Source organism: Ensifer sp. LC384 (genome assembly GCF_001695865.1).
Lineage (GTDB): Bacteria > Pseudomonadota > Alphaproteobacteria > Rhizobiales > Rhizobiaceae > Ensifer.
On record NZ_MBST01000045.1, the window covers coordinates 228,436 to 285,863 of the forward strand.

Sequence of the window (57,428 nt, forward strand, 5' to 3'; positions counted from 1 at the left end):
GCCGCTGAAGGCGCCAAGCCCGATCTTCGCGTTGCCGTCAGGAGCTCGCAAGGGGCATTCCACGCCGGCGGCCTCGTCTCGGCAATCAATCCCTCCCAGATGGATATCGCCTATGACTTCGAACGCGCATCGGTCGAAATCCTGCCATCGACCGTGAACATCGGCCGCTCGATCTTCCCGTTTACCGGTGCAGTGAAGGACCTTGACAAGATCACAGGTGCAACCGACCAGGGCTTTGCCATCGATCTCCTGTTCAGGAATGCCAGCTCTGCGCCGGAGGACATTGCGGAGCGCCCTTTGATCTTCGACGCGAAGGCGAGCGGCCGCTTCACCTCTGATGCGCGCCACCGCCTGATCTTCGATCAGCTCGCCGTTTCCAGCCCGCTCGGTTCCATGTTCGGTTCGCTTTCGGTCGCCTTCGGCAAGACCTCGCCGCAGGTGAGCTTTGCCGCGGTCAGCGATCGCATGGAGCCGACCGCGGTCAAGCAGCTCTGGCCATGGTGGCTTGCCAAGGGCGCCCGCCGGTGGGCGATAGGCAATCTCTTCGGCGGCACAGTCACCGATGCGCGCATCGAAGTTTCGGTGGCAGAGGGGCGGATAGCCGAGAACGAAGGCGAGCTGAAGCTCGGCGAAAAAGAACTGAACATCACGTTCAACATCGACGATACGCGCGTCAATATTGCCGGCGAGATTCCACCGCTGCGCGACACGTCGGGCACGTTCAAGCTGAGCGGCCAGCGCATGGAAGTGGGCGTCAAGCAGGGAGCCGCCTACTTCCCCTCTGGCCGATCCGTCGCGCTCAATGGTGGCGATTTCATCATTCCCGATGTCTACACCAAACCGCTGATCGCTGAGATGAAGATCGAAGTTGGCGGTCAGGCCGACGCGATCGCCGAGCTCGTCACCTACAAGCCGATACAGGCGTTGCAAAAGACACCGTTCGTTCCCGGCGACTTTACCGGTCCGCTGACCGCACAGGTCGGAGCGCGCTTTGGCCTCGTCACCGACCAGCACCCACCGCCGCCTCTCTGGCAAGTGGAAATGCAACTCGATGACGTCACTGTCACGCGCCCGATCTCCGGGCGTGACGTCTCCAATCTTTCCGGCACGTTCCGGGTCGACAACGAGCAGGCGGTTCTCGATGCCAATGCGGTTGTTGAAGGCGCAAAGGTCAAGATCGCGCTCACCGAACCGGTCGACAGCAAATCGAAGGTCAAGCGCAAACGCGAAATCAGCGGCACACTCGATGATGCAGCCCGAGAGAAGCTGATGCCTGGCCTGTCGAAGATCATCTTCGGGCCGATGAACGTCGATCTGGTGATCGATGAAGCTGATATGCAGCATGCCACCATCGATCTGACCAGGGCAAAACTCTCGCTGCCCTGGATCGGCTGGAACAAAGGCGCCGGTATTCCCGCCGAGGTGCGCTTCACATCCGATATCAGCGACAGCGTCACAACCATCAAGGACTTTGCGATCGCCGGCGACGGTTTCGGCGCGCGCGGCACCCTGCAGGTCGATGACGCCGGCATAGTCAACGCAAAACTCAGCAATGTCCGCCTGGCGCAGGGCGACGATTTCAACGTTGTCATCGATCGCCACAAGGGCATCCATGTCGTCACGCTGAGCGGTACTTCGGCCGACATTCGTCCGATCCTTGCCCAGATGAAGAGCGGCGCGAACGGCAACGGCGGCAGCGGTGACGACATTACCATCCAGGGCCAGCTCGGTCGCGTCGCCGGCTTCAACGGCGAAGTGCTGTCGAATGTGAATCTGGTGTATTCGGAACGGGGCCAACAGATCGAAGACATCAACCTGTCGGCGGTGACCGGCAGCGGCCAGGCGGTGGTAGCGCGGCTAGCCAAATCGGGCGCCGACAACACGCTTGAGCTGACCACTGGCGACGCCGGTTCGCTTGCTCGCTTTGCAGATATCTACAGCAACATGCGCGGCGGTCTCTTGAACCTGAAGCTGCGCGATCGCGGCGGCCGGTCGTGGCGCGGCTCGATCGATATCCGCAAGTTCTCGCTCGTCGGCGAACAACGCCTGCAGTCGATGGTGTCGACGCCGGCGGGACAGGACGGGCGAAGCCTCAATCAGGCGGTCCGCCGTGACATCGACGTCAGCACCGCACGCTTCGAACGCGGCTTCGCCCAGCTTGCGCTTGATCGCGGCGCCATCCGCGTCGATGGCGGCGTCCTCAGGGGGACCGATGTCGGCGCGACCTTCCAGGGAACCGTGCGCGACGGCAACGGCATCATGGACATGACCGGCACCTTCATGCCCGCCTACGGCTTGAACCGGATTTTCGGCGAGTTGCCGTTGATCGGCGTCCTGCTCGGCAATGGCCGTGACCGCGGCCTGCTCGGCATCACCTTCAAGCTCAATGGCCCGTTCAACCAGCCGAAGCTGACGATCAATCCGCTTTCGATCATCGCGCCCGGGGTCTTCCGCAGCATTTTCGAGTTTCAATAAAAAGGCCGGCGCAATGGCCGGCCTTCGACATGGTCTGATTGATGCCTGACTTAAGCAGGGCGAATCAGGATGTGCTTCTTCTTGCCGAGCGACAGCTTGACGATGCCATCCGAGGTCACGTCACCGCTGCCAATCAGGCGGCGTTCGTCGCTGACGGCCTCGTCATTGATGCGCACGGCACCACCCTGAACGTGACGGCGGGCCTCGCCGTTCGATGAGGCAAGTCCTGCGCGCACGACGAGCGTCAGCAGGCCGATGCCGGCCTCGAGCTCGGATGCGGGCACATCGATCGACGGCAGGTTTTCCGAGACAGCACCTTCCTCGAAGGTCTTGCGGGCCGTCTCTGCCGCCTGCTCGGCAGCGGCGCGGCCGTGCAGCATGGCGGTGATCTCGGTCGCAAGGATCTTCTTGACCTCGTTGATCTCCGAGCCGCCGAGCTGCGAAAGCCGCGCGATCTCCGCCATCGGCAGCGTCGTGTAGAGCTTGAGGAAACGCGAAACGTCGGCGTCCTCGGTGTTGCGCCAGTACTGCCAGAAATCGTAGGCCGACAGCATGTCCGGGTTCAGCCAGATGGCGCCATTGACCGACTTGCCCATCTTCGCGCCCGACGATGTCGTCAGCAGCGGCGAGGTGAGGGCGTAAAGCTGCGTCGTTCCCATGCGGTGGCCAAGGTCGAGACCGTTGACGATGTTGCCCCACTGATCGGACCCACCCATCTGCAGCCGGCAGCCGGTACGCTTGTGCAGTTCGACGAAATCGTAGGCCTGCAGGATCATGTAGTTGAACTCGAGGAACGACAGCGATTGTTCGCGATCAAGCCGCATCTTGACGCTGTCGAACGACAGCATGCGGTTGACCGAGAAGTGGCGGCCGACGTCGCGCAGGAATTCAAGGTAGTTGATGCCAAGCAGCCAGTCGGCGTTGTTGATCATCAGCGCGTCCTTGGGGCCGTCGCCGTAGGTGAGGTAGTTCGAAAACACCGTCTTGATGCTGGCAATATTGGCGTCGATCGTCGCCGGCGTCATCAGCTGGCGTGCCTCGTCCTTGAAGGAGGGGTCGCCAACCATGCCGGTGCCGCCGCCCATCAGCGAGATCGGCTGGTGACCGGTCGCCTGCAGCCAGTGCAGCATCATGATCTGAATGAGGCCGCCGGCGTGAAGGCTCGGCGCCGTCGGGTCAAAGCCGATATAGGCAGTCACGGTCTCCGTCCGGAACAACTGGTCGAGGCCGGCGTCATCCGAACTCTGATGGATGAAACCACGCTCGCTGAGGGTGTGGAGGAAATCGGACTTGAACTCGGACATGACCTGTCTCTTTCGGCTGGGTAGAACGTCTGCGCGCGGCGTTTAGCACTGTTTGGGCAAAAGTGCACGTCTTTGCTTGGCCGATGATTTTGCTATGTAGACAGACAACGCCTTGGAGGAATGCATGGGCAAGATCATGACCGCGGTCGGCTTGATGAGCGGGACGAGCATGGACGGGATCGACGTGGCGCTGCTGCATACCGACGGCGACGCGATTGTCGAACGGGGGCCTTCGGCCGGATACACCTACGACGCCCGCTTCCGCGACCGGCTGAAGCAGGGTCTCGAAGACGCAAAGTCGATCGCAAGCCGCGGGCAACGGCCAGGCATCCTGGCCGATCTCGAACGGGAACTGACACTCAGGCATGTCGAGGCGGTTCGAACCTTTCTCCAGCATAACAACATCTTGCACGAAAGTGTTGATGTCCTTGGCTTTCACGGTCAGACGGTGCTTCACCGGCCAGACGACGGCTTGACCGTCCAGATCGGCGACGGGGCGCTGCTCGCCCGCGAAACGGGCATCGATGTGGTCTATGACATGCGCGCCAACGACATGGAGCACGGCGGCCAGGGCGCACCGCTCATTCCCGTCTATCACGCGGCGCTTGCCCGAAGCGCCGCAGCGAATGGCGAACTGGTTGCGCCGGTCGTCTTCGTCAACATCGGCGGCATCTCAAATCTGACGTTCATCGGATCGGACGACGGACTGGTTGCCTACGACAGCGGCCCCGGCAACACGCTGATCGATCAATGGGTGGAGGCACATGCCGGCATTCCCTTTGACCAGGGCGGCATGATCGCCAGCGAAGGCAGCGTGCTGCCGGATCTCGCCGAACGCTATCTGCTCAACCCCTTCTTTTCGGCAGAAAAGCGCCGTTCGCTCGATCGCAACGATTTCGCGCCGCCACAGGGAAAAGACGCCAATCTCGAAGACGGTGCGCGCACGCTCGCCTATGTCACGGCCGCCGCGATCGTCAAATCGGCCGGTCACCTGCCTTCTGCGCCTGCAACCTACATCGTTTGCGGCGGCGGCAGGCTCAATCCGGTGATCATGCGGGATCTGGCATCCCAGGCGAAGATCCATGGTGCAGACGTGCTCGCGGCCGAGGCGATCGGCTTCAACGGCGATTCGATGGAAGCCGAGGCCTGGGCCTATCTTGCGGTACGGTCGCACCGAGGGCTACCCCTGACCTATCCAGGCACGACCGGCGTGCGCCAACCGCTGACCGGTGGAAAATGGGCATCACATACGCCCGCGTGACAGCAGGAAGCGTCAGCGCCGCACATTTTGATCGATTAATCAATTTTTCGCCCGCCGCCGATAGTATCGTCCGGCGCTGTCACATGAGGCGGCACCAAGCGGCCTTGCCGTAGCAATAGACAATTCGGGTTCCGTCGATGGGTGGTGCGATTTCTCTGCTGGCTGTGAACTTCATCATCGCCCAGATATTCACTGCAGCATTTCTTGTGATAGCCGCGAAGAGCCGGTCCAGACGCGCCGCGCTCTATTGCGCGGGCGGGTTTGCCGTTGCGTCGTTCGCGGCGGTGTTCGAAGCCGTCGTGCCGTTTACATCCTTCCCTCGTTTTTTCGCCATCAGTGCATTCGCGAGTGTGCTCGCCGGTTTCTGTCTGTTGCGCTTCGGCCTCGGTCTGTTCTATCGCGTGCCGGCCAACTGGCAGGTTCTTGTCGCGTTCTTCCTGGCCTCAGTGGCGCTCGACCTGGGCATATACGACCTGCCGAGAGGAACGCTGCAGCATGCGGCACTTTATCAGTTGCCGTTCTTCGTCATTCAGGCGTGCTCGGCATCAGTCGTCATCCGCTCCGAACGGCGCTCGGCGGCAGACTGGATCCTGCTCTCGCTGCTGGTACTGACCTCTTGCTACTATCTCCTGAAAGTCTATGCCGCTGTGGCAGCCGGCTCCGGGGCAACGGCTCAGGATTATGTATCGAGCCCGTTCGCGCTGATTTCCCAGGCGCTTGGCGCCATGCTGATCGTTAGCACCGGCCTTGCCATGCTCGGCGTCATGGTCAAGGAGATCGTCGACGACGCGCGTGCACGCTCGGAAATCGACCTGCTTTCCGGGCTCTACAACAGGCGCGGCTTCACCGAGCGTGTCATCCCAATGCTCCAACTGCGCGAAGGCCGCCTGCCGGGCACGTTGATTCTGGCCGACCTCGACCGTTTCAAACTGGTGAACGACAGCTACGGTCATCACACGGGCGACGAGGTGATCCGTCGGTTTGCGCGGGTCCTGAAGGATGTCATGCCCAACCGCGCGGTTGCCAGTCGTCTTGGCGGCGAAGAATTTGCAGTGTTCCTGCCGTCCACCGACCTGGAAGAGGCGCGGGTGGTCGCGCACGGAATGCGCGCTGCGATGATGTCGCAGAAGATCGACGGCCTTGCGGAGCAGGCGAGAGTGACCGCGAGCTTCGGTGTTGCGGCCGTTGCAAAGGCTGAACCGCTCGAACAGGCGATGCAGCGGGCAGACAAGGCGCTCTATGCAGCAAAGGAAAACGGGCGCAACCGGGTAGAATGCGCCGCGGTGCCGCAGAATGTGGTCAACCCAACGGTCCCACAATGGATCGGGCGGCCTTGAGAGCCGCCCGCATCGGCATCAGCGGATGCGCTTGGCAGCCGGTTCCGGCGTCAGTTCGCCGTTGAGGCGACGGTCGAGATAATCCTCGCATTCCGCCATCAGGCCTTCGACCTGGCCGTTGAAGAAGTGGTTGGCTCCCGGCACGGTCTTGTGGGTGATGAGAATACCCTTCTGTGCCTTCAGCTTTTCGACAAGTCCGTTCACGTCCTTCTCTGGCGCCACCTTGTCCGAATCACCGTTGATGATCAGACCGGAAGACGGGCAGGGCGCCAGGAACGAGAAGTCATAGGTATTGGGCTGCGGAGCGACGGCCATGAACCCTTCGATTTCCGGGCGGCGCATCAGGAGCTGCATGCCGATCCAGGCGCCGAAGGAATAGCCGGCAACCCAGCAGCTCTTCGAATCAGGATGCAGGCTCTGCACCCAGTCGAGCGCCGATGCCGCATCCGACAGTTCGCCGGCCCCGTGATCGAATTCACCCTGGCTACGGCCGATGCCCCGGAAGTTGAAACGCAGCGTCGTAAAGCCGCGCTTCTGGAACATGTAGAAAAGCTGGTAGACGATCTGGTTGTTCATCGTGCCGCCGAACTGCGGGTGCGGGTGCAGGATGATGGCGATCGGGGCGCTCTTCTGCTTCGAAGGCTGATAGCGGCCTTCGAGGCGGCCGGCAGGTCCGTTGAAGATAATTTCGGGCATTGGCTCTCCGGGGGTGTTCCTGGTTCGAATCTTGGTTTCGGATCGCGATGAGTCTTGACGAAAGCACTCAGCTTTTCTAAAACCTAGTTTAGAACCGTTCAAAACTTCTGTGCGGGCATTCCGCCGTGTGTTTCGTCTCATAAGGCAAGCGAGGCGGAAAATTCAAGGAAAATGCACCGTCGGTGGTTGTCGGCGATGAGTCTATTGTTCTAGCGAAGGAAATTATGTCGAGCTCGCGCATCTATATGGACTGGAACGCCACGGCGCCGCTTCTTGCCGAAGCGCGCGACGCGTGCCTGTCTGCGCTCGACCTGGTCGGCAACCCTTCCTCGGTCCATGGCGAGGGCCGGACGATCCGCACGCTGATCGAAAATGCCCGCCGCGACGTGGCTGCCCTTTGCGGCGCCAAGGCGGCAAGCGTGATCTTTACCAGCGGTGCGACCGAAGCAGCCAACATGGTGCTGACGCCCGATTTCCGCATGGGCCGGACGCCGCTGAAGATCGGCCGGCTCTATGCATCGGCTATCGAACATCCGGCCGTGCGCGAAGGCGGGCGGTTTGGGCGCGAGAACGTTTCGGAAATCCCGGTGACCGCCGCCGGCGTCGCCGATCTGGAGGCACTGCGCGAACTCCTGGATGCATATGACCGCGAAAGCGGGTTGCCAATGGTGGCGGTGATGCTGGTCAACAACGAAACCGGCATCGTTCAGCCTGTTGCCGAGATTGCGGAGATTGTTCGAGGCCATGGCGGCATTCTGGTCGTCGACGCGGTGCAGGCCGCCGGACGACTGCCGCTTTCAATCGAAGCATTGGGCGCGGATTTTCTCATCATCTCCTCGCACAAGATCGGCGGTCCCAAGGGGGCCGGCGCGCTTGTCGCCCGTGGAGAGATCATGATGCCGACACCATTGATCAGGGGCGGCGGCCAGGAGAAAGGCCATCGGTCCGGCACGGAGAATGCGGTCGCACTTGCAGGCTTTGCCGCGGCGGCGCGCAAAGCCGCCGATAATCTCACGGAGCGAATGACATCGGTGGCGGCACTTCGCGACCGGCTGGAACAGGAGATGCAGGTCTCGGCGCCGGATGTGGTCATCCACGGCCGCGACGTTTCGCGCGTTGGCAACACCACCTTCTTCACGCTTCCTGGTATGAAGGCGGAAACGGGGCAGATCGCTTTCGATCTTGAAGGCGTGGCACTTTCGGCAGGCTCGGCCTGCTCGTCCGGCAAGGTCGGCCAGAGCCACGTGCTGACGGCCATGGGCTATGACCCGCGCCAGGGCGCACTGCGCATCTCGATCGGGCCCGGCACGACGGAAGCGGAGATCGAGCGTTGCGCGGCAGTGTTCGCCAAGGTGGCGGCAAGGCGCCGCGCAACGGGGCAAGCCGCATGAGCACGTGCGGTTGAACGAAATTGCGGAAAAGCAATTTTCCGCTTGGCAAACGGGGTGAAAAGCGCCTTTTAGCCATTACATAAGCGGTGCGCCAAGTTCGCATCGTGTTGACAAGCTACCGGACCTTGGATCCGGAAAGATTGGAGAACGACATGCCTGCCGTGCAGGAGACCATTGATCAGGTCCGTCAGATCGACGTGGACCAGTACAAATACGGATTTGAGACGACCATCGAAGTCGAGAAGGCGCCGAAGGGTCTTTCCGAAGACATCATTCGTTTCATCTCCGCCAAGAAGAGCGAACCGGAATGGATGCTGGAATGGCGTCTTGAGGCTTATCGCCGTTGGCTGACGATGACAGAGCCCAGCTGGGCGCGCGTCAGCTATCCGAAGATCGACTTCAACGACATCTATTACTACGCCGCACCGAAGGGCACGACGGGGCCGAAGTCGCTTGACGAAGTCGATCCCGAAATTCTCAAGGTTTACGAGAAGCTCGGTATCCCGCTGAAGGAACAGGAAATCCTTGCCGGCGTGCAGAAGTCGAGGATTGCTGTCGATGCCGTGTTTGACAGCGTTTCGGTGGTCACGACCTTCAAGGAAGAACTGAAGAAGGCCGGCGTGATCTTCATGTCGATCTCCGAGGCGATCCGCGAACATCCCGATCTCGTCAAGAAGTATCTCGGCTCCGTCGTTCCGCCGACCGACAACTACTACGCGACGCTCAACTCCGCCGTCTTCACCGATGGCTCGTTCGTCTACGTGCCGAAGGGCGTTCGCTGCCCGATGGAACTGTCGACCTACTTCCGTATCAACGAGAAGAACACCGGCCAGTTCGAGCGCACGCTGATCATCGCTGAAGAAAGCGCCTACGTTTCCTACCTCGAAGGCTGCACGGCGCCGCAGCGCGACGAAAACCAGCTGCACGCGGCTGTGGTCGAACTCGTTGCTCTCGATGAAGCCGAGATCAAGTATTCGACGGTCCAGAACTGGTACCCCGGCGACAAGCAGGGCAAGGGCGGCATCTACAACTTCGTCACCAAGCGTGGCGATTGCCGCGGCAAGAACTCCAAGATCTCCTGGACCCAGGTGGAAACCGGTTCGGCGATCACCTGGAAGTACCCGTCCTGCATCCTGCGCGGTGACGGCTCGCGCGGCGAGTTCTACTCGATCGCCGTATCGAACGGCCACCAGCAGATCGACAGCGGCACCAAGATGATCCACCTCGGCAAGAACACGTCGAGCCGCATCATCTCCAAGGGCATTGCTGCCGGCGTTTCGGAAAACACCTATCGCGGCCAGGTTTCGGCCCACCGCAAGGCCGAAAACGCCCGCAACTTCACCCAGTGCGACTCGCTGCTGATCGGCGACAAATGCGGCGCGCACACCGTGCCCTATATCGAGGCAAAGAACTCGACGGCACAGTTCGAGCACGAAGCGACGACCTCGAAGATCTCCGAGGACCAGCTGTTCTACTGCCTGCAGCGCGGCATTCCGCAAGAGGCGGCGATCGCGCTGATCGTCAACGGCTTCGTCAAGGAAGTCATCCAGGAACTGCCGATGGAATTCGCGGTTGAAGCGCAGAAGCTGATCGGCATCTCGCTGGAAGGCTCGGTCGGCTGAGGCCCTGAACTGAATATTGAATGGCGCGCATCAGCTTTGCGCGCGAACAGACGTTCGTTTCCCAAGAGGACGATAGAAATGCTTGAAATCAAGAACCTGCACGCACGCATCGCCGAAGACGGCACTGAAATCATCCGTGGCCTGAACCTGACCGTGAAGGCCGGCGAAGTCGCCGCCATCATGGGTCCGAACGGCTCCGGCAAGTCGACGCTGTCCTACATCCTGTCTGGCCGCGAAGACTACGAAGTCACCGAAGGCGAGATCCTTTACAACGGCGAGAACATCCTCGAGCTCGAGGCTTCCGAGCGTGCGGCCAAGGGCATCTTCCTCGCCTTCCAGTACCCGGTCGAAATCCCGGGCGTTGCCACCATGCAGTTCCTGAAGGTGGCAATGAACGAGCAGCGCAAGTATCGCGGCGAAGACGAGATGACGACGCCGGACTTCATGCGTCGGGTCAAGGAAGCCGCCGCCGAGCTGAAGATCGCGCCGGAGATGCTGCGCCGTCCGCTGAACGTCGGCTTCTCCGGCGGTGAAAAGAAGCGCGCCGAGATCCTGCAGATGGCTCTGCTCGAGCCGAAGCTGTGCGTGCTCGACGAAACAGACTCCGGTCTTGACATCGATGCGTTGAAGATCGTTGCCGACGGCGTCAACGCGCTGCGTTCGCCCGACCGCGCCGTGATCGTCATCACCCACTACCAGCGCCTGCTCGACTACATCATTCCGGACACCGTGCACGTGCTCTACAAGGGACAGGTCATCAAGTCGGGCGACAAGACGCTGGCACACGAACTCGAAGCCAACGGCTACGCGGACCTCATCGAGGCCGCGGCCTAGGGCCTGTTGAAGGAGTGTTCGAATGAATATGCAACAGGCAATCAAGATGACGGCAGCCGAAACGGCGCTCGTCGATGCCTATACCGCGCAGATCGGCGATCTGCCGGGCGACGGCTCGGTACTGTCGGTTCGTGACACCTTGGTGCACGAACTGCGGACGGCCGGCCTGCCGACGCGCCGCGTCGAATCCTGGCACTATACGGACCTTCGCACACTGCTGCGGACAGTGCCTGCCGCCGATCCGACGGCGTTCGCCGCTCGCGTCGAGGCACTTGTCGCCGGCTCGACCGTGCTTTCGATGCGCAACGGCCATGCCGACCTCAAGGGTAATGCGCCTGAGGGCGTAACGATCCGTTCCTATACCGATAGCCTGCTCGACGGTTCTGCCGCCGCTGGCCTTGCCGTGCTCGGCTCCGACGACGCGATCGGGCGCATCAATGGCGGCCTTGTGCGCGGCGGTCTGGAACTTGCGATCGCAGACGGCACCGCGCTGGAAGATCCGCTCGAAATCCAGCTGGTACAGAGCATGGGCCAGGCGCATACGCGCTTCCCGGTTTCCTTCGGTGCTGGCACCAAGGCAACCGTGATCGAGCGCCACCTGTCGACCGATGACGGCGAGAGCCTGGTCTCGACAGTCAACGACGTGACGGTGGGCGAAGGCGCAGATATCATCTGGATCATCCTGCAGCAGCAGGGGGTCGCCGACACGCATTTCGGCCAGATCCGCTTCGATCTCGCCAAGGACGCCAAGCTGTATCTTTTCGTCATCAATGCCGGCGGCAAGCTGGTGCGACAGGAGATCCACGGCAAGACGAGCGGCGAAGGCGCCGACTTCAAACTGCGCGGCATCAACCTGCTCGGCGGCGAAAGCCACACTGACGTGACCTTCACGCTTGGCCACAACGTGCCGCACACCACATCGACGGAAATCATCCGCAACGTGGTCTTCGATCGCGCCAAAGGCGTCTTCCAGGGCAAGATCCTGGTGGCCAAGGACGCGCAGAAGACCGACGCGCGGATGGCGTGCAACACGCTGCTTCTTTCGGACGATGCCGACCTTTCGTCCAAGCCCGAGCTGGAGATCTTCGCCGACGACGTGCAGTGCGGTCACGGCGCGACGGTTACCGACATCGACCACACGCAGCTCTTCTATCTGCTTGCGCGCGGCATCCCGGAAAACAAGGCGCGGGCGATGCTCGTCAACGCCTTCGTCGCCGAAATCGTCGAGGAACTCGAAGACGAGCCGCTGGTCGAGGCGCTGGAAGGCGTAATCTCGACCTGGCTCGTGAAGCATGCCTGACAGGCGCGTCTGATTGGATTGAAAGACATGGAACACACTGTGCCGGTGCCAGCCTATGACGTCGAAGCGATCCGCAAGGATTTCCCGATCCTGTCGCGGACCGTCTATGGCAAGCCGCTTGTCTATCTCGACAACGGCGCATCGGCGCAGAAGCCGCAGGTCGTCATCGACGCGGTGTCCCATGCCTACGCCAACGAATACGCCAATGTGCATCGCGGACTGCATTTCCTCTCGAATGCGGCCACCGAAGCCTACGAGGCGTCGCGCGAGAAAGTGCGCCGCTTCCTGAACGCACCATCCGCCGACAACATCATCTTCACCAAGTCTTCGACCGAGGCGATCAACACGGTCGCCTATGGCTACGGCATGCCGAAGCTGGGCGAGGGCGACGAGATCGTGCTGTCGATCATGGAGCACCACTCCAACATCGTGCCGTGGCATTTCATCCGCGAACGCCAGGGCGCCAAGCTGGTCTGGGCGCCGATCGACGATGACGGCGCATTCCATATCGAAGATTTCGTCAAGTGCCTGACGGAGCGCACAAAGCTCATCGCCATTACCCATATGTCGAACGCTCTGGGCACCGTGGTTCCGGTCAAGGAGATCTGCCGCATCGCCCGCGAGCGCGGCATTCCGGTGCTGGTCGACGGCAGTCAGGGCGCCGTTCATACGCCGGTCGACGTGCAGGACATCGATTGCGACTGGTACGTGATGACCGGTCACAAGCTCTACGGCCCCTCCGGCATCGGCGTGCTTTACGGCAAGATGGACCGCCTGAAGGAAATGCGACCCTTCATGGGCGGCGGCGAAATGATCGAGGAAGTGACCGAAGACCGCGTCACCTATAACGATCCGCCGCATCGTTTCGAAGCCGGCACACCGCCGATCGTCCAGGCGATCGGGCTCGGTTATGCTCTCGACTACATGGAAAAGATCGGCCGGGCGGCGATCACGAAACACGAGGCAGATCTGACCGCCTATGCGCGCGAGCGTCTATCAGCGATCAACTCGCTCAAGGTGTTTGGCGATGCGCCTGGCAAGGGCAGCATCTTCTCCTTCGAGATTGCCGGTGTTCACTCCCATGATATCTCGATGGTGATCGATCGCGCCGGCGTTGCGGTGCGGGCGGGTACGCATTGTGCGCAGCCGCTCTTGAAACGCTTCGGCGTGACCTCCACATGCCGGGCATCCTTCGGCCTCTACAATACGCGGGCCGAAGTGGACGCTCTGGCGGATGCGCTCGACTACGCGCGCAAGTTCTTCGCCTGATCGAGTTTGAAAAATGGTTCAGAACTTCTACTCAAGCATCTGAACTGAAATAGAAAGTCTAGGAGGCCGACATGAGCCTGGATGCAATGGAAGACAAGATCGACGTCCGCGAGGGCATCGTGCATTCGGCAATCCCGGCCGAAGAACTGGCACGTCTGAGCGACGATATCATTGGCGCACTGAAGACGGTTTACGACCCGGAAATCCCGGCGGATATTTTCGAACTCGGCCTGATCTACAAGATCGATATCGAGGACGACCGCATGGTCAAGATCGACATGACACTGACGGCGCCCGGCTGCCCTGTTGCCGGCGAGATGCCCGGCTGGGTCGAAAATGCGGTGGGCGCCGTCGAAGGCGTGTCAGGTGTCGAGGTTTCGATGACCTTCGATCCGCCGTGGACGCCTGACCGCATGTCGGAGGAGGCCCAGGTCGCCGTCGGCTGGTACTGAGGGTCCCGTATTGATCCGTTAAGCTGCGGACACTACATTTGATTCTGGAAAGCGCCGGGCCTTTACCCCGGTGACGACAAGGAGAAAGAGCCGATGGGCTTTGCCGTGATGAGCTTGACCGATGCTGCTGCCGGCCGCGTTCTGGCGATCGTTGAAAATGCAGGTGGCGACGCTTTGGGAATCCGCGTCGGCATCAAGAAGGGCGGCTGCGCCGGCATGGAATATGCCGTCGATCTGGTAACCGAACCCAATTTGAAGGACGACTTGATCGAACACCAGGGTGCAAAGGTCTGGGTCGCTCCCGAGGCCGTGCTTTACCTGCTCGGCACGCAGATGGATTTCGAGGTGACGGCCTTGCGCTCCGGCTTCACCTTCAACAATCCAAACCAGACGTCCGCCTGCGGCTGTGGTGAATCAGTCGAGCTGAAGCCGGCCGATCTGGCCGCTCTCGCCGCCCAGGGCGATGCCGTCGTGCGCGCGCACTGAGCGTCCCAACCTTCTCGAACAGACCATCGGGCCCGGGTTTTCGCCGGGCCTTTTTTCTGCTGATATAAGGGTGCGTGACTGGGGGAGATGGGCGTGACGGCGTTCGACGAGGAGCTTGTCTTCAAGGCGCTCTATGAGACCTTTCCCGATCCGGTGATCATCCTCGACGCGGAGCGCATCATTCGCTCGGCCAACCCGGCCGCACTTGCCCAATTCGGCTATGCAGCTGGTGCGTTCATCGGCCAGCCGGCGCGACTTATCTATTCTGACGACGACGAATACAACAGGCGGCTGCGCAATCGCGCCGCAAGGGTCGACGAGAGGATCGCGCGCACTTCGACCTACACCTACGTCAGGCGCGACGGCTCGACGTTCTCAGGCCATTTGCGCACGACACCGCTCATCGATGCCGCCGGGCAGGAGCTGGCCCTGATCGGCATCATCCGCGATGTCTCTGATCTCGCTAGAGCCGTGCTTGAGAGACAGCAGGCGTCCGACATGCTCGACGCAGCACTCGACGTCATGCCCGAAGGTTTCGCGATCTTCGATGCCGAGGAGAGGCTGCTGGTCTACAATCGCGCCTATGTGACGATCTGCGGTCCGGCCGGCCCCTTGCTTCGCCCTGGCATCACCGCCGAAGAGATCCTTCTGCTTGCGCAGAAGGAGGGCCACTATCCCGAGGCCTTACCCGACAGCCCGGACTGGCAGGCTTGGGTGGCCCATCGACTGCAGGATTTTCGCCAACCGGACAACAGGGCGAAGATCTACCGTTACGCCGGCGACCGGTGGCTGAGGGTGGAAAATATCAAGACCAAGGACGGAAACACGGTCGTCCTGCGCGTCGACGTGACTGAACTGAAGCGCGCGGAACTGGCGCTCGAGCGCCAGCGACAGGAGCTTGAGCACAAGAACGAGGCACTCGATCAGTTCACGGCGACCGTCTCCCATGACCTGAAGGCTCCGTTGCGGCACATCTCGATGTTCTCCGAGATGATCGAGGACGAGCTGGCCGCCGGCAACCAGGATGATGTCTCAGCCAGCGCCCGCCATCTGCGCGACAGCGCCAAGCGGATGAACCGGGTGATCGACAGCCTGCTCGATTATTCGCAAATCGCCTATCAGATCAGCACCTGGTCCGATGTTAACATCAGCGACATCGTCGCCGATACGCTGGGCGTTCTGGGCGGCCACGCCCGCGAGGCGAATGTGGCCTTCGAAATCGGTGCGCTGCCAAAGGTACAGGGTGATCCGGAGCTTTTGCGCCGGCTCGTTCAGAACCTGATCGGCAATGCCATAAAGTACCGCCACCCGGATCGCGGGCCGGTCGTGCGCGTCAACGGCCGCGCCGTCGGTCAGCAAGTCGAGCTTGTCGTCGAGGACAATGGCATCGGCATCGACCCGCGGTTCGCAACCCGTATCTTCGAACTGTTCCAGCGCCTGCACCATGACGAAAGCACCTATGGCGGCACTGGCATCGGCCTTGCGCTCGCCAAGCGGATCGCCGAAAGCCACAACGGATCGATCCATCTTGACACGGACTTCACCGAAGGCGCACGATTTGTGGTGACCCTTCCGAAACGGAAGCGGAAAACCAGATAAGGCGACCGGGTTGGCCAAGTCACCGAAGCGATTGCTTGTGGTGGACGACGACGTGCACGACGCGCGTTTCGTCACACGCGCCCTTTCGCAGACCGACGACACTCTCGATATCGTCCATGTCATCCACGCAGACGAGGCCGTGGCGCGCCTTGAGAACGACCACTTCGATTATGTGCTGCTCGATATCAAGATGCCCGGCGTCGACGGGATGGAATTGCTGGAGCGCATTCGCACCAATGAGGGCACGTCGGTGGTGCCGGTCATCGTGCTGACGTCATCCACCAGTCCGAGCGACGTCTTCCGGTCCTACAAGGCCGGCGCGAACGCCTATGCGGCCAAACCGTCGTCGCTCTCGGGTTACTGGCAGTTCGCCGAGGCCTTCGTCCGCTTCTGGATAGACAATACCTTGCCGCCGCGCGGTGTCGTGCTTCACCAATAGAGGTAGGATACGGGGCGCGCCGTTGCGGCGCGCCCCGCCTATCATCAGCTTATTCTGCTGCTTCCGCGTAGCTTTCCAGTGGCGGGCAGGTGCAGACGAGGTTGCGGTCGCCGAAGACGTTGTCGACGCGGTTGACCGGCGACCAGTACTTGTCGACCCGGAAGGCGCCCGGCGGGTAGCAGGCCTGTTCGCGCGAATAGGGACGATCCCAATCGCCGACCAGGTCTTCGACCGTGTGCGGAGCGTTCTTCAGCGGATTGTTCACCTTGTCCATCCGGCCTTCCTCGATGGCGCGGGCTTCCTCGCGGATTGCCAGCATTGCATCACAGAAGCGGTCGATCTCGGCCTTGGTTTCCGATTCCGTCGGCTCGATCATCAGCGTGCCGGCGACCGGCCAGCTCATGGTCGGAGCGTGGAAACCGCAGTCGATCAGGCGCTTGGCAACGTCGTCAACGGTGACGCCGGCGCTTTCGACCAGCGGACGGGTGTCGATGATGCACTCATGCGCCACACGGCCCTTGGACGACTTGTAGAGCACCTCGTAGGCGCCTTTCAGCCTTGCGGCGATGTAGTTGGCGTTGAGGATCGCCACCTTCGTCGCCTGGGTCAGGCCTTCGCCGCCCATCATCAGGCAGTAGCTCCAGGAGATCGGCAGGATCGAGGCCGAGCCGAAGGGAGCTGCCGAAACCGCACCGTCATTGCCATCCGTTTCCGGGTGGCCCGGCAGGTAAGGTGCCAGATGCGCCTTGACGCCGATCGGGCCCATGCCGGGACCGCCGCCGCCATGCGGAATGCAGAAGGTCTTGTGCAGGTTCAGGTGGCTGACGTCGGAGCCGATGTCGCCGGGGCGGGCAAGGCCGACCATGGCATTCATGTTGGCGCCGTCCAGGTAGACCTGGCCGCCGTGCTTGTGCACGATCTCGCAGACCTCACGCACGTTCTCCTCGAACACACCGTGCGTCGAGGGATAGGTGATCATGCAGCACGAGAGGTTTTCCGCGTACTGCTCGGCTTTCGCACGGAAATCGTCCATGTCGATGTCGCCGTTGTCGCTGACCTTGATAACAACGACCTTCATTCCGGCCATCTGGGCAGAGGCCGGGTTGGTGCCGTGGGCCGAGGTCGGGATCAGGCAGACATCACGATGGCCGTTGCCCTGCGCCAGGTGGTAGGCGCGGATCGTCAGCAGACCGGCATACTCGCCCTGGGCGCCGGAGTTCGGCTGCATGGAGATCGCGTCATAGCCGGTAACGGCGCAGAGCTTCTCCGACAGGTCCTCGATCATGTGCTGGTAGCCGGCGGCCTGATCCTTCGGAACGAAAGGATGGATTTCGGCAAATTCCGGCCAGGTGATCGGCAGCATCTCCGCCGTGGCGTTGAGTTTCATCGTGCAGGAGCCGAGCGGGATCATCGCCCGGTCGAGCGCGAGGTCGCGGTCCGAAAGACGGCGGATATAGCGCGTCATTTCGCTTTCGGCGCGGTTCATGTGGAAGATCGGATGGGTCAGGTATTCGCTGGTGCGCAGCAGCGGCTGCGGCAGGCGATAACCCGGCTCGAACTCTTCCACCTTGAAGTCGCCGCCAAAGGCCCGCCAGACGGCTTCGAGCGTGACGGGACGCGAGCGCTCGTCGAGGCTGATGCCGATCTTGGTGTCGCCGATCTTGCGCAGGTTGACTTCCTCGGCGACGGCGGTCTTGAGGATGATGCCCTGCAGCTTGCCGACATCGACAGTGATCGTATCGAAGAATACGTCCGGCTCGACAGTGTAGCCGAGCTTTTCGAGGCCCATGGCGAGGCGAACGGTCTTCTGGTGAACGCTCTGGGCAATCGCCTTGATGCCCTTCGGTCCATGGAAGACGGCATACATCGAGGCCATGACGGCAAGCAGCACCTGGGCGGTGCAGATGTTCGACGTCGCCTTTTCGCGGCGGATGTGCTGTTCGCGGGTCTGCAGCGACAGACGATAGGCGCGGTTGCCGCGCGCGTCGACGGAGACGCCGACGAGACGGCCGGGCATCGAGCGCTTGTGCGCGTCCTTGACGGCCATGTAGGCGGCATGCGGGCCGCCATAGCCGACCGGAACGCCGAAGCGCTGGGTGCAGCCGATGGCAATGTCCGCACCCATTTCGCCGGGCGACTTCAGCAGCGCAAGTGCCAGCGGATCGGCCGCGACCGTCGCGATCGCGCCGGTCTGGTGCAGGCGGGCGATCAGGCCGGTGAAGTCATGGACGTGGCCGTAGGTGCCCGGGTACTGGAAGATGGCGCCGAAGACATCGACCGGATCGAGATCGGTGAACGGGTTGCCGATGATGATCTGCCAGCCGAGCGGCTCGGCACGGGTCTTCAGGAGAGCGATCGTCTGCGGATGGCAGTTCTCATCGACGAAGAAGGCTTTCGCCTTGGACTTTGAGACACGTTCGGCCATCGCCATCGCTTCGGCGGCGGCCGTCGCTTCGTCGAGCAGCGAGGCATTGGCAACGTCGAGGCCGGTCAGGTCGCAGACCATGGTCTGGTAGTTGAGCAGCGCTTCCAGGCGACCCTGGCTGATTTCCGGCTGATACGGCGTGTAAGCCGTGTACCAGGCCGGGTTTTCCAGGATGTTGCGCTGGATGACCGGCGGCGTGATCGTGCCGTAATAACCCTGGCCGATCAGCGACACAAGCTTCTGGTTGCGGTTGGCGGTTTCGCGCATCTTGTCGAGCGCTTCGCGCTCGGTCATCGGCGCGCCCCAGGCGAGCGGCGTCTTCTGACGGATCGACGGCGGCACGGTGTCATCGATGAGGGCGTCGAGCGACGGATAACCGACGACCTTCAGCATCTCATCCATTTCGGCCGGCGACGGACCGATATGACGCCGGTTGGCGAAGTCATACGGCTTGTAGTCGGTAAAGGTGAAGTCCTTGGGCATGCTCATCAGGCGACGAGCTCCTTGTAGGCCGCTTCGTCGAGAAGGGCGTCGGCTGCGTTCGGATCGGCGAGTTTCAGCTTGAAGAACCAGGCAGCGCCCTGCGGGTCGCTGTTGACCAGCGACGGGTCGTCAACGATCGCCTGGTTGATTTCGACGATTTCGCCATCAAGTGGACAATAAACGTCGGATGCTGCCTTGACGGATTCAACGGTTGCGGCCGTGTCGCCCTTGGCAAAGGTGGAGCCGGTTTCCGGCAGTTCCACAAAGACGAGGTCGCCGAGCTGGCCGGCCGCGTGTTCGGTGATACCGACCGTTGCTACGCCAGCTTCGACCTTCAGCCACTCGTGTTCGTCGGTGAACTTCAACATTTGCGCTCTCTCCTGATCAGCGTTTGTAGGTTTGTTTGACAAAGGGCAGGGCGGCGACGACGACCGGCAGATATTTGCCGCGCACCTCCGCATAAACCGTCGTGCCGTTGTCGGTATGGGTGGCGTCGACATAGCCCATGGCAACCGGGCCATCGACGGTGGGGCCGAATCCGCCTGATGTAACCTTGCCGACGAGCGTCTTGCCCTCGGTGTCGGCAAAAAGATTGGCGCCGCCGCGCACCGGCGCGCGGCCCTCGGGCTTCAGGCCGACGCGGCGGCGAGATGCGCCTTCTGCGAACTGGCCAAGAATGCGATCCGCGCCGGGAAAGCCGCCCTCGCGGGCGCCACCGGCACGCCGGCTCTTCTGCATCGCCCATTCGATGGCGCCTTCGACCGGCGTGGTCGTGGTATCGATATCACTGCCGTAGAGACAAAGGCCCGCTTCGAGACGCAGCGAATCGCGCGCGCCGAGGCCGATCGGCTTGACATCAGGATGTTCGAGCAGCCGCTGGGTGACGTCGGTGGCCGATACCGAGGGAATGGAAATCTCGAAACCGTCTTCGCCGGTGTAGCCGGAGCGGGAGATGATGCAGGTAACATCGTGCAGATCGGCTTCGGCGACATCCATGAAGCGCATGGCCGAGACGTCAGCCCACAATTCGCCAAGAACTGCCTCGGCGTGCGGTCCCTGCAACGCGATAAGCGCGCGATCGTCCAGCATCGTGACTTCGCAGATGTCGGCGAGGCCCTTCTTCAAATGCTCGAAATCGGCATCCTTGCAGGCGGCGTTGACGACCAGGAAGAGGTGGTCGCCGCGGTTGGCGATCATCAGGTCGTCAAGAATGCCGCCTTCGGCATTGGTGAAGATCGCATAACGCTGCCGGCCCTCGGCAAGGCCGACCACATCGACCGGCACCAGCTTTTCCAGCGCCAGGGCTGCGTCCTCGATCTTGCCGGACTTCGGCCGGACGATGACCTGGCCCATGTGCGAGACGTCGAACAGGCCTGCCGCGGTGCGCGTATGCAGGTGCTCCTTCATCACGCCGTCGGGGTATTGGACCGGCATGCTGTAGCCGGCAAAGGGCACCATGCGGGCACCCAGCGACAGATGCAGCGCATGCAGCGGCGTATGTTTCAAATGGGAAATCTCTTCCAACTCCGGCCTCCAGGTCTGGCGCACGCGCGCCGGCTCACACTTCCGGCGTCAGACGCCGTCAAATTCGAGCCCCCTCTGTCCCTTTGCCTGAGATTGTTATCCCTTCGGCGAGCGCAAAAACGCTTCTCTCCAGAGTCCTACCGGCACCTTGCTGGTCCTTTGGCCTGAGAGTTTCCGGGGCGGTTGCTCCTTCGGCACCGGAGCGAACCGGTTTCTCCCAACAAGATCGCCTCCAAATAACGGCGAACCCGTGAACTTGGCAAGGGGGCGGTGTCGCGGTCAAACACATTTTTGTCGCAGCGATTTTCAGTCGCGGAAACGGGTGCGTCAATTCTGCCTTTGCATTCTCCTCCGCTTGAGGATAACTCAGGATCGATACCGGGGACGACAATGACTAGGTGCGAAGGACATTTGCGGATCGCTGTGCGGATCGTCGCCGCCTTCGCGCTCGTCATCCTGTCCTTCGCGCATAAGCCGGCGATGGCGAAAAGCCTGACGCCTGCAGAGATCGCAGCCTACCAGCTCCCCGACGGAACCATCGCCGATATCTGCTTCGGCATGGACGGCATCGACCACGATAGCGGCAAGTCGCCATCAATGGCGCCGGTCTGCGAGGCCTGCCGGCTCGCGGGCGCTGCCCTGCTACCGACGCCGCCGCAGCAAAGCGAACGCGCAGAAACCGGCAGCTGGCGCACCAATCTGCACCGCGCGCAAGGCGAAATCACCGTCCGGCACCTGCGCCTTCTGCCGCCGCCGCGCGGACCTCCTCACCAGTCGTAACGCTTCCACCGCATTCAATTTCAATGCGCCGCGATGGCGGCATCGACCACGACAGCACCGGGCTCCCACCGGCATGTGGTCAGGAGTGTACGACATGAACACGACCAGACTGACTGTGCTTTCCCTCGGCCTTACGCTTACGACCGCAAGCATCGCCCACGCACATGCGACGTTCGAAACCGACAGCGCGCAATCTGAAACGAGCTTCAAGGCGGTGCTGCAGGTGCCGCATGGGTGCGACGGCAAGGCAACGACCGAAGTGCAGATGAAGCTGCCCGAAGGCTTCGTCTTTGCCAAGCCACAGCCAAAGCCCGGCTGGGAGCTGGAAATCATCAAGGGCGATTACCAGAAGACCTATGACAATCACGGTGACAAGGTCTCGTCCGGCCCGATCGAGATCCGCTGGAAAGGCGGCAATCTGCCCGAGGAGTTCTTCGACACCTTCGTCGTCAAGGGTAAGATCTCAGGCTTCGACAAGGAAACCGTACTTGCCTTCCCGACCACCCAGCTGTGCGGTACCGACGGTAAGGTGGTTTGGGACGAGGTGGCCGCCGAAGGCCAGAGCGCACATGACCTGAAGAGCCCGGCGCCCACCGTGACGGTGACGCTGGCCGGTGGCGACGAGCATGCCGGTCACGGCGAGCATATGGCTGCGGACGGTCCGGTAAAGGTTGGCGACCTCGAAATTTCCGGCGGCGCGGCCAAGGCGATGCTGCCGGGGGCCAAGGTTGGCGGCGGCTTCCTGACGATCAAGAACGGCGGCAGCGTTGACGACCGGCTCATGGCAGTCGAGAGCGCGGTCGCAGGTCGCGTCGAGATCCACGAAATGGCGATGGAGAACGACGTGATGAAGATGCGCAAGCTCGATGACGGCGTTGCCATCCCCGCCGGGGAGACCGTCAAGCTCAAGGCCGGCGGCCTGCATCTGATGTTCATGCAGGTGTCGAAGCCGTTTGCCGAGGGCGAAGCGGTGCCGGTTACGCTCGTCTTCGAGAAGGCCGGTAAGGTCGATGCCACGCTTGCCGTGGGTACGCCGAGCGGTGGCGCTGCGGCTGCGGGCGGTCAAAAGCACCACTGACGAATCTGATGTGACGCGCGGCTCTGCCTCAGGCGGCGGCGCCGTTCTCATCTTCCTGGCCGGCGGGATCTTCCTGCCGGCCATTGTGTTTGCGCTCTTCGGGCATGTCCTCGTCGTCGCGCATGTATTCGAGATAGCGGCGCAAGGTTTCCGCCTCGGTCTGCTGGGGCAGCCGGCCGTCGGCGCTCATCAGCATCAAAGACAGGGGCAGGGCGCCCTTCATCTTCGGAACGGATGCGGGGGTGATCGTGGGCTCGCCGGAACGACGGGTCGAAAGCAGGGTGATCGCCTCGTCGGCCGAGCCATCACCGGACACACGCGCTTTCGGCTTGACGGCTTCTGCCGCATAGGCCGCTGTGGTCGCGGATACCGTAACGACCTGTACCACTTTCTCCGCCTGCCTTCCCCGGTTATCAATCCTTTCCTTTTTGCGCGATTTCGCTTGAAGCCAGGTGAAAATAGGCGGTCGCCTTTTAGTCGAATCCTAACGATTGCCTCGATGGAGCCCGAGCAGGGTCTCCGCGGGCCGGCGCCGGTGGAAAGTAAGTCGCAGGCAGGCGCGGCCGCAGGACTTCGTCAACACCTTGCTCGTTGCCGAAACCGTTGGTCTTGTCGCGATGCCGGCGATCGCGGTTGATTATTCGTCTTCGACCCGAGACAGTATCAGCCTCTGAATGTCCGGATCCTGGCTGCGGATTGCCGTCATCAACGCGCCCAACCGGCCGCGAAGGCCATGGATCTGATCGAGCAACTGCATGGCGACGTCGACGCCTTCATCGTTGACGCCCATGGGGCCGGTCAGGTCCTGGATGAGCCGGGCACGGGCGAGATCATCGTTTTCGAAGTGCCAGCCGCTCTCGGCCCGGCGCGGCACAAGCCAGCGCTGCTCGACCCAGACCTTGAGCACCGTGACCTCGATTTGGAGGTGTTCGCAAAACTCGCTGTCGTTCATGCGTTGCCTCCCAGGTTCTTGCGCGGATTCTCCGCTTTTCCGGCCGCCCAGCCCTCGACGAAGGCGGCGAGCGCCGGATCTGCCTGCGGCGAAAGCGTGATCTTCAACGTCACATAGGCATCGCCATGGCCGCCACCCGGCTTGCGCAGGCCTTTGCCCTTCAGCCGCAAGACCTTGCCGGTGTTGGAGTTCGGCGGGATCGTGACATTGACGGCGCCGTCCATGGTCGGAACCCGGATCTTGCCGCCAAGCACCGCTTCGCTCAGCGAAATCGGAATGTCATAGCGCACATCCTCGCCATCCAGCTGGAACAGCGAATGCGGCCGCACGCGAATGTCGATCAGCGCGTCACCGGCGGCCGCGCCGTTGAGACCGGGCTCACCCTTGCCGCGCAGACGCAGCGTCTGGCCGTCGCGCGTACCCGGTGGGATCGTCAGATCAAGGGCCGGCCCGCCACCCGGCAGGCTGATCTGTTTCTTGGCGCCATTGACCGCCTCGAGCAGATCGATCTCCATCGAGAAATGTGCATCGCGCCCGCGCATGGATTGTTGGCCCCGACCACGACGAGAAAAGAAGCTGGAGAAGATATCGTCCGCATCGCCGAAATCGGAGAAGCCGTGGGCGCTTTCGTAGCGCCCGGCCGTGTCGCCGGCTCCGGCATAATCGCGGTAGAAGTTTCTCGGTGCCGTTTCCGCGCCGGTCTCGTCGATTTCGCCGCGATCGTACTTGCCGCGCTTCTCCTCGTCGCTCAGCAGCGCGTAGGCGGCCGATACCGCCTTGAAACGATCCTCGGCTCCCTTGTCTCCGGGATTGAGATCGGGATGAAGTTTCTTGGCGAGCTTGCGGTAGGCGCTCTGAATATCTTTTTGCCTGGCGTCCCGGTTGACGCCCAGGGTTTCGTAAGGACTGCTCGGCATGCGGTCTCCCTCAGACTGAAGCGATCGACAGTGAATCAGGTTGTGCGGTACAGCTCACATGTCCCAATCCAATTGGGTGATCGGTCGCTTGACGACAAGCATAGGGCAGCGGCGTGGAAACGACAGGGAGAAAACGAACGGCGGCCGATTTGTGCTCTTATTTCGCGAGTAAACCGTTTCTGCTACAATCCGGACTCTGGAACCATTCGCAAAAGGCAGCGTTCCCATTGGGTGGTTCTCGAGGGAGGCCAGCATGTCCGTACGCCTGCAGCTTGCCATCATGGTTGGACTAATGATCAACGCCGTGCTCTTCGGCATCGGTGCAGTCATCGTTCTCTCCATTCCGGTGCTGGCCGACAACGCCAAGTACTTCCTACCGGTCGTCGTGGTGACGTGTTTCATCCTCACGCCCTTCATCGCGTGGGTCATGGCGCCGCGCCTCCGGCTGCGTTACTGGCGAGAGCGCGAGCATTCGGGCAAACATCTGTCGACGTGAGATTTCGTTTCGGTTTTCCCTGGGCAGGCGGCTTGAGGCAAGTTTCTGAGAGCCAGGCACCTCGGCGCCCGCCGTTGTCTGCCTGGTTCACCCTTCTGGCAGTAAGAGCGCTGGCGCGTTCAAAGCCAGGGCCATGACCAGAACGACGGCCTGGCCTGAAGCAGGCGCGTTTGCCGCACTCAAGTTACACGCAGGCATTGAACACATCACAGGCAAGCACAAATTAGCCTTAAACAATCAATGTCCTTGATACTCACCGCGCCGAGTATCATAGAATTGTCGGGTCAAATCGTCATGCGTCGCTTCGGCGGTAGCGCACGGCCGAAGATCAAACGATGCTGAAGGAGCAAAAGCCTATGAAAACCGCGATGTTGCTACTCGTTCTCTCCACCTTGGCTGCCTGTGCGCAAACCACGGGTGGTGGTTATGGTGTGAATTATGTTGGCGGCGACGGCGACTATTACCAGGGCATCGTCTCACCGAAATAATCCGGTGAGGGCAGACTGGAATCCCATGGAAATGGGCATTTCGCCAAAACGGCTTCGGTTGCGCGGGTGCGATCTCCCACGCTCCCATCAACCGAAGCAATGGTCGCGTCAGGGCCAGCGACGCGAACGCGTCTGCCTTTGAAGTCAGCTAACTCTCAAACCGCTTCTTCAGGAAATAACGCGGGATAGCACCGGACCCGCCCTCCAGCTGGCCGAACACCTCGAATCCCCGCTTTTCGTAAAACGGCCGTGCCTGGAATTCGAAAGTATCGAGCCAAAGGCCGATGTAACCGCGATCGCGCGCAATCTTCTCCGCTTCGGCGATCAATCGCTGCCCCAGGCCTTGGCCGCGGAAACTTTCCGGCACCGCGAGATAGCGGATGAAACCCCAGCCATAGCCATCTGTCGCATAAAGCCCGCCGATTGCCGCCTTCGTTTCGGGATCGCGAATGAGGACGGCGAAGCCAGGCTGGTCGACCATACCGCTGTGCGCATCGTTATAGGCATCAAGCGTCGCGACGATCGTGCGTAGATCGTCCTTGCTCGGATCTTCGAGGATGATGTCGATGTTGGGGACAGTCATTTGGGATGAACTCGCGTTCGACAAGTGAAACAGCTTTGGGAGCCTGCACCATGCACATCGTTCGGACACACGGCTCGAGCATCAGTGCAATCTTAGGTTCCCTGTTTGTTCCAAGTTGCAAGCCAGCCCGAAGTTTCCTCCGGGCTGGCCTTTATTCTTCAAGAGATTCCAGCAGATATCAGCTGCAGCCGCTGGTGGCGCCGCAGGTGTCGCACTTCTCGCAAGTGCCGTTGCGCACCATGGTGAAGTTCTGGCACTCGGAGCAGATGTTGCCGGTATAGCCCTGCATGATCGAGCGGGCGCGGCGTTCGGCTTCGAGCTTCTTGGCGTCCGACTTGGCCGATGCCGCTTCGGCGGCCGCCTTGTCGGAGAACAGGGCCGTCACTTCCGTTACCGTCTCGCTGACCGTTTCCTCGGCGATTTCCTCGGCGAGTTCCGCCGCGCGCTCTTCGTAGTCGCGCTTGAAGGCGACGATTTCAGAGGTTGCGATCGCTGTCGTCTGCTCGATCTTGCGGACCGTGTTGCCGGCAATCGAGGTTACCGTTGCACTGGAGGAGGCACGGGCAGGGGCAGCGGTCGACGAACCCTTCGGCTCACCGGCGCGATCGGCCGTGCCGCCGACGATGGAGGGCTTGTAGCCGCGGGTCCAGCCGGTGGAGATCAGGTTGGTCTTGCCTTCCTGGATCCCTTTGCCGAGCGCCGTGTTGCTGAAGTCGGACGTGTCGACATGGGCCAGATCGTGACGGCCGAGGTAAGACACGGCCAGTTCGCGGAAGACGTAGTCGAGGATCGACGTCGCGTTCTTGATCGCGTCGTTGCCCTGGACCATGCCGGCCGGCTCGAACTTGGTGAAGGTGAAGGCCTCCACATATTCTTCCAGCGGCACGCCGTATTGCAGGCCGAGCGAGATGGCGATCGCGAAGTTGTTCATCATCGCCCGGAAGGCGGCACCTTCCTTGTGCATGTCGATGAAGATCTCGCCGAGGCGGCCATCGCCGAATTCGCCGGTGCGCAGGTAGACCTTGTGGCCACCGACAACCGCCTTCTGGGTGTAACCCTGGCGGCGGTTCGGCAGCTTTTCGCGGGCGCGGATCACCTTCTCGATGACGCGCTCGACGATCTTCTCCGTGATGGTCACGGCCTGGGCAGCGGCCGGCGCCTGGATCAGATCCTCCAGCGCATCCTCGTCGTTCTCGTCTTCGATCAACGAGGCATTCAGCGGCTGCGACAGCTTGGAACCATCGCGATAAAGCGCGTTGGCCTTCAGCGCCAGCTTCCAGGAGAGCATGTAGGCGTTCTTGCAATCCTCGACGGTCGCCTCGTTCGGCATGTTGATCGTCTTGGAGATGGCGCCCGAGATGAACGGCTGGGCGGCAGCCATCATGCGGATGTGGCTTTCGACCGAGAGGTAACGCTTGCCGATCTTGCCGCACGGGTTGGCGCAATCGAAGACGGGCAGGTGTTCGTTCTTGAGGAACGGCGCGCCTTCAAGCGTCATCGCGCCGCAAACGTGGATGTTGGCCGCTTCGATATCCTTCTTCGAGAAGCCCATGTGCTCCAGGAGGTTGAAGTCCATCTGCGCGAGCTGCTCGTCGGTGACCTTCAGCGCACCCTTGAGGAAGTCCGCGCCGAGCGTCCACTGGTTGAAGACGAACTTGATGTCGAAGGCCGACTTCAGGGCAGCGTTGACGGCCTCGACCTTCTCGTCGATGAAGCCCTTGGCCTTCAGCGTCGAGGGGTTGATCGCAGGCGCCTGGTTGAGGTTGCCATGGCCGACGGCATAGGCTTCCATCTCGGCAAGCTGGCTCTCGGTGTAGCCGAGCGAACGCAGAGCTTCCGGAACGGCGCGGTTGATGATCTTGAAGTAACCGCCACCGGCGAGCTTCTTGAACTTGACCAGCGCGAAATCGGGCTCGATGCCGGTCGTGTCGCAGTCCATGACAAGGCCGATCGTGCCGGTCGGCGCGATGACGGTTGCCTGGGCGTTGCGGTAGCCGTGCTTCTCGCCGAGCTCCAGCGCCTTGTCCCAGGCGCTCATGGCGTGGATGACGAGGTCCTGGTCCGGATTTTCGCCATGGATGAGGGCGACCGGGTTGACCGAGAGGCCTTCATAGCCCGTCGTCTCGCCATAAGCGGCGCGGCGATGGTTGCGGATGACGCGCAGCATGTTGTCGCGGTTCGGCGCAAAGCCCGGGAACGGACCGAGCTTGGCCGCCATTTCCGCCGAAGTGGCATAGGAAACGCCGGTCATGATCGCCGTCAGCGCGCCGGCAATGGCGCGGCCTTCGGTCGAGTCATAGGGAATGCCGGAGGACATCAGCAGGCCGCCGATATTGGCATAGCCGAGGCCGAGCGTGCGGTATTCGTAGGACAGTTCGGCAATCTCGCGGGACGGGAACTGCGCCATCATCACGGAGACTTCGAGGACCACGGTCCACAGACGCACGGCGTGCTCGTAGTCGGCGATGTTGATGCGCTTCGTCGCCGCGTCCTTGAACATCATCAGGTTCAGCGAGGCGAGGTTGCAGGCGGTGTCGTCGAGGAACATGTATTCCGAGCACGGGTTCGACGCACGGATCGGGCCGGCGGCGGGGCTGGTGTGCCAGTCGTTCATCGTCGTGTTGAAGTGCAGGCCCGGATCGGCCGACGCCCAGGCGGCGTAAGAGATCGACTCCCAGAGGTCGCGCGCCTTCAGCGTCTTCATCACGCGGCCGTCCTTGCGGGCGGTCAGGTGCCAGTCGCCATCGGCTTCGACGGCGCGCAGGAAGTCATCCTTGATCGAGACGGAGTTGTTGGAATTCTGGCCCGAAACCGTGAGATAGGCTTCCGAGTCCCAGTCGGTGTCGTAGGTCTTGAACTCGAGGTCCTTGTAACCCTGCTTGGCGAACTGGATGACCCGTTGGACGTAATTCTCAGGAACCAGCGCCTGCTTTGCAGCGCGGATCTCGCGCTTGAGCGCCGGGTTCTGCTTGGGGTCGTAGCAGGCATCGTCGGTGCCGTCGCAGTTGACGCAGGCCTTCATGATCGCCTTCAAATGCTTGGCGACGACCTTCGAGCCGGTGACGAGCGCTGCAACCTTCTGCTCCTCCTTCACCTTCCAGTTGATGTATTCCTCGATATCCGGGTGGTCGATATCGACGACGACCATCTTGGCGGCGCGACGGGTGGTGCCACCGGACTTGATGGCACCGGCTGCGCGGTCGCCGATCTTCAGGAAGGACATCAGGCCCGACGACTTGCCGCCGCCCGAAAGCTTTTCGCCTTCGCTGCGCAGATGCGAGAAGTTGGAGCCGGTGCCGGAGCCGTACTTGAACAGGCGCGCCTCACGCACCCAAAGGTCCATGATGCCGCCCTCGTTGACGAGGTCGTCGGCAACCGACTGGATGAAGCAGGCATGCGGCTGCGGGTGTTCGTAGGCAGACTTGGACTTCGTCAGCTTGCCGGTGAAGGGATCGACATAGAAGTGGCCCTGGCCGGGGCCGTCGATGCCATAGGCCCAATGCAGGCCTGTGTTGAACCATTGCGGGGAGTTTGGCGCGACGCGCTGGGTGGCGAGCATATAGGCAAGTTCGTCGCGGAAGGCGGAGGCGTCTTCTTCGCTGTCGAAGTAGCCGCCCTTCCAGCCCCAATAGGCCCAGGTGCCGGCCAGGCGATCGAAAACCTGACGGGCATCGGTTTCGGAACCGTACTGCTCATCCTTCGGCAGCGCCTTCAGCGCCTCCGTGTCGGGAACCGAGCGCCAGAGGAAGGAGGGGACATCGTTCTCCTCGACGCGCTTGAGCTTCGCAGGCACGCCGGCCTTGCGGAAATATTTCTGGGCGAGAATATCGGCGGCAACCTGACTGAACTGCGCCGGTACGTCGATATCGGCAAGACGGAAGACGATCGAGCCGTCCGGATTCTTGATTTCACTCGTAGCCTTGCGGAACTCTATCTCCGCATAGGCGGATTGCCCGGCTTTCGTGAAACGACGTTCGATCAGCATTGTCCCGTGTCCTTCGTGTTGCCATGCGCCCGCCACAGGCGCAGTTGTCCCCGCCCGGCCGCGGAGGCATTCCGCAGCCAGTCTCAGCTTCCGTCCTTGAAGGGAAACCCAGATTTGGGTGACCCTGTATCTTGTGAGGTAGGCTGGCTGCAAACACTAAATATAGTATCAACAACTTCGTTATGCCAGCCAAAAGTTGCTCAAGCAGGCCCGAAAATGCGCACAAAATCTCTCGCTGCGGCTCAAGCGGGGAACCCGCAATTACCGCCTGCCAGCACCGACGATTTGGTGAGATGAACCGGGCTCAAAACAATCCGGTCCGCCGCCGTCGCAACGTAAAATCCATTAACCGTGAATCGTCCCGGGGCGTCAAGGGGTGGTTTGTGACGGAAGTTTGAGCGCTAGATGTTGTGTGGATCGGCTGTGGAAAACGGGGACAGCGGCCAATGCCTTGAAAATCAGGCACTTCCGCAGGTTGTCTGTGACACTGCCGCAGCGGCAGGCGGAAAATGAAATTTTTGAAGGGTAAAAAAGCACATAAATGGCATCCGCAGGGGCAATCGCGATTGCGCCGCGACGACCGATGTGGGCGGCAGCGAACCTGATTCGTTCCAAGGTTCCTGAGGCCGCCCCACACGACCATTCAAAACATAGCGCGGGTGGTCTCCCGCGCCTCGCGTTACGGTCAGTCGACGCGTTTTTGCAGCTCGCGCGCGCCGTTCGGCGCATTCACCTTGCCTTCGGTGATGAAGAAGGCAAAGACATCGCGCGGCTCCTTCTTTGCCTTGCGATCGGGTGCGCTCTTGGCCAGCACATCCGGCTCTCCGCCGGCAGCAAAGGTTTTGGCGCGCTCCGCCCAGAGATCGAGCTGGTCGCTCGCATAGCAGGTCTTGATGTCGTCACTGCCCTTCTGCAGGCGCAGATAGACGAAATCGGCGGTGACATCGGCGATCATCGGATAGTCCGCATGTTCTGCGAGAACGACGGCCACCTTATATTTTTCAAGCAGGTCGACGAACTCGCGTACCTGGAACGTCGGATTGCGCACCTCGACGACGTGGCGCAGTGGCAGACCATCCTGCTTTTCCGGAAGGAGTTTGAGGAAGCCTTCGAAATCCTCCGGCTCGAACTTCTTCGTCGGCGCGAACTGCCACAGGATCGGCCCGAGATGGGGCCCGAGTTCCGTCAGCCCCTGCGTCAGGAATTTCTGCATGGATTCACCGGCATCGGCCAGAACCTTGCGATTAGTGACGAAGCGGCTGGCCTTCAGCGAAAAGATGAAACCATCCGGCACGTCGGCCGCCCACTTGGCGAAGGTTTCCGGCTTCTGCGACGAATAATAGGTGCCGTTGACCTCGATCGCCCGCAACTCCTTGCCGGCAAATTCAAGCTGTCGCTTCTTCGACAGGCGGTCGGGATAAAACGTGCCCTCCCAGGGCTCGAAGGTCCAACCGCCAATACCAACGCGGATCTTTCCGGATTGTGTCATCCCATCCTCCTCATGGCGGCAAATTCAAGCCGCATCTAGCTTTGTTCAACGGCCGTCCACGCTGCGGGCTTGGCCATATGCACCAGCGTCTACCCTGGCCGATAGGGGTTCGGGCGGCGACCCATTTCTTGAAAACCATAGGCACGGTAAAGTGCGATGCTTCGCTCCATCCGCGCATTGGCAGACGGCCGCACTTCCGCCACGCCCCGTTCGACCGCCTGCGCATCAAGGACTCGCAACAGTTCGATCCCAATTCCCTGGCCTTGGAAGGCGGGTGCAACCGCGATACTGAAGATCAAAAGGTGATCCGTCTGCCGTTCGAAAACGGCAAGCGCGGAAATCGCGTCGCCATCGTCTCGGATCCAGACCTCTTCGCGCGCGATGCGAGCCTCGTAATCCTCGGCTACGGGCAAGGGCGGTCCACCGAGCAGGACCGTATAGGGCGCGTAGGCTGCAACGGTGACATCCTGCACGGCGGGCAGGTCGTTCATCGTCGCCGGTCGCATCATCGCGAGACCGGCGACAGCGCTGCTCCGCCCGTTGCCCGAGACGCTCACTCGGCCGCCTCGACCTTTCTCATCGGACGACGCTCCAGCAGCTCCTTCAGGAACTGACCGGTGTAGGAGCGCGGCTCCTTGACCACGTCCTCCGGCGTTCCCTTGGCGATGACTTCACCACCGCCATCGCCGCCTTCGGGACCGAAGTCGATGACCCAGTCGGCCGTCTTGATGACTTCGAGATTGTGCTCGATGACGACGACGGAATTGCCCTGGTTGACGAGTTCATGCAGAACTTCAAGAAGCTTTGCCACGTCGTGGAAATGCAAGCCGGTCGTCGGTTCGTCGAGAATATAAAGCGTGCGTCCGGTCGAGCGCTTCGACAGTTCCTTGGCGAGCTTGACGCGCTGGGCTTCGCCGCCCGACAGCGTGTTTGCCTGCTGGCCGACCTTGATATAGCCAAGCCCCACCTGGTTCAGCGTCACCAGCTTGTCGCGCACGGCAGGAACGGCAGCAAAGAACTCCACGCCTTCCTCGACCGTCATGTCGAGCACGTCGGCGATCGACTTGCCCTTGAAGTGCACGTCCAGCGTTTCGCGGTTGTAGCGCTTGCCGTGGCAGACGTCGCAGGTGACGTAGACATCCGGCAGGAAGTGCATCTCGATCTTGATGACGCCGTCGCCCTGGCAGGCTTCGCAGCGCCCGCCCTTGACGTTGAAAGAGAAGCGGCCGGGCTGGTAGCCGCGGGCCTTGGCTTCCGGCAGCCCGGCGAACCAGTCGCGGATCGGGGTGAAGGCGCCGGTATAGGTGGCCGGGTTGGAGCGCGGCGTGCGGCCAATCGGCGACTGGTCGATGTCGATCACCTTGTCGATGTGCTCGAAGCCGTCGATACGGTCATGCTCGGCCGGGTTTTCGCGGGCACCCATGATACGACGGGCGGCTGCCTTGTAGAGCGTCTCGATCAGGAACGTGGACTTGCCGCCACCCGACACGCCGGTAACGGCCGTGAAAATGCCAAGCGGAATGGACGCCGTGACATTCTTCAGGTTATTGGCCCGCGCACCGACGACGGCGATTTCCTTTTTCTTCTTCGGCTTGCGGCGCTCGCTCGGCACGGCAACCGACAACTCGCCGGAGAGATATTTTCCGGTCAGCGACTTCGGATTCGAGATGACGTCCGCGGGCGACCCTTGCGCGATAACCTCGCCGCCGTGGATGCCGGCCGCCGGGCCGATATCGACGACATAGTCGGCGGTCAGGATCGCGTCTTCATCATGTTCGACGACGATGACGGTATTACCGATGTCGCGGAGGTGGCGCAGCGTATCGAGCAGGCGAGCGTTGTCGCGCTGATGCAGGCCGATCGACGGTTCGTCCAGCACGTAAAGCACGCCCGTCAGGCCGGAGCCGATCTGCGATGCCAGGCGAATGCGCTGGCTCTCGCCGCCCGACAGTGTGCCGGAGTTACGCGACAGGCTGAGATATTCGAGGCCAACGTCGTTGAGGAAGCGCAGGCGATCGCGGATCTCCTTGAGAATGCGAACCGCTATCTCGTTCTGCTTGGTGTTGAGATGCGCCGGCAGAGCCTCGAACCAGTCACGGGCGACGCGGATCGACATCTCGGTGACCTGACCGATATGCAGCGTGTCGATCTTGACCGCGAGCGCTTCCGGTTTCAGGCGGAAGCCGGCGCAGGCCGGGCAGGGGGCTGCCGACATATAGCGCTCGATCTCCTCGCGCGCCCAGGCGCTGTCGGTTTCCTTCCAGCGGCGCTCGAGGTTGGGCACGATGCCCTCGAAATTCTTGGTGGTGTTGTAGGAGCGGGCACCATCTTCATAGTGGAAGACGATCTTCTCCTCCGTGCCATGCAAGATGGCTTTCTGCGCGTCGGCAGACAGCTCGCTCCAGCGATTGCCGAGCTTGAAGCCGAAAACCTTGCCAAGCGCTTCCAGCGTCTGGTTGTAGTAGGGCGACGATGATTTCGCCCAGGGCGCGATCGCGCCGTCGCGCAGCGTCCTGTTGTCTTCAGGCACGATCAGCGCTTCGTCGATCTTCTGCTGGCTGCCGAGACCATCGCAGGTCGGGCAGGCGCCGAAAGGATTGTTGAACGAGAACAGGCGTGGCTCGATCTCGGAAATCGTAAAGCCGGAGACCGGGCAGGCGAATTTTTCCGAAAACAGCACGCGCTGGTGGGTTTCGTTGAGCGATTTGTTGGCCGAGCCGCCGGCAGCCGTTTCTTCCGGCGGCAGCGCCTTGTCGGCAAATTCGGCGACGGCAAGACCATCGGCCAGCGTCAGGCAGGTTTCCAGGCTGTCGGCCAGGCGCGAGGCAAGATCGGGCCGCACGACGACACGGTCGACGACCACGTCGATGTCGTGCTTGTACTTCTTGTCGAGCGCCGGAACCTCGGCGATTTCGTAGAAGGTGCCGTCGACCTTGACGCGCTGAAAACCCTTCTTCATCAGTTCGGCGAGTTCCTTCTTGTACTCGCCCTTGCGACCGCGCACGAGCGGCGCAAGGATATAAAGGCGCGTTCCTTCGCCGAAGGCGAGAACCCGGTCGACCATCTGGCTGACCGTCTGGCTCTCGATCGGCAACCCGGTCGCCGGCGAATAGGGCACACCGACGCGCGCGAAAAGCAGACGCATGTAGTCGTAGATCTCGGTCACGGTTCCGACGGTCGAGCGCGGGTTGCGCGAGGTCGTCTTCTGCTCGATCGAAATCGCCGGCGACAGGCCGTCGATCTGGTCGACATCCGGCTTCTGCATCATCTCGAGGAATTGGCGCGCATAGGCCGACAGGCTCTCGACGTAGCGGCGCTGGCCTTCGGCATAGATCGTATCAAAGGCAAGCGACGACTTGCCGGAGCCTGAAAGCCCGGTCATCACGATCAGCTTGTTGCGCGGCAGATCGAGGTCGATGCCCTTGAGATTGTGCTCGCGCGCGCCACGAATGGAGATGGTCTTGAGTTCGCTCATCGGAAGCCAGCTTTTGCATGTCGGTTGAAAGCCCCCTATGTAATGACGCTAACGCCCATGTCGAGGCGCAATCGGCAAAACTGGTGGCCATTTCGATTCGGTTGACAGGATCATAGTGAAATATTAGAACAAAGAAAGAACAAACAACGCGCAAATCGACCAAATCTGTTGTGGATTATGTATGATGCGGGGCGTATCCGCAGCGGCGGACCGCTAAGATGTGCGTTCTTGAAATTCGAAAGCCGTGCCGGTGGCGCGGCAAAACCACGGGAAAAGCAATATGGCTGGTAGTGTCAACAAGGTAATCTTGGTCGGCAACGTCGGGGCGGACCCGGAAATCCGGCGCACGCAGGACGGCCGGCCGATCGCCAACCTGCGCATTGCCACATCGGAGACCTGGCGCGACCGCAACAGCGGCGAACGTCGCGAGAAAACCGAATGGCACACCGTCGTCGTCTTCAACGAAGGCCTGTGCAAGGTCGTCGAGCAATACGTCAAGAAGGGCGCCAAGCTCTATATCGAAGGTGCGCTGCAGACCCGCAAATGGCAGGACCAGACCGGCAACGACCGTTACTCGACGGAAGTCGTGCTGCAGGGCTTCAACTCGACGCTGACGATGCTTGACGGTCGCGGCGAGGGCGGTGGCTCCGGCGTCAGCCGTGGCGGTTCGAGTGACTTCGGTGGCGGCGGTGGTGGCTACGACGACTACGACCAGCAGCCGCGCCAGTCCTCCGGTGGCGGACGCTCCGGCGGCGGCCAGGGTGGTCAGGGCAGCCAGGGTGGGGGCAACTTCTCGCGCGACCTGGACGACGACATCCCGTTCTGAGCCACGCCTCAGCGATCTGCCGTCGCGGAAGCACTGTGGCGACCAGCCTCAGACGATGCGGGTCTTGGTTTGGCAATATCGTGACATTGAAGAAGGGCCGGGAAACCGGCCCTTACGCCGTTGACGAACCTCGCCTCTGTGCAACACGCGGATCGCCAAAAGCTCCTCTCTTTGCGTCATGCTCGGGCTTGACCCGAGCATCCAGCGCCCCCTGGCCCTTGCGCCGTGGCGACAGGGTTGGATCCTCGGGTCAAGCCCGAGGATGACGGCAGAACGGTCGGACGGCGAAATCAGCTTTGTCATCAATCTCGGGCCGACATACGCCGGCCCTTCTTGCGTTCAAACGAAAGCCTCGGCCAGCCAACGTCGCAATGGCCTCAGATCGCCATTGCCGATTTCACGCCATCAACGACGAACTGAACCGCCAATGCCGCCAGGATAACGCCGAGCAGGCGGGTGAGGATTGCCCGGCCGGTGACGCCGAGAAAGCGGTCGATGCGTTCGGCGATAACAAGGGCCAGGAAGAGGCTGACCATCGACAGCGCGATGACGATCAGCAGCTGCGTGCGCTCGACCGCGGTCGGGAACGAGCCGGCGAGCAGGATCGTCGCAGAGATCGCGCCCGGTCCGGCAATCAGCGGCAGGGCGAGCGGGAACACGGCGATATTGTGGATGTGGTCCTTGACGGTGGCGTTTTCGCCGGTCTTTTCCTTCCGCTCCTGACGCTTCTCGAAAATCATCTCAAACGAGATCCAGAACAACAGCAGGCCGCCGGCGATGCGGAAGGCGCCGATGGAGATGCCGAGCAGACCGAGAATGCCGTTGCCGAATACGGCGAAGGCGGCAAGGATGAAGAAGGCGATCAGCGAGCCGCGCGTCGCGACCTGAAACCGTTCCTGCCGGCTGAGGCCGACCGTGAGGCTCAGAAAGATCGGGGCAAGGCCCGGCGGATCGAGCGTAACGAGCAGCGTGGTGAGTGCGTTGACCAGCAGGTCGACATTGAACATCCGTTTCCCCTTCCGGATTGTCACCCCGAGTTTTCCCGGTGGCGGATCGGCATTGTTAGGCAAGCGGAGGGGGCTTGGGAAGGGGTCGGTGGCCAAAGCTTAAGCAATAGCTTAATGAGGATGTGACGGAACCTTCTCACAGCCGTTCAGGCCGGGCAGCCGACTTTGTCGCCAGCACTTCCGATTTACGCTGCAATGCCCTAGAAAAGCCTGCTCCGACGGCAAAAGACTGTTCACAACCACGGGCCAAAATTGGCGCTTCCAGGCGCATTCGGCTATAAATATCCGACTGATTCTGAACAAAGATCGTGATCACAATTGACTGAGCAAAGCACTCCCGGCGGCGGAAAGACTCCGCCAGGCATCGAGCCGATTTCCATCATCGAGGAAATGCAGCGGTCCTATCTCGATTACGCCATGAGCGTCATCGTCAGCCGCGCGCTTCCAGATGTGCGTGACGGTCTGAAACCCGTTCATCGCCGCATCCTCTACGGGATGAGCGAACTCGGCATCGACTGGAACAAGAAGTACGTCAAATGCGCCCGTGTCACCGGCGACGTGATGGGTAAATACCACCCACACGGCAACTCGGCGATCTACGATGCGCTGGCGCGCATGGCCCAGGACTGGTCGCTGCGGCTGCCGCTGATCGACGGCCAAGGCAACTTCGGTTCCGTCGACGGCGACCCGCCGGCGGCAGAACGCTACACCGAATGCCGCCTGCAGAAGGCCGCGCACTCGCTGCTTGACGACCTCGACAAGGAAACGGTCGATTTCCGCGACAACTACGACGGCACGCTGAGCGAGCCGGTGGTGGTGCCCGCGAAGTTCCCGAACCTGCTCGTCAACGGCGCCGGCGGCATCGCGGTCGGCATGGCGACCAACATTCCGCCGCACAACCTCGTCGAAGTCATCAACGGCTGCGTGGCGCTGATCGACAATCCGGCGATCGAATTGCCGGAGTTGATGGAAATCATCCCAGGGCCTGACTTCCCGACCGGCGCGCTCATTCTCGGCCGCTCGGGCATCCGCTCGGCCTATGAGACCGGCCGCGGCTCGGTCATCATGCGCGGCCGTGCCCATATCGAGCCGATGCGCGGCGACCGCGAGCAGATCATCATCACCGAAATCCCCTATCAGGTGAACAAGGCGACAATGATCGAGAAGATGGCCGAACTGGTGCGCGACAAGCGCATCGAAGGCATCTCGGATCTGCGCGACGAGTCGGACCGTCAGGGCTATCGCGTCGTCGTCGAGCTCAAGCGCGACGCCAATGCCGACGTCATCCTGAACCAGCTTTACCGTTACACGCCGCTGCAGTCGTCCTTCGGCTGCAATATGGTGGCGCTCAACGGCGGCAAGCCGGAACAGATGACGCTCCTCGACATGCTGCGGGCCTTCGTCTCCTTCCGCGAGGAAGTCGTTAGCCGGAGAACGAAATACCTGCTGCGCAAGGCGCGTGACCGCGCCCACGTCCTGGTCGGCCTCGCCATCGCGGTTGCCAATATCGACGAAGTGATCAAGTTGATCCGGCATGCGCCCGATCCGCAGACCGCACGCGAACAGTTGATGGAGCGCCGCTGGCCGGCACATGACGTCGACAGCCTCATCCGGCTGATCGACGATCCGCGTCACCGGATCAACGAAGACAACACCTACAATCTGTCGGAAGAGCAGGCGCGCGCCATCCTCGACCTGCGTCTGCAGCGCCTGACCGCGCTCGGTCGCGACGAAATCGGCGACGAACTCAACAAGATCGGCGAGGAAATCAAGGATTACCTCGATATCCTGTCGTCGCGCCTTCGCATCATGACCATCGTCAAGGACGAACTCACCGCCGTTCGCGAGGAATTCGGCACGCCGCGTCGCAGCGAGATCGCCGAAGGCGGTCCCGACATGGACGACGAGGACCTGATCGCCCGCGAAGACATGGTCGTGACCGTCTCGCACCTCGGCTACATCAAGCGCGTGCCGTTGACGACCTATCGTGCGCAGCGTCGTGGCGGCAAGGGCCGCTCCGGCATGGCAACCAGGGACGAGGACTTCGTTACCCGGCTATTCGTTGCCAATACTCATACGCCGGTTCTGTTCTTCTCCTCGCGTGGCATCGTCTACAAGGAGAAGGTCTGGCGTCTGCCGATCGGCACGCCGCAGTCGCGCGGCAAGGCGCTGATCAACATGCTGCCGCTGGAACCCGGCGAACGCATCACGACGATCATGCCGCTGCCCGAGGACGAAACGACGTGGGAAAACCTCGACGTCATGTTCTCGACGACCCGTGGCACGGTTCGCCGCAACAAGCTGTCCGACTTCGTCCAGGTCAATCGCAACGGCAAGATCGCGATGAAGCTGGAGGAAGATGGCGACGAGATTCTCTCGGTCGACACCTGCACCGAACATGACGACGTCATGCTGACGACGGCGCTCGGCCAGTGCATCCGCTTCCCCGTCGACGACGTGCGCGTCTTTGCCGGCCGCAATTCGATCGGGGTGCGCGGCATCAACCTTGGCGATGGCGACCGCATCATCTCGATGGCCATCCTCGGCCATGTCGACGCCGAGCCATGGGAACGGGCAGCCTATCTGAAGCGCGCAGCCGCCGAGCGGCGCACGACGAACGGCGAAGAGGAAGAAATCGCTCTGGTCGGCGAGGAAGTCACCGAAGGCGGCGAACTCACCAACGAGCGCTACGAAGAGCTGAAGGCGCGCGAACAGTTCGTGCTGACGGTTTCGGAAAAGGGCTTCGGCAAGCGTTCGTCCTCCTACGATTTCCGCACCTCGGGTCGCGGCGGCAAGGGCATCCGCGCCACCGATACCTCGAAGACGGCAGAAATCGGCGTGCTCGTCGCGGCCTTCCCGATCGAAGACAACGACCAGATCATGCTCGTTTCCGATGGCGGCCAGCTGATCCGCGTGCCGATCAATGGTGTTCGGCTCGCCAGCCGCGCCACCAAGGGCGTGACGATCTTCTCGACGGCCAAGGACGAAAAGGTCGTCTCGGTCGAACGCATCAGCGAACCGGAAGGCGACGAAGAGGGCGAGGACCTGGTGGCTGCGGAAAACGGCGCATCGGAAACGCCTGAAGCCGAAGCCTGACAGACCGCTCCAACCAACTGAAAAGCCCGCCGATCGGCGGGCTTTTTTATTGAACAGTCGCAACTTCGGGCTGGCGAATGTAGGCTCTCAGGCCTTTGGCCAGCGCATCGAAGACCACACGGCAACGCGGCGCCGTCTTCAGGTTTTCATGCATGACGAGCCAGGTCTCGAGCTTCATTGTGAAGCCGTCCGCCAAGACTGGAAGAATGTCGGGATCCCGGGCGGCGAGCGCATTCTGGCAGATACCGATGCCAAAACCGGCGCGAATGGCGGCAAGCTGCGCGAGGTTGCTGTCAGCCTTCAGCGCAAAGCGCACCTCCGGCAGATCCGGCGAGCGGGCGATGATCGCCCGGATTGCCGCCGTCTCGCGATCATAGCCGATCAGGCTGTGCCGGCTGAGATCAGCAAGCGTCTTCGGCATGCCGCGCCGCTCGATGTATCGGCGGTGGGCATGAAAGCCGAGCGGCACCGCACCGATGTGAAGCGCCACCAGTGCATCCTGACTGGGCGCGGCCATGCGCACGGCAATCTCCGCCTCCTGCCGAAGGATATCCTCGATCGCATCGGACGCCGACAGCTCGATGGTCAGATCGGGATATTGCGCATGCAGCTCGGCGAGGATCGGCGGCAACACCTCGATACCGACCACTTCGCTGGCACTGATGCGCACTGTGCCGCTGACCGTGTCCTGCTGGCCGGAGGCGGCGCGAAGGAGGGCCGCTGACGTTGCGGCAAGTGTTTCTGCATAAGGCCGCAGCGCTTGGGCGGCATCGGTCGGCAGCAGCCCCTGCGGCGAACGGGTGAAGAGGGGAAAGCCGAGCATCGCTTCCATCGCATCGACATGGCGCCCGACGGTCGGCTGCGTCAGGCCGAGCTCGCGCCCGGCCGCCGATAGCGAGCCTTCTTTCAGCACCATCAGGAATGTCCGGTAGTAGTCCCAGCTCGGCTCGATCTTGCTCATACATAAAAGTATAACAACGAAACAGAAAACAGCAATTCCGTTTATCCCGGTATTACAGGACATTGGTTCCATCAGAACCGATGGAGCAGATGTAATGACCGACAATCTGGAACAGGCAAGAACAGTCCTGGTATTGGGCGCGACGGGCGGCATCGGTGGTGCCGTTGCCCGCGGCCTCAGCCAGCGGGGATGGAGAGTGCGCGCACTCAATCGCGATATCGCCAGGGCCGCACAGACGGCACCGGCATTCGAATGGGTGGAGGGCGACGCAATGAAGCGGCTGGACGTTCGCGCCGCCGCAGAAGGCGTCGAACTGATCGTGCATGCCGTCAATCCGCCGGGTTACCGCAACTGGGGCAAGCTGGTCTTGCCAATGCTCGACAACACGATTGCTGCCGCGAAGGCGGAAGGCGCGCGCATCCTTCTGCCGGGCACGATCTACAATTTCGGTCCGGATGCTTTCCCTGTCCTGACCGAGGAAAGCCCGCAGAACCCACATACGGACAAGGGCATCATCCGCAAGGAAATGGAACTTCGGCTAAAGGCTGCGTCAGACGCCGGTATCGGTGTGATCATCCTGCGGGCAGGGGATTTCTTCGGTCCCGATGCCGCCAACAATTGGTTCTCGCAAGGGCTGGTCAAGCCGGGCAAGCCACTGACCGCTATCAGCTATCCCGGCAGCAAGGGCATCGCGCACCAATGGGCCTATCTGCCCGATGTGGCAGAGACGCTGATCCGTCTAATCGAGCGCGCCGAGGACCTGCCTGCCTTTGCCGTCTACCATATGCGCGGTTTCGTCGATGACGACGGCACGAAGATGATCGCCGCCATCCGTCGCGCAGCGGGACAGCAAAGACTTCCGGCACGTGCCTTTCCATGGTGGCTGATGACGCTGGCCTCCCCCTTCGTTCCGCTGTTCCGGGAGTTGCGCAAGATGCGCTACCTCTGGCGGCAGCCGCTGCAGATGCCGAACGATCGATTGCTGGACTTGCTCGGCGAGGAGCCGCGTACACCGATCGATGAAGCCGTGGTCAAAACCCTCAAGGCGCTCGGTAGCCTGCCGCATAGTGCCGGACAAATCGGCGCCGGCGACGGACTCACCCCAGCAAAAATGGCGGTCAGTTCCTGAAGACCATGCAAGCGCCACCATTTTTCCGAATGGTGGCGCAAAGCGCATTGGCTTCCGCCTGGCTATCGCGGCCGATGCGGGCGGCATAACGAATGCGGCGGCCGAAGCTGGCATTGCGTTCGCGCAGGAGCAATGCCTTCTCGCCGCGGATTGGGGCCGGCAGCCGCTTGACGGCGTTGACGAACAGTCGCTGCGCGACCGACTTCTGAAAATGCGCGGCAAGCTGCACGCCCCAGGGCGCCCACTCCGCCTCGTCGATCACGTCGATCTCGCGCAGCCGCCGCGTGCTTGCGAGCGCCACGCAGCCGTCGAGAAAGTTCTTGTTCCTGTCGAGCGTCAGGTCGAGTGTCTTGGGTGGATTGTCCCGCCAGTCCTCGACGCTATAGGCGGTGATCGCCAGTACGTAGTTGCGCGTCTCCGCGGGCAGCCAATCCACTTCGAGGAAGCGCTCCAGCCCATTTTCGCCGGCATTGTAGGCAGCGGCAGCAAAGCCGAGATTGCCGTAGCGCGTCTTGAGTTCACCGAGATACTCGGCCGATTTCCCTAAGGAGGCAACGACGTCGAAACTGTTGGAAAGACCGCGCATTTTGGCCGTGCCCGGCATGAACTGCGCGATGCCTTCAGCCCCTTTCGGGCTGACCGCATTCGGCCGGAACAGGCTTTCGCGCCAGATCAGGCGCGCAAAGAAGGCCGGAGGCAGATCATTGGCGGCGGCATAGTGATCGATGACGCCGCAGACGTCGCGCTCGAAGCTTTCCTTGCTCACGCACAGGGATTTGGAGGAGTCCGTCGCGGACCGGCCGACATAGATGCATTTGGCGCGCACCGGCAACTCGTCGATGCGAGCATGGGCAATATCCGGCAGCCCCGAACTCACCGCGATCAACAACGCAAGTAGCCCCCTGGCAGCAAACGCAAAACCTCTTGAGCTGCCGTTCCCCATGCAGTACCGCCCGCAATCCTCATCGAAACAGACCGGCTTCATACATAACATCTCGCGCGTCTCGGAAAAACCCGTCAGGCGGGCGAGCCGGTGGAGAGCACCAGTTGCATGAAGGTCAGGTCGAGCCAACGGCCGAACTTCGTGCCAACTTCGCGCATTCGACCGGTTTCGATGAAACCCAGGTGTTGGTGAAGCCGGATCGAGGCGGCGTTCTCCGACTCGATTCCCGCCACCATCACATGCTTGTCGAGCCTTTCGGCCTCGGCAATCAAGGCGACCATCAGCTTGCGGCCGATGCCGCCGCCGCGACAGTTGCGGTGGACATAAACGGAATGCTCGACCGTGTGCCGGTAGCCGTCAAACGCCCGCCAGTCACCGAAGGAGGCGTAGCCGGTAATATCGCCGCCATCAGAAATGGCGACGAGGACCGGGTATCCGGCATCGCTTCGCGCCTTGAGCCAGGCAGATCGATTGGCGACATCGACTGTCGTGTCGTTCCAGATGGCGGTCGTATTGGCCACCGCGTCGTTGTAGATGTCGCAGATGACCGGCAGGTCATCTTCCCTTGCTTGCCTGATCAGCATGTTGCCCCGCATGTTCGTACACTATATGACTACGACATGGATACTAAAGTGTACAGCCTCGATCAACGCATCAGCGATCGCATCCGTCTTGAACGGGAAATCCGCGGTTGGTCGTTGACTGAGCTCGCCGAGCGCTCCGGCGTCTCCCGCACGATGATCCACAAGATCGAGCGCGCAGACAGCAGCCCAACGGCAACGCTGCTTGCGCGACTTTCGGGCGCTTTTGGCCTGACGATGTCAACGCTGATTGCGCGCGCTGAAATGAGCCAGGGCAGACTGTCTCGGCGCCAGGATCAATCGGAGTGGCGTGATCCGCAAACCGGATATCTTCGACGCCACGTCTCGCCGATGTCCGATCTGCCGCTCGAACTCGTTGAGATCGAGCTTCCGGGAGGCGCCAACGTGCCGATCCCGGCATCCGCCTATGCGCTTCACCGTCGCTGGATATGGGTGAAACAGGGCATCCTGACCTTCGTGGAGGGCTCGGAGACCCACACCCTTGGCGAAGGGGATTGCCTGGAACTCGGCGCGCCGCAGGATTGTGTCTTCCGAAACGTCGGCAGCGAGACCTGCATTTACGCGGTCATCCTGTTGAGAACCGGCTGAACTCAACGCTCGAGTTCGGCGATCGCGATCGCAGCCATCGTCAGGTCGCTCTCTACGCCGAGGTCATCGCCGTCCTCCAAAAACCAGGCGGCGGAAAGCCCGGCATAGGCCAGCACCCATTGCAGGATTCGGCGCGGGCCAAGCCCCGTCTGCTCGGCGACGATGGGCAGGTGCCGCCGCAGCCGGCCTGGTGCGATGACCAAGGGCAATTCCGGATTGCAGAACAGGTTGGCATAGTCGTAACCGCGATCGCCATGAACACGCTTCGGGTCGATTGCCAACCAGCCGCGATCGCCGAAATCGAGGATGTTGGCGTGATGCACGTCACCATGCAGCACAACAGGCGGTTCCGGGTCGGCAAACAGGCCTTTCGCCGCCTCGAGCGCTCGCACAAAAAGGCCACCTTGAGCAGGAGCGGCCGCCTCCAGCGAACCGAACCATTTGTCGAGCGGCACGAGATCCTGCGGAACGGGTGTCGAACGCGGCGTATGAAGCTTGGCGACGGTGCGGCAGATGATGCGCGTGGCCTCCTCATCGCTGCCCGTCATCGCGAGATGAAAAAGGTTGCGCCGGCTATCCGTGCGCTCCATCAGGACCGCCTCGCCATCCGATTCATAGACTTTTGCAGCACCTTGCCCGTTCCAGTAGAGCATCGGCAGGCGGCCGAATTTTTCTTCGGGATCCTGCGCCAGTTTCAGCATCGCCGACTGGTTGCGATAACGGACGGGATGAAGATGACTGGAGGGGGTGACGATGATTTCCCCGTCCGGCCGCAATGACCATTTTCCGAAATATGAAGAAAACATAAGGGGCCATTTTCCCAATGGACAAATGCCCCGCCGGGTGACGGGGCATAGGCCATGTGGTGGTATCAGGCGACCTGTTCAAGGGAGGGGTAGTCGGTATAACCCTTTGCGCCGCCGCCATAGAACGTCGCCTGATCCGGCGCATTCAGCGGAGCGTTTTCCTTCAACCGCTCGACAAGATCCGGATTGGAGATGAACGGCTTGCCGAAGGCAACCAGATCAGCCTCGCCGCTTTCGACGGTCTTTGCTGCGAGATCGCGATCATAGCCGTTGTTCGTCATCCAGGCCGCCTTGCCGCCCGCTGCGACATAGACGGCGCGCAGCGCGTGATAATCGAACGGACGCTCGCCCTGCTGGTGATCACGCGGGCCGCCGGTCGCACCCTCGATGATGTGGATGTAGGCCAGCGGATAGCGAGTGAGGTTCTTGACGACATAGCTGAAGAGTGGCTGCGGCTCCGGATCGAAAGCGTCGTTGGCAGGTGTTACCGGCGAAAGGCGGATACCAACACGACCGGCGCCGATCTCCGACGTGATGGCATCGACAACCTGGAACAGGAACCGGGCGCGATTCTCGATCGAACCGCCATAGGCGTCGGTACGCTCGTTCGAACCGGCGCGCAGGAACTGATCAATGAGGTAGCCATTGGCGGCGTGGATCTCGACACCATCGAATCCCGCATCGATCGCCGCACGGGCGGCCTTGCGATAGTCCTCGACGATCCCCTCGAGTTCGCCAATGTCGAGCGCACGCGGCTCCGAGGTTTCGGCAAACGAGCCCGTGCCGTCAGCATTGATGAGATAGGTCTTCGACTTTGCCCTTATCGCCGAGGGCGCCACCGGCTTGCCACCGCCCGGCTGCAGCGAATCATGCGAGATCCGGCCGACGTGCCACATCTGCACGACGATCCGGCCACCCTTGGAGTGGACGGCATCGGTAACCTTGCGCCAACCATCGAGGGCTTCGGGTAAATAGAGGCCGGGCACATCGGCATAGCCTTGGCCCTGCTGGGTGATCGCGGTCGCCTCCGTGATCAACAGGCCGGCCGATGCGCGCTGTTCGTAGTAGGTGGCGTTGAGGGTGTTCGGCACGGCCTTCGGCGAGCGATTGCGCGTCAGTGGTGCCATGACGATACGGTTCTTCAGAGCAATGTCGCCGACGGTGATGGGGTCGAAGAGGGTAGCCATTGCAGGTCCTTTCGGTTTCAGTTTGGTCTTGGGGGTGGGTGTCAGAGACTGCCGATGTCCTTCAGGAACGCGGCAATCGTCTCCTCGTTGCGCCTGTAGAAAACCCATTGGCCGAGGCGCCGGGTCGACACTAGGCCAGCGCGCTGGAGAATGGCGAGATGGGAAGACACAGTGGACTGCGACAGGCCGCAGCGCTCGAACTGGCCCGCGCAAACACCCATTTCGAACGGATGCTCCTGCGTCGGAAAGTGCGCCTCGGGCTCCTTCAGCCAAGCAAGGATGTTCACTCTTGCCGGGTGCGCCAGGGCCTTTAAGATTTCGTCTCGATCCATCATCTATCGCCATATCGTGTTTTATCGATAGATGTATCGCCAATGACCGATATACAAATCACAAGAACGTGAGGAGAAAATGGGCAAAAAAAGAGGGCCACAAGAAAACTTGGGCCCTTGTAGTTGTGAAGGTAATTAAAACCTCCAGAGGGGAACAGCTGCTGCGGTGGCGGGGAGGAGAAAGCCACCAAGAATGCATCAGCTGCATTTTGATATGGGAAGCGAAGTACCGGTTTTCAATAGCCGGCTGTGAATTTCGTCACGGTCCGCCCGTGTCCAAACAGTAGACAAAAAAAGAGGGCCACAAGATGACTTGGGCCCTTATAGTTGTGAAGGTAATTAAACCTCCAGAGGGGAACAGCTGCTGCGGTGGCACTGGGAGGAGAAGCCACCAAAGATGCATCAGCTGAGGGTGGTATGCTGCTTTTTTGGGCGAGCAGCAATCATTTAATATGCATGTCAGCCATGCCATCCGCGCATCACTGCCCATTTTTGCATCGCACAAACAAAATGCGGCGCACAAAATGCGCCGCACCATAGAAATTACAATTAAAAAACAACGAACTACGCAGCCATCCGGCAAATGCCTACAAATCAAGCAATTGCGCCTTCGACGTCAGAAGCTCCAGTTCCTCGCCTTGGCGACGATGTAGTCGCGGAAGACTTTGAGCTTGGCGGCATTCTTCATCTCGTCCGGATAGCAGAAATAGGTGTCGAACGACGGGATGTCGGCACTAATCGGAAGTTGTATGAGACCCGGGTCGCGGCCGACGATATAGTCGGGCAGCATCGCGATGCCGATGCCAAGCAGGCAGGCGCGCTTGATCGAGGTCTGGCTGTTGATCTGTAAGTGCGAGGTCCGCGGATTGTCGGAATCGCGGCCGGCGATTTCGAGCCAATTGACATCAAGCAGGTAGTTCGGCGCCGGTTCGCCGAAGGTGATGATGCGGTGATTGTCGAGATCGTCGAGCGACTGCGGTTCGCCGTGCTTGTTGATGTAGGAGGGCGCCGCGTAGACGTGCATATGCACGGTGAAGAGCTTGCGCTGTATCAGGTCGGATTGCTGCGGCTGGCGCAGGCGAATGGCGCAGTCGGCATGCCGCATGTTCACGTCGAGCTCCTCGTTGTCGAGGATCAGCTGTACCTGGACGTCCGGGTGCAGAGACATGAACTCCTGGATCTTGTCGGTCAGCCAGCCCTGGCCAAGCCCAACGGTCGTCGTGATGCGCAGCTTGCCGCTCGGCTTGTCCGTCGTCTCGCTCAGTTGCACCTTAACGCTTTCGAGCTTCATCAGCACTTCGTGCGCGGTCCGGTAGAGGATCTCGCCCTGCTCGGTCAGGATCAGGCCGCGCGCGTGGCGATGAAACAGCTTGATGCCGACATCCTGCTCGAGCGAGCTCACCTGACGGCTGATCGCCGACTGGGAGAGATGGAGCTTGTCTGCCGCATGCGTGAACGACCCAGCTTCGGCCGCCGCGTGAAAAATGCGCAGTTTGTCCCAATCCAGCGACATGAAGTCCCCCATATGAAACCACCCCGGGGGACGGGATCACGTCCTCCGGGTGCGGCTGATGCATCTGTTCCCAACGGGAAGGCTCCTTGCGGGGAACCTCCCGATTCGCAGCTTCTATTCGGCTGCAATTGCGACGGGCATATGACCCGCCAGGTATTTCTCGGCCTCAAGCGCCGCCATGCACCCCATGCCTGCAGCGGTCACGGCCTGGCGGTAGATGTCGTCGGTGACGTCACCTGCGGCAAAAACGCCGGGCACATCGGTCGCCGTCGAATCGGCGGCTGTCCAGAGATAGCCGTTGGACTTCTGCCGAAGCTTGCCCTTGAACAATTCGACGGCCGGCGCGTGACCGATCGCGACGAAGACGCCATCAGTCACCATGTCGCTGGTTTCGCCCGTCTTGGTATTGCGCAGCTTCACGCCATTGACCGATGCCGGCATCGGCGGCTTCGGCGCAGCGCCCAGATATTCGACGACCTCGTGATCCCAGATGATCTTGACGTTGGGCTTGGCGAACAGGCGCTCCTGAAGGATCTTTTCGGCGCGAAACGAATCGCGGCGGTGGACGACGGTCACGGTCTTTGCCAGGTTGGAGAGGTAGAGAGCCTCTTCAACGGCCGAATTGCCGCCGCCGACGACGATGACATCCTTGTTGCGATAGAAGAACCCGTCGCAAGTGGCGCAGGCCGAAACGCCGAAGCCCATGAAAGTCGGCTCGGTTTCGATGCCGAGCCACTTGGCCTTGGCGCCGGTGGCGATGACCAAGGCGTCGGCCGTCCAGTCGTTGCCGCTGTCGGTCTTGACCCGGAAGGGACGAACGGAAAGGTCGACATCCGTCACCAGATCGTTGACGATCTCGGCACCGACATGCGTTGCCTGCTTCAGCATCTGTTCCATCATCCAGGGACCCTGGACCGGATCGGCGTAGCCCGGATAGTTTTCCACGTCGGTGGTGATCATCAACTGGCCGCCCTGTTCCATACCTGCGATCAGAACGGGCTCCAACATTGCGCGCGCCGTGTAGATGGCGGCAGTGTAGCCGGCCGGGCCGGAGCCGATGATCAGCACTTTTACATGGCGGGCAGTCATGGTCTTGTCCTTCGCTCACCGAACTGCCGCAGGGCATGTCCGCATCCGTTACATCACAGGCAAATAGTGCCATACTTTAGGTATTCCCCCTGGGGACTTTCAAGGGCGGTAGCGGTGATACACACAAGTGCTTGAGCCCAAGGCGCCGATTTGACACCAGATCGGGCATTTTTGCACCGCTTGCGTCTCGCCCATTCATGTCACAAGCCCGTGATCACACGGCATGGGAAGCGGGGCCAGCAACAGAGGCATGAGATATAGTCCCGCCGGCGACATGACATGAGCCCCCTGCGTGCCGTACGAAAGGACCAGGGCGGAGGGTAAAGTGCGGGTTGCCACAGATTTTTCGATGTATCGCCCCGAATGAATCGACTTTAGCCGGCCCGGCCGCACCGTAACGCCGGTTTTCCCGCGAATAGTGGGCGCAGATGCTTGTTGTCGGATCAGTTTGGCGATATTTCACGCGGATTCACTTTGCTGGAGAGGCATATGGGGTTGAATGCAAGCCGCGTTTGGCTCGACCGCGAACTCGTCGCGTTTGGCAATTCACCACCGGAGAATTGTCTCGCCCTCGATATGGCCCCCGGATCGCAAACATACGCCCTGACGTCTACACGATCGCACGGCGAAAGCGCAGAACTCGCACTCGCCGAACAGGAATGCAGGCGCAGCACCTGTCGCCACATGCAGGTTGAACGCACGGGGCGCAGTCGGTCGACCTTATGGCCATCCTGATATAATCGGCTCGGCAACGACAACCGCCGGCCAACCAACAAGAATACTCCTGTTTCGACTTAGCCTTGTGCGCCAAAGTCGCCGTGTGAAAAGGACGAACCTTCATGACGAAACAAGTCGAGCTCGACGCAATCGATCTCAAGATCCTTCGCGAGCTCCAGCGTGACGGCAGGATGACCAATGTGGACCTCGCCCAGCGTGTCGGCATCTCGGCGCCACCGTGTCTGCGACGCGTTCGCAAACTCGAGGAAACCGGCGTCATCAAGGGCTACCACGCGCTGCTGAACGCGCCCGCGCTCGGCTTCGACCTGGTTGCGTTCTGCATGGTGGGCCTCAAGCGGCAGTCGGAGGCGGATCTCAAGGCGTTCGCAGCGGCAACGGCCGAATGGCAGATCGTGCGCCAGGCATGGACCGTCTCGGGCGAGAGCGACTTCCTGCTGCACTGCGTTGCCGAAAACCTGACCGCGTTTCAGGATTTCGTCATCGAAGTTTTGACCGCCAACGAGCGGGTCGATACGGTGCGCACGATGTTGACCATTCGCCAGGTCAAGGATATCGGGCTGGTCCAGATCTAGGATCCAGAAGACTTGAGCATCCACAACGGCAGCGAGGCTACCTTGGAGAACGCAGACACGACCGGAGTTGAGTGGCGTCTTCCATGAGCAAACTTCCGCTTTCCGCCTTCATCATCTGCCAGAATGAAGAGGCCTACCTCGGCAACTGCATCGAGAGCCTCGAGCAGTGCGCTGAGATCGTCATCGTCGACTCAGGATCTACGGATGGCACTGCGGCACTCGTGCAATCCTTCATCGACAAAGGATGGCCGATCCGCTTCATGCATGAGCCATGGCGGGGCTATGCGGGGCAGAAGCAATTCGCGCTCGATCAATGCACACAGCCCTGGTGCTTCAACATCGACTCCGATGAGCGTCTCGATGAACCGCTCAAGGCGCTTCTGCCATCCCTGCTTGACGGACCGGCCGAGACCGTCGGTTGGCGCGTGGCGCGCCGCCCCTATCTCATCGGCTACGGTTATACGCCGGAGCGCGTGCACGAGAGGCGCAATCTGCGCCTGATCCGCAAGGGCAGGGGACGCTACGATCTCAATCAGAAGGTGCATGAAGGCATCGTGCCCGACGGTCACGTCGGCGCGGCCAGCAAAGGCAGCCTGCTTCACTATCGTCCGCTCATCATCGACGAACAGATTCTGAAAGAGAACAAATATTCGACGTTGAAGGCGGACCAACAGTTCGCCGCAGGAAAGCCGCCGCGGCCGTACAAGATGCTGGCGAGCCCTCCACTTTATTTCTATCGTCTCTATTTCCGCAACGGTCTTTGGCGCTGCGGCTTTCCGGGCTTCATCGAAGCCATGACCGGTGCCGTTTACGCGTTTTTGACTGCCGCCAAGATCTATCAGAGGCACGCGCTAAAGCGCCATCCGAACCATGACGACATGGATCGGCAGCGACGGCAGCCGTGAGGTTCCCATGAAAGTTATGCACTACCACTTCGGCAAGGACGGTGGCGCGGAGCGCTTCTTCGTCCACCTCGTCAACTCTTTGGCTGAGCGGGGCGTCGAGCAGACGGCGATCATTCGGCCCGGACGCATCTGGCGCAAGGACATCGAAGGCGCAACACGAATTGTCGAGAGCAACTTCCGCAACCTCTCGCTCGATCGCATTCTGCTGCCATTGAAGGTCAGCAGCATGGCGCGGCGTGAGAAGCCTGACGCACTGTTTGCGTGGATGCCGCGTGCCAGCCGGCTGATGCCGAACTACAAGGGTTGCATCAAGATCTCGCGGCTCGGCGACTATCCGCTGCGCCTCGACTATTTCCGCAATACCGACTGCCTCGTCTGCAACACACCTGGCATCGCCGAACATGTGCGCAACATCGGCTGGAAGCGCGATGTCGAGGTGATCTCAAACTTCACCAACACCGAACGTGTCACCGCCGTCGACCGCGCCACGCTTGACACGCCAGCCGACGTTCCGGTGGTCATGTCGATGGGCCGCTTCGTTCCGCGCAAGGGGTTCCATACGCTGATCGAAGCGATTGCCAAGGTGCCGGATGTCCACCTCTGGCTGATCGGCGATGGCGAACAGCGCGAGAACCTCGAAAAGCTTGCCGCCGATCTGGGGGTTACAAACCGTGTCCGTTTCGCCGGATGGCAGAAGGACGTCCGCCCGTTCCTGGCCGCGGCCGATATCTTCGTCATGGCTTCAAGTCACGAACCGCTTGGCAACGTCGTCCTCGAATCCTGGGCGCAAGGGACACCGGTCGTTTCCAGCCGTTCCGAAGGTCCGCAATGGTTCATGCGAAACGGTGAAAACGGCCTGATGGTCGATATCGGCGATGCCGAGGGCTTTGGTCGCGCCATAGAGCGTATCGCCAACGACCCGCAACTTGGATTGCGCCTGGCGGAAAGCGGCCATGAAACGCTGATGAACCAGTTTTCCAAACAGGCAATCACGGATGCCTATCTGAAGCTGTTTGCCTCAAAGAAATAGACGGTTGGCCATTCCGCCAGTCAGCGCATCAGTCGTTCATAGACCGTGTTGATGGCGGCAGCTTCGCCTTCGATCGCGAACGAGTTGGCGGTGCGCGCAAGTCCATTCGCGCCAGCGGTTTTGCGTCGCTGATCATCGTCCATGAAAGCCGCCGTCGCCTCCACCATGGCTTGAAGGTTGTCGGCCGGAACGACCGTGCCGGTTTCGTCCGCTCCGCTCACAACGAGCTCTGAAAATGCACCGACATCCGTCGCCACCACCGGAACACCCGTTGCCATGGCTTCGAGCGGCGTCAGGCCGAATCCTTCCCAGCGCTGCGGTGCGACGAAAAGATCAAGCGCCCGGTACCAGTCGGGAATGTTGGTGTGTTCACCGACAAACAGAATGCGCTCGGCAAGTCCGGCTTTCGTGACGCGCTCCTTGAGCTCGTTTTCAAACGCCACATGCGGCCCTGTGGCCCGGCCAGCGACGATCGCGCTCCAGCCTGGACGGCAGGGCAGGAGAGCGATCATGCTGTCGACGAAGAGATCGGTACCCTTCTGACGGCGGACCCGTCCGAAGCAGCCGACGAATTTCTGGGCCGGATCGACGCCGAGTGCGGCTTTCGCCTGATGCCGATCGGCCGGAGGCTCGAATCGTCTGGTGTCTATCCCGTGCAGGATGACGTCGTTCGGCACCGCGAGATAGGCGGCGGTTTTGCCGCTTGTCGCGATCACCGCGTCCATCCGCCCGATCAGAAACTTGCTCCAGCCCGTATGGCGGCGCTGCGATGCCGACGTGAAGGCGACCTTCAACTTCATGCGCAAGAGATCGCGCAGGATGATCGCCGGCAACATCTCGACATTGCGGCGTGCGTGCCAGACGCGGCAGCGTCGGCCAGCCGGTGCTTTCCAGAGATGCAGGAGATCGAGAAACCGAATCGAAGGCAGGCTGTCGGGAAGGCCGGGGCCAAGCACCGCGATCTTCTGACCCAGCGCGCGCTGGATCGGGATCAATTGGATGATCGTCGAGGTAACGCCCGAGAGGCGTCGCTTGAAATTGGGAGCGATGACCTCGACGTCCCGGATATCAGCCACGGAAGCGCTCTCCTTGCGCATGCGACAATCAATGTCTTGGAAGGCAGGGGGATTGGGGCAAAGCGGAACCGCCGCCCCAAAAGGGGCTATCAGCCCCAGTTTACCGCGAGGATTTCGTAAGCCTTCGAACCGCCTGGAGCGTTCACTTCGATGGAATCGCCGACTTCCTTGCCGATCAGCGCGCGGGCGATCGGCGACGAGATGGAAATGCGACCGGCCTTCACGTCGGCTTCCTGGTCGCCGACGATCTGATAGGTCTTTTCTTCGTCGGTGTCCTCGTCGACGAGCTTCACCTTGGCGCCGAACTTGATCTTTGAACCGGACATCTTCGACAGATCGATGACTTCAGCGCGTGCGATCAGATCTTCGAGTTCGCCGACGCGACCCTCGTTGTGGCTCTGGGCTTCCTTGGCCGCATGGTACTCGGCATTTTCCGACAAGTCGCCATGCGCGCGTGCTTCAGCGATGGCCTCGATGATTCGTGGTCGCTCTTCCTGCTGGCGCCAGCGCAGCTCCTCCTGCAGGTTGACGAATCCACCCTGTGTCATCGGCACTTTGTCGACCATTTCAATGTCCTTCATCAAGCACGAGGCGCCGCTTGGGGGCGGCGCCAACGCAAAAGAAAACGGTCTCCGGCGCGTAAACACCGGAACCGTCCGAAATATCCGAACCGTTCTTATAGCAGAAAGAAAACCGCCAATGCCAGATTTTTCGCCATGATCCACCGCGCCCTTTCACACAGGACGCAACCTATAGGCGCTCTTCGAAAATCGACATCCTCACAAAATGGGCTCGACCTCAACCGCGGTTGAGGTCGTAACAGTTCTGTTTCCGAAACGACCAGCAGGCGGAAATGACAGGATGAGCATGACAAAAAACGGCCACGTCGCTGGAAAATCCGGCCCGCATTCAGAAGCGGAGGGGCGTTGGGGCGAGTTGCTGCAGCCCAACCATCTGGCGGCCACGGCGACGCTTTGTCTCGGTGTCGCGCTCTTCGCCTTCAACGAGTTCTTCATCTCGACGGCACTGCCGACGGCTGTCGCGGACTTTGGCGGCGCGGCGCTGCTCTCCTGGGCTTTCACGCTCTATCTCGTCTTTGCCATCGTCGGTGGAGCGCTGGCGGCGAACGTGAAGGCTCGCTTCGGCGCCCGCAACACGTTGATTGCGGCGGCACTTGTTTTCGTTGCCGGTACCGCGATCGCAACACTGGCGACGAGCATGCCGCAGGTCCTGGTCGGAAGATTGTTTCAAGGTCTGGGCGAGGGCGTCATCGCCGCCGTCTGCTACGCGCTGATCCCCGAGCTTTTCCCGCCACGGCTCGTGCCGAAAGTTTTCGGTGCCGAGGCTATCGTCTGGGCGAGCGCGGCCTTCGCTGGCCCACTCATATCAGGATTTCTGACCGAATACTGGTCATGGCGCGCGGCATTCTTCGTCAATATTCCCGCTGCCGCGATCTTCGTCGCGCTTGTTGTCGCCATCGTTCCCCGACAGACGAGGTCGTCTCAAGCCGTGCAACCCATTCCGCTCCTTCGCCTGTCCGCATTCGGCCTCGGCATATTGCTGATCTCGGTTTCGAACATGGTGCAGAACGGCTTCGCCATGGCAGCCTTGCTGGTGACGGCGATCGCTATTCTCGTCAACACCATCCACATCGACCGCCGATCCAAACACTCGATCCTGCCACTCGGCGCGTTCGCAGTCCGGCGGCCGCTCGGCACTGGCCTCTGGATCATCCTATTGATGCCACTGGCGCAGGCCTCCGGCTCCGTCTACCTGGTCTATGGCCTGCAGCATCTGTGGAATTTCGGTCCGACGGCCGCTGGCTTCTCCAGCGCCTTGATGGCGATGTCGTGGAGCCTGACGGCCATCCTGGTCGCAAGCCTTCGCTCACACGATCTGCGTGTGCGGTTGATCTGGGTGGGGCCACTGCTTCTATGCCTCGGTCTCGTCGGCTTGACTCTGGCGATCGCAACAGGGGAGTTTCGGCTGGTTTTTGTGGGCCAGATTGCCATCGGGGCCGGATTCGGTGTCTGCTGGGGCACGCTCAGCCAATTGCTGATGGACGTGTCGCCAACCGCCGAGCGGGACAAGACATCGACGCTGCTGCCGACGCTGCAATCGGCCGGCTATGCGATCGGGGCAGCTGTCTTCGGGCTAACGGCCAACATGCGCGGCTTCGATGAAGATGCGCGCGTGGTGGTCATGCGCGACGCATTGCTGGCAGTATTCGCCATCGCTTGCATGATCTCGATCGCATCGTTGGTCTTCGGCATCAGAACCGTCCGGCTTGCGCACGGCAAGCGATCGACCGAGGCCCGAATCAGAGCGCGTCAACCAGTGCCGATCGATTGATCAGCTGATCGCGGACAGGGCGGGGTGGACGTCGACGGGCCGGTGGAAAACACCCAGCCTGCGGCGGCCGATCAAAGCGTCCTGTTCGCGACCACGGCCATCGGACGGTGCGATCATCGCCAGAAGCTCGCCGTTGGCGGACCGGACATGGACCTTCAGAGATCCGTAGTCGGCATCGCGGCCGATCCTGTCGGCAATTCGCTGGCCGTAATACAAGGCGGAACCTACGTCGAAGTGGCTGATGCCATCCTCATCGACAAAGCGCTCGTCGCCCCAATACAAATCGAAGAAATAGACCTGCACGATGTTACCCCGTCCCATGCGCATGGCCGGGTCTTTCCGGTCTTGGGAGCGCATGTGGGCATATGAACATCCGACGGCCGAATGCAGGCTGAACCCGGCGTTCAGCTGGCGTTCACAACCATGAAGGGGAGCTTGCGCAGGCTCGGCGCGCGACCCGTCTGCCGTCATCCTCGGGCTTGACCCGAGGATCTAGTCTTACCCCGTGGATCGAGGGCGCTGGATGCTCGGGTCCGGCCCGAGCATGACGGAGAGAGTGGAACCGTTGATGATGCATTGCATCGAGGCGGAGTTCTTCAGCAGGCGAATTGCGCGCATCCGGGGATGCGCGCAGTCTTTTTCGATCAGGCCTTGAAGTAGCTCTGAAGCGGGCGGACTTCGAGGTTGCCGGCCTTGAGCGCCTTGATCGCGTGGGCGGCAGCCTCAGCACCTGCCATCGTGGTGTAGTAGGGCACCTTCTGCATCAGCGTCGCGCGACGCAGCGATTTCGAGTCCGAAATCGCCTTGTTGCCGTCGGTCGTGTTGATGACGAGCTGGACATGGCGATTGCGGATCGCGTCCTCGACATGCGGCCGGCCTTCCTGGACCTTGTTGACCTTGGTGGCGGCAATGCCATTTTCGCCTAGGAAGCGGGCGGTGCCGCCGGTCGCCATCACCTTGAAGCCGATGTCGACGAGAATGCGGATGGCCGGCAGGACGCGGGTCTTATCCTCGTCGCGGACAGATACGAACACCGTTCCGTCGCGCGGCAGATCGACGCCGGCGCCCAGCTGCGACTTGGCGAAGGCAAGCGCATAGTCGGTGTCGAGGCCGATGACTTCGCCGGTCGAGCGCATTTCCGGACCGAGCAGCGTATCGACACCGGGGAAGCGGGCGAACGGGAACACGGCCTCCTTGACGGCGATGTGCTTCAGGTTGCGCGGGTCGGGCTTCTCGCCATAGGCGGCAATCGCTACATCCAGCGCTTCGCCGGCCATGACGCGGGCGGCGATCTTGGCGATCGGCGCGCCGATGGTCTTGGCAACGAAGGGCACTGTGCGAGAGGCGCGCGGGTTGACTTCGAGAACGTAGATCGTGCCGTCCTTGATCGCGAACTGGACGTTCATCAGGCCGCCGACATTGAGCGCCTTGGCAAGCGCCGTCGTCTGGCGCTCCAGTTCGTCGACCATCGCGGTGTCGAGCGTGTGAACCGGCAGCGAGCAGGCGCTGTCCCCGGAGTGAATGCCGGCTTCCTCG

50 protein-coding genes and 1 riboswitch (2 of these 51 only partly in view) are annotated in these 57,428 nt (G+C 61.4%); of the genes, 24 read left to right on the forward strand and 26 right to left on the reverse strand.

All coding sequences use genetic code 11. From position 1 onward, the window contains the following. Window positions 1-2,475, forward strand: partial view of a DUF3971 domain-containing protein gene (locus tag BC363_RS26320; protein ID WP_065780228.1) — the 3' portion only. 921 nt of this gene lie to the left of the window's left edge; 2,475 of the gene's 3,396 nt are visible here — the last part of the coding sequence; its start codon lies beyond the left edge, outside the window; it ends in the stop codon at window positions 2,473-2,475. A gap of 50 nt (window positions 2,476-2,525) precedes the next feature. On the opposite strand, the gene tyrS is transcribed toward BC363_RS26320, so the two are convergent. Further along, on the reverse strand, window positions 2,526-3,779 hold the full coding sequence (tyrS, locus tag BC363_RS26325; RefSeq protein WP_065780230.1) for a tyrosine--tRNA ligase: 1,254 nt from the start codon (window positions 3,777-3,779) through the stop codon (window positions 2,526-2,528). A gap of 124 nt (window positions 3,780-3,903) precedes the next feature. Here tyrS and BC363_RS26330 point away from each other — a divergent pair, with 124 nt between their 5' ends. Both BC363_RS26330 and BC363_RS26335 read left to right on the forward strand, forming a co-directional pair. Further along, a complete protein-coding gene (locus BC363_RS26330) occupies window positions 3,904-5,040 on the forward strand; it encodes an anhydro-N-acetylmuramic acid kinase (protein ID WP_065780232.1) in 1,137 nt (378 codons plus the stop codon). 137 nt (window positions 5,041-5,177) lie between these two features. Then, the gene (locus BC363_RS26335) at window positions 5,178-6,377 is read left to right on the forward strand and encodes a GGDEF domain-containing protein (RefSeq protein ID WP_065780234.1); all 1,200 of its coding nucleotides are present in this window, start codon (window positions 5,178-5,180) and stop codon (window positions 6,375-6,377) included. Between the two features lie 18 nt (window positions 6,378-6,395). Here the strand turns inward: BC363_RS26335 and BC363_RS26340 are convergent, their stop codons facing one another. After that, window positions 6,396-7,073 (reverse strand): alpha/beta hydrolase, encoded by a 678-nt coding sequence (locus tag BC363_RS26340; protein ID WP_025427123.1) that lies wholly within the window; start codon window positions 7,071-7,073, stop codon window positions 6,396-6,398. Between the two features lie 224 nt (window positions 7,074-7,297). Between BC363_RS26340 and BC363_RS26345 the strand changes: the two genes are divergently transcribed. From BC363_RS26345 to BC363_RS26385, 9 genes are all read left to right on the forward strand, one after another. Then, entirely contained in the window at window positions 7,298-8,464 is a 1,167-nt protein-coding gene (locus BC363_RS26345; RefSeq protein WP_065780236.1) for a cysteine desulfurase family protein, read from the forward strand. Window positions 8,465-8,616: 152 nt separating this feature from the next. Beyond that, the gene (gene sufB, locus BC363_RS26350) at window positions 8,617-10,086 is read left to right on the forward strand and encodes a Fe-S cluster assembly protein SufB (protein ID WP_065780238.1); all 1,470 of its coding nucleotides are present in this window, start codon (window positions 8,617-8,619) and stop codon (window positions 10,084-10,086) included. Between the two features lie 78 nt (window positions 10,087-10,164). Beyond that, window positions 10,165-10,920, forward strand: coding sequence for a Fe-S cluster assembly ATPase SufC (sufC, locus tag BC363_RS26355; RefSeq protein WP_065780240.1), 756 nt, complete (start codon window positions 10,165-10,167; stop codon window positions 10,918-10,920). A 22-nt stretch (window positions 10,921-10,942) separates the two neighbouring features. Continuing rightward, a complete protein-coding gene (gene sufD, locus BC363_RS26360) occupies window positions 10,943-12,220 on the forward strand; it encodes a Fe-S cluster assembly protein SufD (RefSeq protein WP_065780242.1) in 1,278 nt (425 codons plus the stop codon). A gap of 27 nt (window positions 12,221-12,247) precedes the next feature. Beyond that, window positions 12,248-13,489 carry a cysteine desulfurase gene (locus BC363_RS26365; RefSeq protein WP_065780244.1) on the forward strand — a complete coding sequence of 414 codons (1,242 nt, stop codon included), beginning with the start codon at window positions 12,248-12,250 and terminating at the stop codon, window positions 13,487-13,489. 71 nt (window positions 13,490-13,560) lie between these two features. Continuing rightward, window positions 13,561-13,941 (forward strand): SUF system Fe-S cluster assembly protein, encoded by a 381-nt coding sequence (locus BC363_RS26370; protein ID WP_065780246.1) that lies wholly within the window; start codon window positions 13,561-13,563, stop codon window positions 13,939-13,941. 93 nt (window positions 13,942-14,034) lie between these two features. After that, window positions 14,035-14,427 (forward strand): Fe-S cluster assembly scaffold SufA, encoded by a 393-nt coding sequence (gene sufA / locus BC363_RS26375; protein ID WP_065780248.1) that lies wholly within the window; start codon window positions 14,035-14,037, stop codon window positions 14,425-14,427. Window positions 14,428-14,520: 93 nt separating this feature from the next. Next, entirely contained in the window at window positions 14,521-16,026 is a 1,506-nt protein-coding gene (locus BC363_RS26380; RefSeq protein ID WP_065793339.1) for an ATP-binding protein, read from the forward strand. Between the two features lie 10 nt (window positions 16,027-16,036). Beyond that, window positions 16,037-16,465: a response regulator gene (locus BC363_RS26385; RefSeq protein ID WP_065780252.1), complete on the forward strand. Its 429-nt coding sequence runs from the start codon at window positions 16,037-16,039 to the stop codon at window positions 16,463-16,465. Between the two features lie 49 nt (window positions 16,466-16,514). Here the strand turns inward: BC363_RS26385 and gcvP are convergent, their stop codons facing one another. The 3 genes from gcvP to gcvT are packed head-to-tail and all read right to left on the reverse strand — an operon-like array spanning window position 16,515 to window position 20,897. Continuing rightward, complete coding sequence (gcvP, locus tag BC363_RS26390) at window positions 16,515-19,379, reverse strand: aminomethyl-transferring glycine dehydrogenase (protein ID WP_065780254.1); 2,865 nt, start codon at window positions 19,377-19,379, stop codon at window positions 16,515-16,517. Then, entirely contained in the window at window positions 19,379-19,741 is a 363-nt protein-coding gene (gene gcvH, locus BC363_RS26395) for a glycine cleavage system protein GcvH (protein ID WP_065780256.1), read from the reverse strand. Before gcvH ends, gcvP begins: the two co-directional genes overlap by 1 nt. A 16-nt stretch (window positions 19,742-19,757) precedes the next feature. Further along, window positions 19,758-20,897 (reverse strand): glycine cleavage system aminomethyltransferase GcvT, encoded by a 1,140-nt coding sequence (gcvT, locus tag BC363_RS26400; RefSeq protein ID WP_065780258.1) that lies wholly within the window; start codon window positions 20,895-20,897, stop codon window positions 19,758-19,760. Window positions 20,898-21,039: 142 nt separating this feature from the next. Further along, window positions 21,040-21,127, reverse strand: a riboswitch (glycine riboswitch). A 160-nt stretch (window positions 21,128-21,287) separates the two neighbouring features. On the opposite strand from gcvT, the gene BC363_RS26405 reads away from it, so the two are divergent. Beyond that, a complete protein-coding gene (locus BC363_RS26405) occupies window positions 21,288-21,677 on the forward strand; it encodes a hypothetical protein (protein WP_065780259.1) in 390 nt (129 codons plus the stop codon). A gap of 94 nt (window positions 21,678-21,771) precedes the next feature. Beyond that, window positions 21,772-22,755 carry a DUF1775 domain-containing protein gene (locus tag BC363_RS26410; protein WP_065780261.1) on the forward strand — a complete coding sequence of 328 codons (984 nt, stop codon included), beginning with the start codon at window positions 21,772-21,774 and terminating at the stop codon, window positions 22,753-22,755. A 28-nt stretch (window positions 22,756-22,783) separates the two neighbouring features. Here BC363_RS26410 and BC363_RS26415 read toward each other — a convergent pair whose 3' ends face one another. The 3 genes from BC363_RS26415 to BC363_RS26425 form a co-directional block, all read right to left on the reverse strand. Next, the gene (locus BC363_RS26415) at window positions 22,784-23,143 is read right to left on the reverse strand and encodes a hypothetical protein (RefSeq protein WP_065780263.1); all 360 of its coding nucleotides are present in this window, start codon (window positions 23,141-23,143) and stop codon (window positions 22,784-22,786) included. A 249-nt stretch (window positions 23,144-23,392) separates the two neighbouring features. Beyond that, entirely contained in the window at window positions 23,393-23,707 is a 315-nt protein-coding gene (locus BC363_RS26420) for a chaperone modulator CbpM (protein ID WP_065780266.1), read from the reverse strand. Next, window positions 23,704-24,624: a DnaJ C-terminal domain-containing protein gene (locus BC363_RS26425; protein ID WP_065780268.1), complete on the reverse strand. Its 921-nt coding sequence runs from the start codon at window positions 24,622-24,624 to the stop codon at window positions 23,704-23,706. Before BC363_RS26425 ends, BC363_RS26420 begins: the two co-directional genes overlap by 4 nt. A gap of 253 nt (window positions 24,625-24,877) precedes the next feature. On the opposite strand from BC363_RS26425, the gene BC363_RS26430 reads away from it, so the two are divergent. Continuing rightward, a complete protein-coding gene (locus tag BC363_RS26430; protein ID WP_065780270.1) occupies window positions 24,878-25,120 on the forward strand; it encodes a hypothetical protein in 243 nt (80 codons plus the stop codon). A 335-nt stretch (window positions 25,121-25,455) separates the two neighbouring features. Continuing rightward, window positions 25,456-25,608 (forward strand): hypothetical protein, encoded by a 153-nt coding sequence (locus BC363_RS35720; RefSeq protein WP_161491367.1) that lies wholly within the window; start codon window positions 25,456-25,458, stop codon window positions 25,606-25,608. 148 nt (window positions 25,609-25,756) lie between these two features. Here BC363_RS35720 and BC363_RS26435 read toward each other — a convergent pair whose 3' ends face one another. The 5 genes from BC363_RS26435 to uvrA form a co-directional block, all read right to left on the reverse strand. Beyond that, window positions 25,757-26,191, reverse strand: a complete 435-nt coding sequence (locus BC363_RS26435; protein WP_065780272.1) for a GNAT family N-acetyltransferase — start codon at window positions 26,189-26,191, stop codon at window positions 25,757-25,759. A gap of 178 nt (window positions 26,192-26,369) precedes the next feature. Further along, entirely contained in the window at window positions 26,370-30,176 is a 3,807-nt protein-coding gene (locus tag BC363_RS26440; protein ID WP_065780274.1) for a vitamin B12-dependent ribonucleotide reductase, read from the reverse strand. Window positions 30,177-30,861: 685 nt separating this feature from the next. Then, window positions 30,862-31,665 carry a DUF72 domain-containing protein gene (locus BC363_RS26445; protein ID WP_065780276.1) on the reverse strand — a complete coding sequence of 268 codons (804 nt, stop codon included), beginning with the start codon at window positions 31,663-31,665 and terminating at the stop codon, window positions 30,862-30,864. An 89-nt stretch (window positions 31,666-31,754) separates the two neighbouring features. Then, the gene (locus BC363_RS26450) at window positions 31,755-32,174 is read right to left on the reverse strand and encodes a GNAT family N-acetyltransferase (protein WP_065780375.1); all 420 of its coding nucleotides are present in this window, start codon (window positions 32,172-32,174) and stop codon (window positions 31,755-31,757) included. Between the two features lie 44 nt (window positions 32,175-32,218). Next, window positions 32,219-35,140 (reverse strand): excinuclease ABC subunit UvrA, encoded by a 2,922-nt coding sequence (gene uvrA, locus BC363_RS26455; RefSeq protein ID WP_065780278.1) that lies wholly within the window; start codon window positions 35,138-35,140, stop codon window positions 32,219-32,221. A gap of 280 nt (window positions 35,141-35,420) precedes the next feature. Between uvrA and BC363_RS26460 the strand changes: the two genes are divergently transcribed. After that, entirely contained in the window at window positions 35,421-35,966 is a 546-nt protein-coding gene (locus BC363_RS26460; RefSeq protein ID WP_065780279.1) for a single-stranded DNA-binding protein, read from the forward strand. 377 nt (window positions 35,967-36,343) lie between these two features. Here the strand turns inward: BC363_RS26460 and BC363_RS26465 are convergent, their stop codons facing one another. Next, the gene (locus BC363_RS26465; protein ID WP_053247458.1) at window positions 36,344-36,973 is read right to left on the reverse strand and encodes a MarC family protein; all 630 of its coding nucleotides are present in this window, start codon (window positions 36,971-36,973) and stop codon (window positions 36,344-36,346) included. 318 nt (window positions 36,974-37,291) lie between these two features. On the opposite strand from BC363_RS26465, the gene gyrA reads away from it, so the two are divergent. Then, window positions 37,292-40,069, forward strand: coding sequence for a DNA gyrase subunit A (gene gyrA, locus BC363_RS26470; RefSeq protein WP_065780282.1), 2,778 nt, complete (start codon window positions 37,292-37,294; stop codon window positions 40,067-40,069). Between the two features lie 46 nt (window positions 40,070-40,115). Here the strand turns inward: gyrA and BC363_RS26475 are convergent, their stop codons facing one another. Beyond that, complete coding sequence (locus BC363_RS26475) at window positions 40,116-41,030, reverse strand: LysR family transcriptional regulator (RefSeq protein ID WP_065780283.1); 915 nt, start codon at window positions 41,028-41,030, stop codon at window positions 40,116-40,118. A gap of 94 nt (window positions 41,031-41,124) precedes the next feature. On the opposite strand from BC363_RS26475, the gene BC363_RS26480 reads away from it, so the two are divergent. Further along, the gene (locus BC363_RS26480) at window positions 41,125-42,159 is read left to right on the forward strand and encodes an NAD(P)H-binding protein (protein WP_065780284.1); all 1,035 of its coding nucleotides are present in this window, start codon (window positions 41,125-41,127) and stop codon (window positions 42,157-42,159) included. Here BC363_RS26480 and BC363_RS26485 read toward each other — a convergent pair. After that, the gene (locus tag BC363_RS26485; protein ID WP_244512826.1) at window positions 42,149-42,991 is read right to left on the reverse strand and encodes a lytic transglycosylase domain-containing protein; all 843 of its coding nucleotides are present in this window, start codon (window positions 42,989-42,991) and stop codon (window positions 42,149-42,151) included. The genes BC363_RS26480 and BC363_RS26485 overlap by 11 nt on opposite strands. Before the next feature lie 185 nt (window positions 42,992-43,176). Further along, window positions 43,177-43,686 carry a GNAT family N-acetyltransferase gene (locus BC363_RS26490; RefSeq protein WP_065780286.1) on the reverse strand — a complete coding sequence of 170 codons (510 nt, stop codon included), beginning with the start codon at window positions 43,684-43,686 and terminating at the stop codon, window positions 43,177-43,179. A gap of 36 nt (window positions 43,687-43,722) precedes the next feature. On the opposite strand from BC363_RS26490, the gene BC363_RS26495 reads away from it, so the two are divergent. Then, window positions 43,723-44,292, forward strand: a complete 570-nt coding sequence (locus BC363_RS26495; RefSeq protein WP_065780287.1) for an XRE family transcriptional regulator — start codon at window positions 43,723-43,725, stop codon at window positions 44,290-44,292. A 2-nt stretch (window positions 44,293-44,294) separates the two neighbouring features. Here the strand turns inward: BC363_RS26495 and BC363_RS26500 are convergent, their stop codons facing one another. From BC363_RS26500 to trxB, 5 genes are all read right to left on the reverse strand, one after another. Next, entirely contained in the window at window positions 44,295-45,098 is an 804-nt protein-coding gene (locus BC363_RS26500; protein WP_065780288.1) for an aminoglycoside phosphotransferase family protein, read from the reverse strand. 65 nt (window positions 45,099-45,163) lie between these two features. Further along, window positions 45,164-46,285 (reverse strand): alkene reductase, encoded by a 1,122-nt coding sequence (locus BC363_RS26505; protein ID WP_065780289.1) that lies wholly within the window; start codon window positions 46,283-46,285, stop codon window positions 45,164-45,166. A 41-nt stretch (window positions 46,286-46,326) separates the two neighbouring features. Next, window positions 46,327-46,617, reverse strand: coding sequence for a metalloregulator ArsR/SmtB family transcription factor (locus BC363_RS26510; protein ID WP_053247450.1), 291 nt, complete (start codon window positions 46,615-46,617; stop codon window positions 46,327-46,329). A 616-nt stretch (window positions 46,618-47,233) separates the two neighbouring features. Further along, a complete protein-coding gene (locus BC363_RS26515; protein WP_038577011.1) occupies window positions 47,234-48,130 on the reverse strand; it encodes a LysR family transcriptional regulator VtlR in 897 nt (298 codons plus the stop codon). Between the two features lie 114 nt (window positions 48,131-48,244). Beyond that, the gene (gene trxB / locus BC363_RS26520) at window positions 48,245-49,219 is read right to left on the reverse strand and encodes a thioredoxin-disulfide reductase (protein ID WP_065780291.1); all 975 of its coding nucleotides are present in this window, start codon (window positions 49,217-49,219) and stop codon (window positions 48,245-48,247) included. An 839-nt stretch (window positions 49,220-50,058) separates the two neighbouring features. Between trxB and BC363_RS26525 the strand changes: the two genes are divergently transcribed. The 3 genes from BC363_RS26525 (at window position 50,059) to BC363_RS26535 (ending at window position 52,464) form a co-directional block, all read left to right on the forward strand. After that, window positions 50,059-50,529, forward strand: a complete 471-nt coding sequence (locus tag BC363_RS26525; protein WP_053247447.1) for an Lrp/AsnC family transcriptional regulator — start codon at window positions 50,059-50,061, stop codon at window positions 50,527-50,529. Window positions 50,530-50,612: 83 nt separating this feature from the next. Further along, window positions 50,613-51,434, forward strand: coding sequence for a glycosyltransferase family 2 protein (locus BC363_RS26530; protein ID WP_065780293.1), 822 nt, complete (start codon window positions 50,613-50,615; stop codon window positions 51,432-51,434). Window positions 51,435-51,441: 7 nt separating this feature from the next. Continuing rightward, window positions 51,442-52,464: a glycosyltransferase gene (locus BC363_RS26535; protein ID WP_065780295.1), complete on the forward strand. Its 1,023-nt coding sequence runs from the start codon at window positions 51,442-51,444 to the stop codon at window positions 52,462-52,464. Between the two features lie 20 nt (window positions 52,465-52,484). On the opposite strand, the gene BC363_RS26540 is transcribed toward BC363_RS26535, so the two are convergent. Together BC363_RS26540 and greA are read right to left on the reverse strand one after the other, a co-directional pair. Then, on the reverse strand, window positions 52,485-53,540 hold the full coding sequence (locus BC363_RS26540; RefSeq protein ID WP_065780377.1) for a glycosyltransferase family 4 protein: 1,056 nt from the start codon (window positions 53,538-53,540) through the stop codon (window positions 52,485-52,487). Between the two features lie 89 nt (window positions 53,541-53,629). Further along, window positions 53,630-54,106 carry a transcription elongation factor GreA gene (greA, locus tag BC363_RS26545; RefSeq protein ID WP_053247673.1) on the reverse strand — a complete coding sequence of 159 codons (477 nt, stop codon included), beginning with the start codon at window positions 54,104-54,106 and terminating at the stop codon, window positions 53,630-53,632. Between the two features lie 295 nt (window positions 54,107-54,401). On the opposite strand from greA, the gene BC363_RS26550 reads away from it, so the two are divergent. Then, the gene (locus BC363_RS26550; RefSeq protein WP_065780297.1) at window positions 54,402-55,892 is read left to right on the forward strand and encodes an MFS transporter; all 1,491 of its coding nucleotides are present in this window, start codon (window positions 54,402-54,404) and stop codon (window positions 55,890-55,892) included. On the opposite strand, the gene BC363_RS26555 is transcribed toward BC363_RS26550, so the two are convergent. After that, window positions 55,893-56,219 carry a hypothetical protein gene (locus BC363_RS26555; protein WP_161952494.1) on the reverse strand — a complete coding sequence of 109 codons (327 nt, stop codon included), beginning with the start codon at window positions 56,217-56,219 and terminating at the stop codon, window positions 55,893-55,895. Between the two features lie 317 nt (window positions 56,220-56,536). After that, window positions 56,537-57,428, reverse strand: the 3' portion of a protein-coding gene (gene carB / locus BC363_RS26560; protein ID WP_065780301.1) for a carbamoyl-phosphate synthase large subunit. 2,600 nt of this gene lie beyond the right edge of the window; only the last 892 of its 3,492 coding nucleotides appear in the window; its start codon lies off the right edge, out of view; the stop codon is at window positions 56,537-56,539.

What these genes read in the sequence shown, in the direction of transcription:
- tyrS (WP_065780230.1), bottom strand. Translation starts at nt 3,779, where the DNA reads ATGTCCGAGTTCAAGTCCGATTTCCTCCACACCCTCAGCGAGCGTGGT.
- BC363_RS26330 (WP_065780232.1), top strand. Translation starts at nt 3,904, where the DNA reads ATGGGCAAGATCATGACCGCGGTCGGCTTGATGAGCGGGACGAGCATG.
- BC363_RS26335 (WP_065780234.1), top strand. Translation starts at nt 5,178, where the DNA reads ATGGGTGGTGCGATTTCTCTGCTGGCTGTGAACTTCATCATCGCCCAG.
- BC363_RS26340 (WP_025427123.1), bottom strand. Translation starts at nt 7,073, where the DNA reads ATGCCCGAAATTATCTTCAACGGACCTGCCGGCCGCCTCGAAGGCCGC.
- BC363_RS26345 (WP_065780236.1), top strand. Translation starts at nt 7,298, where the DNA reads ATGTCGAGCTCGCGCATCTATATGGACTGGAACGCCACGGCGCCGCTT.
- sufB (WP_065780238.1), top strand. Translation starts at nt 8,617, where the DNA reads ATGCCTGCCGTGCAGGAGACCATTGATCAGGTCCGTCAGATCGACGTG.
- sufC (WP_065780240.1), top strand. Translation starts at nt 10,165, where the DNA reads ATGCTTGAAATCAAGAACCTGCACGCACGCATCGCCGAAGACGGCACT.
- sufD (WP_065780242.1), top strand. Translation starts at nt 10,943, where the DNA reads ATGAATATGCAACAGGCAATCAAGATGACGGCAGCCGAAACGGCGCTC.
- BC363_RS26365 (WP_065780244.1), top strand. Translation starts at nt 12,248, where the DNA reads ATGGAACACACTGTGCCGGTGCCAGCCTATGACGTCGAAGCGATCCGC.
- BC363_RS26370 (WP_065780246.1), top strand. Translation starts at nt 13,561, where the DNA reads ATGAGCCTGGATGCAATGGAAGACAAGATCGACGTCCGCGAGGGCATC.
- sufA (WP_065780248.1), top strand. Translation starts at nt 14,035, where the DNA reads ATGGGCTTTGCCGTGATGAGCTTGACCGATGCTGCTGCCGGCCGCGTT.
- gcvP (WP_065780254.1), bottom strand. Translation starts at nt 19,379, where the DNA reads ATGAGCATGCCCAAGGACTTCACCTTTACCGACTACAAGCCGTATGAC.
- gcvH (WP_065780256.1), bottom strand. Translation starts at nt 19,741, where the DNA reads ATGTTGAAGTTCACCGACGAACACGAGTGGCTGAAGGTCGAAGCTGGC.
- BC363_RS26405 (WP_065780259.1), top strand. Translation starts at nt 21,288, where the DNA reads ATGACTAGGTGCGAAGGACATTTGCGGATCGCTGTGCGGATCGTCGCC.
- BC363_RS26410 (WP_065780261.1), top strand. Translation starts at nt 21,772, where the DNA reads ATGAACACGACCAGACTGACTGTGCTTTCCCTCGGCCTTACGCTTACG.
- BC363_RS26420 (WP_065780266.1), bottom strand. Translation starts at nt 23,707, where the DNA reads ATGAACGACAGCGAGTTTTGCGAACACCTCCAAATCGAGGTCACGGTG.
- BC363_RS26425 (WP_065780268.1), bottom strand. Translation starts at nt 24,624, where the DNA reads ATGCCGAGCAGTCCTTACGAAACCCTGGGCGTCAACCGGGACGCCAGG.
- BC363_RS26430 (WP_065780270.1), top strand. Translation starts at nt 24,878, where the DNA reads ATGTCCGTACGCCTGCAGCTTGCCATCATGGTTGGACTAATGATCAAC.
- BC363_RS35720 (WP_161491367.1), top strand. Translation starts at nt 25,456, where the DNA reads ATGCTGAAGGAGCAAAAGCCTATGAAAACCGCGATGTTGCTACTCGTT.
- BC363_RS26435 (WP_065780272.1), bottom strand. Translation starts at nt 26,191, where the DNA reads ATGACTGTCCCCAACATCGACATCATCCTCGAAGATCCGAGCAAGGAC.
- BC363_RS26440 (WP_065780274.1), bottom strand. Translation starts at nt 30,176, where the DNA reads ATGCTGATCGAACGTCGTTTCACGAAAGCCGGGCAATCCGCCTATGCG.
- BC363_RS26445 (WP_065780276.1), bottom strand. Translation starts at nt 31,665, where the DNA reads ATGACACAATCCGGAAAGATCCGCGTTGGTATTGGCGGTTGGACCTTC.
- BC363_RS26450 (WP_065780375.1), bottom strand. Translation starts at nt 32,174, where the DNA reads ATGATGCGACCGGCGACGATGAACGACCTGCCCGCCGTGCAGGATGTC.
- uvrA (WP_065780278.1), bottom strand. Translation starts at nt 35,140, where the DNA reads ATGAGCGAACTCAAGACCATCTCCATTCGTGGCGCGCGCGAGCACAAT.
- BC363_RS26460 (WP_065780279.1), top strand. Translation starts at nt 35,421, where the DNA reads ATGGCTGGTAGTGTCAACAAGGTAATCTTGGTCGGCAACGTCGGGGCG.
- BC363_RS26465 (WP_053247458.1), bottom strand. Translation starts at nt 36,973, where the DNA reads ATGTTCAATGTCGACCTGCTGGTCAACGCACTCACCACGCTGCTCGTT.
- BC363_RS26475 (WP_065780283.1), bottom strand. Translation starts at nt 41,030, where the DNA reads ATGAGCAAGATCGAGCCGAGCTGGGACTACTACCGGACATTCCTGATG.
- BC363_RS26480 (WP_065780284.1), top strand. Translation starts at nt 41,125, where the DNA reads ATGACCGACAATCTGGAACAGGCAAGAACAGTCCTGGTATTGGGCGCG.
- BC363_RS26490 (WP_065780286.1), bottom strand. Translation starts at nt 43,686, where the DNA reads ATGCTGATCAGGCAAGCAAGGGAAGATGACCTGCCGGTCATCTGCGAC.
- BC363_RS26495 (WP_065780287.1), top strand. Translation starts at nt 43,723, where the DNA reads ATGGATACTAAAGTGTACAGCCTCGATCAACGCATCAGCGATCGCATC.
- BC363_RS26500 (WP_065780288.1), bottom strand. Translation starts at nt 45,098, where the DNA reads ATGTTTTCTTCATATTTCGGAAAATGGTCATTGCGGCCGGACGGGGAA.
- BC363_RS26505 (WP_065780289.1), bottom strand. Translation starts at nt 46,285, where the DNA reads ATGGCTACCCTCTTCGACCCCATCACCGTCGGCGACATTGCTCTGAAG.
- BC363_RS26510 (WP_053247450.1), bottom strand. Translation starts at nt 46,617, where the DNA reads ATGGATCGAGACGAAATCTTAAAGGCCCTGGCGCACCCGGCAAGAGTG.
- BC363_RS26515 (WP_038577011.1), bottom strand. Translation starts at nt 48,130, where the DNA reads ATGTCGCTGGATTGGGACAAACTGCGCATTTTTCACGCGGCGGCCGAA.
- trxB (WP_065780291.1), bottom strand. Translation starts at nt 49,219, where the DNA reads ATGACTGCCCGCCATGTAAAAGTGCTGATCATCGGCTCCGGCCCGGCC.
- BC363_RS26525 (WP_053247447.1), top strand. Translation starts at nt 50,059, where the DNA reads ATGACGAAACAAGTCGAGCTCGACGCAATCGATCTCAAGATCCTTCGC.
- BC363_RS26530 (WP_065780293.1), top strand. Translation starts at nt 50,613, where the DNA reads ATGAGCAAACTTCCGCTTTCCGCCTTCATCATCTGCCAGAATGAAGAG.
- BC363_RS26535 (WP_065780295.1), top strand. Translation starts at nt 51,442, where the DNA reads ATGAAAGTTATGCACTACCACTTCGGCAAGGACGGTGGCGCGGAGCGC.
- greA (WP_053247673.1), bottom strand. Translation starts at nt 54,106, where the DNA reads ATGGTCGACAAAGTGCCGATGACACAGGGTGGATTCGTCAACCTGCAG.
- BC363_RS26550 (WP_065780297.1), top strand. Translation starts at nt 54,402, where the DNA reads ATGAGCATGACAAAAAACGGCCACGTCGCTGGAAAATCCGGCCCGCAT.
- BC363_RS26555 (WP_161952494.1), bottom strand. Translation starts at nt 56,219, where the DNA reads ATGCGCATGGGACGGGGTAACATCGTGCAGGTCTATTTCTTCGATTTG.